This is a genomic window from Thomasclavelia cocleata, from assembly GCF_900102365.1.
In the GTDB taxonomy this organism is placed as follows: Bacteria; Bacillota_I; Bacilli_A; order Erysipelotrichales; family Coprobacillaceae; genus Thomasclavelia; species Thomasclavelia cocleata.
The window spans coordinates 1-57,671 of the sequence record NZ_FOIN01000005.1 but is presented as its reverse complement, the minus strand read 5'-3'; the positions used below and the strand labels follow the sequence as shown (position 1 = coordinate 57,671).

Genomic DNA, 57,671 nt, shown 5'->3' with positions numbered 1-57,671 from the left:
TATTTGAAATATCTGAGACTGAATTAACACCACTAAGATATCCAAAATCATCACTTGAATTAGAATAATAAATAAAAAAACAAATTATAAATAAAATCAATATAAAAATATTTTTTAAAGTTATTTGAAATTCACGTTTTTTATTATTTGTTAAAATAAAAATTATGATAATTGCTACTGCATATGCAATTGTTCCAGTATGCAAATATACAGCCCCATAACAAACAACAAGTGATAGAACTAAATTTAGTTTATTACCACTTTTCCACCACTTTAAAAACTGCCAGATACTAACTGCTAAAAACAATGTAATAAAACTTTCTCTTAATAATATAGCAGACATAATAAGATAATTTGGTAAAAAACAAATTAAATAAGCACCAATACTTTTGTATTTCAGATGAATATCTAACATATCTAGTATTTTTTTTAATATGTATATTGTTAAGATTGCAGCTAAAATATTTATATACTGCCCCCATAATGTATTTGGATAAAACAGTTTATATATATATCCTAGTATTCTTCCATATCCATCGACTGATTTTCCTGATAAAAATGCTCTTGCAGCATGATCAAATGTTCCTGTATCTAACCCACTATTAGGAAAAATGAAGATATTTCGACAGTATTTATCCCAAAACATAAAAATAACTCGCAAAATATAAGAAATCATTACTAAAAATTCAAAATTTGATTTTTTTCCATCATTATAATATTTTTGACTTTTTGAAAGTAGGAATATTATGGCACAACTGTTTATTAAAATGCAGGTTATAGCAGTACTATCATTTTTCATATTTGCAGGCAAAAAATCAGTTATTACCATTTCAAATATGAGTATACATATAAAAAAAAGCATTTATTTTATCTCCGATAAATTATTTATACTTTTTAGATAAAAATTAGTGAGCCATTGTGCATTTTCTTTAATATCAAATTTATTTTTTACTATTAAATCTAAAGTTTTTTTTCTTTTAGCACAGTCTTTAAATTCAACTAATTCTTCTGCCCACTGAATTGCTGATTTATCCAAAGATACTTTTCTTACCATATCAGTTATAACGCATTGATCAGTAATATTATCAGAAATAATACAAGGTAATCCAGCAGCCTGTGCTTCAATTAATGTAACAGGTAATCCCTCAAATAAAGAAGGAAATAAAAAAACATCAAAGACCTGCATCAATTGATGGATATCATTGCGTACACCTAAAAACTTTACCTTTTCTTCTAATTTTAACGATTTTACTTTATTACGAATCCTATCTTCTTCTTCACCCATGCCTACCAATATTAATCTTGCTGATTTATCCATTTTTTGAATTTCATTAAATATATTTATTAAAAACACATGATTTTTTTGTTTAGTAAATCTCCCTATGTGTCCAATGATAAATTTATTTTCAAGATTCATATCTTTTTTTAATTTTTTTGATAGTTCAAAATCATATATAAACTTTTTTGCATCTACAGCATTATTCAACATGATTACATTTAGTGAATTTTCTTTTCCAAAAAGCCAATCCCCTGCTTCTTTACCGCATGTAAACATATGAGTAACATAGGGTATCATCGCATATTTAAAATAATTTCTTACTATCATTTTTAAATCAAAACCATGGGGAGCATTATGAGCATGACAAATTCTAATTGGAATATTCTGCCGTTTTGCTTCTTTAAATGCAAAATAACCTAATTCTGACATATGTGAATGAATTATTTTATATTCTGGATGCTCTTTAAAGAATTCTTTGATCTTCTTTTTATATAAAGAAAAATTTTTAGGATATATAGGTGGCATTCGATATATTCTTCCGCCAAGTTCTAGTATTTCTTTTTCATATGCTCCCTCTTCTTCTCTATGAACTAAAAAATCAAACTGAATCTTATTTCTATCTATGTTGCGATAATAATTCATGACCATAGTTTCTGCTCCACCACGATTCATTATTGTAAATAAATTCAATACTCTAATAGGCTTGTTCATATTATACCTCTCAATTTGTTCATTATAATCAGCATCATATAAACAGGAAATATCAGATTTCTTTTTATGAAATAAAAAAATATTTTCCAGTGAATTGGAAAATATTGTAAGTCCATATTTTTTACAGCTTTACTAACTTTAGAATTTTTTAAAATTTTCTTTAACTCATAACAATTATCTCTAGTATTTTTATTACTATATGTAACATTTAGTCCTAAATCAATCATATTCAAAGCAATTCTATTTGATAATGCCTCATTAAAAATTAATCCTAGATCATTATCTTCAATCTGCTTATTCATTAATTCATATAAATTATCCCATTTAATATATAGATCTTCTCGATAACGCGAAGTAACTGAAGTATTAATCTTTCGGTAATGATAAAAACAGCTATTTATAAAATAAGAAGATTTTACATTTTTAAATACTTCCATATTAAATAATGCATCCTCACACGTTCCTATTTTTTTTGTATCTATAAATCTAATATTATTCTTTAATATCAATTCACTTTTATACAATTTTCCCCAGACTGTAACTAGTGCATCAGCATTTTCAGGTTGTGATAATTCCTCTTTGTATAATCCAAACAATCTCCTATATATTTTTTCCTTAGTATCCTTTTTATCAAAATAGATATCATTATCAAATATACTTTTGGGTAGTGATTTATTTCCATATTCTCTAATATATGACCACATAACTATATCTGTAGAATATTTTAACATCACATCCAAACCTTTTTTACAAGTTTCCAAATCAATCCAGTCATCACTATCTACAAACATAATATATTCACCAGCAGCTTCCTTTAAACCAATATTTCTTGCATTTGATAACCCACCATTTTTCTGATCAATAATTATAATGCGACTATCCATCTGCTCATATTCCCTTAAAATATTTAAACTGTTATCAGTTGAACCATCATTGATACAAATAATCTCAATATCTTTATATGTTTGATTTATAAGTGAATCTAAGCACTTTCCCAAATAATTTTCTACATTATAAACTGGTACTATAACACTGATCATAACTTTCTCCATTCCCCAAATAAATTTTTTCCATCAAAAAATTTATTTTATTAATATCAAATTTTTTTATCTTTATTAAATTATATAAACTATAATCACTACATTTTTTTTCATTGCCCAATAACACTTCTATACAGTTTAAACATTCAATAATATCATTTGAATCAAAAAACAATCCTCCTTTATTTTCATCAATTAAATCTATATTACCCCTTATTCTTGAACAGATTACAGGTAATCCAATAGCCATAGCTTCCATCAATGCAACAGATAGTCCCTCCCGATATGATGGAAAACAAAATATATCAGCAAGTTTTAAAATCTCTTTTATATCATTTCTATATCCAGCAAAAATAACTTTATTTTGAAGATTTAGCTGTTTAACTAAATCTTTCAAATATTCTTCTTTATCACCTTTTCCACACAAAATATATTTATATTTTGTATCTGTTTTTAATAATGCTAAAGCTCGTATAATTATTTCATGATTTTTATTACTATTTAATTCTCCTACTGATACAAGAATCTTTTCATTAGTAATACTAAATTCAGTCTTTTTCTTTTCTATATCAGTATATATATTTTGAATTTCTTCAACATGTATTCCAATTCCTGGAATATATTCGACTTCTTTAACACAAAATTTTTCTTTAGCTCTTTTATAATCTTCTTTATTAATTGTAATTATACAATCTGTCAATTTAGAACACAGTTTCTCAACTGGATAAAAAATTATCCAATTTTTCAAAGGCGCACCATCGTAAAAATGAAAACCATGAGCAGTATATATTACCCTCGTTCCTTGTTGATGAGATTTCTTAAAAGCCAATCTTGCCACAACACCACCAATAGGTGAATGGCAATGCATTAAATCATACTGTTTATCAAAAGACAGTTTTTTTAATAAACAATAGGATTTAATCATATTCTTAATATCAAACATACTTCTAGGAATTGGTACATGATAACGCTTTATCTTTAAATTATCTAAATCCGTCATTAACTTTTTAACTTGTTCATTTGATGTAGAACTACCATGTTCAAAATTACATACAACACTAACTTCATATCCAAGTTTCTGCAAAAGATTTATATTATCTCGATTAAACTGGTCAATCATAGAAGCAACAGATGCTATTATAACTGCCTTTTTCATTTAATCACCTCAGTTCTTTGAATTGATTCCTCTAAATCATAACGACAATACTCTTCATCATAGATACTCATTGATTTAGCATATAACATGCTTCCAAATGCCTTATTACAAAGTCGGCTTATTCTTCCTGGTATCTTAGAACTAATAAAAACCCCAAAATTTAATATACTTAATATTTTTATCTTGGGGTTGATTATTTTTACTATTGTTGTTGTACTTGCATACTCTTTATTTTGTGGATAAAAGATTCCATAATTATTATTCAATATTAATAACTTAATAAACTCACATAAATTCTCTATATACAATATACTTCTTTGATTTTTTATATTTGGAAAACATGGTAGCTTTTGTGCCATCTTCGAAAGCATTGGATAGTTTCCTCTACTACCAGGTCCATATATCATTGGTGATCTGATTACAGCAATATTAAAACAATTATCTTGTAAAGATGATAATTTTATTTCTGCCTGTAACTTACTAGCTCCATAATAATTAACTGGCTTAGGTTTAGTATCTTTAGTAATAATCTTCATTTTACCATATGGTGCACTTTCACCATATACAATAATTGATGACATATAAATAAACTGTTTTACTCCAGATTTTTTTGCTTTCAGTGCTGTTTCATATGCTAAATCGCAGTTAACTTTATAGTGTAATAGTTTTTTCTTTTCACTTACTTTACCTACATCAACATGAGCTATTCCAGCTACATGGAATATAGAATCATATCTTGAAAAATCATATTCTCTCCACTTAGGATTTAACATATCTAAAGTATCTATTTTAAAATTATCCAAATAGTTTTCTTTTATATATTTTTCAAATGATGTTCCAATATAGCTATTTGCTCCAGTTATCAATACTCTTTTTGTCATCAACTATCCCCTTTCATTATTTTATTATCATGTTATCATGATTAATAATGCTAACTCTTAATTTCATTTTAATATTTAATGTTATTAATATTTCCTCCAAACCATTTTATTAACTACTCCTGTATATGACTGAATCAGTTTTACTACTTTTGTACTTACATTCTCTTCTACATAATCTGGTACTGGTATTCCTAAATCTTTGTCTTCATTCATTTCCACTGCTGTTTCCACTGCCTGCAGTAGTGATCTTTCATCTATCCCTGCTAATACAAAACTCCCTTTATCCAATGCTTCTGGTCTTTCTGTACTTGTTCTTATACATACTGCTGGGATTGGTTTTCCTATACTTGTATAATATGAACTCTCTTCTGGTAATGTCCCACTGTCACTTACTACTGCATAGGCATTTATCTGCAAATTGTTATAATCATGAAATCCTAACGGTTCATGCATCATTACTCTTCTGTCTAATTTAAATCCTGTTTCCACTAATCGTTTTTTACTTCGTGGATGACATGAATATAATATCGGCATATCATATTTCTCTGCCATTTTATTTACAGCTGTAAATAATGACACAAAGTTCTTTTCTGTATCTATATTTTCTTCCCGATGGGCACTTAATAATATATAGTTTTTAGCTTTTAAATTTAATTTATTCAATATTTTTGATGCTTTTATTTCTTCTATATTATTTGATAATACTTCTGCCATTGGTGACCCTGTTACATATACTCTTTCCTTTGGTAGACCGCATTCATGTAAATACTTTCTTGCATGTTCACTGTAGGCTAGATTAACATCAGAAATAATATCTACAATTCTTCTGTTTGTTTCTTCTGGTAAACATTCATCCTTGCATCTGTTTCCTGCTTCCATATGGAAGATTGGTATATGAAGTCTTTTTGCACTGATAGCACTTAAACAGCTGTTGGTATCACCTAGAATAAGTAATGCATCTGGTTTGATCTGATTCATTAATTTATATGAACAGTTGATAATATTGCCAACTGTTGCCCCTAGATCATCACCTACTGCATTCATATATACTTCTGGATCATCCAGTTTTAGATCATGAAAAAATACTCCATTTAAATTATAATCATAGTTCTGTCCTGTATGAGCTAAGATACAGTCAAAGTATTTACGACATTTATTAATTACTGCACTTAATCTGATTATCTCTGGTCTTGTTCCTACAATAATCAGTAACTTTAGTTTATCATTTTCTTTCCATCTTACATTTGAATAATCTGTCACTATTTCCATTTTCTACCTCTATTTTCCATTAATAAAAGATAAGCTATATCAGCTCATCTTTTATCAATCCTGATTCTTGTTTTATTTTAGGAATAAGACTGTACTCTTGACCAACATTTGTTACATCAAACTGCATCACACTTTTACTAAGCCATGTCCACTTTCTTGACATCTTTCCAATTATATTCCCTGCTTCTGCCATGCTCATTGCACTGTTGGATACATATCCTGAATACTGACGATGTTCAAATTGATTATTTATCAAATACATTTTAATATCCCGCCAGGCATTCTTATAACTTTTTGAAGGATAATATTGTTTTAGAAGATTATCATTTAAATCAAAATTTACCGCTTTTCTACCATGGATAGTTGGCATTTCTTTCTTCTACCCGATAATATGATTCCAATGCATCTTCCCGATATTCTATCGTATCGCCTTCATAACGAAAATACCACTCATCTACTATCTTTAAAAACCATGGGGTATCAGGTAAATACCACTGAACTTCCATAAATACGCTAAAATCACTTTTAACGCCCTGGTATACTCCCCTTGCTATTTTTTTAATCCCACGTTTTTCAAAAACATGATCTACTTTCTCATAACATTCATCAATATCAATATTATTTTCCTTAGCTTTTTCTTCACTTAATACCATTTCCATCATCATATCTATCACTTCCTATCATGTATATATAATACCCAAACTGGTCTATCGTTTCAATACGATATTTTATCCTTCATTATTATATACTTTGATAAAAGTGTTTTTTCTTTATACTTCCTCATAATATGTATCTGGATGCTCTGGATCAAACTTTTCATTTGCCCACATTATTGTTACCATATCAGTTTCACCAATATTAATTATATTATGAGTATACCCTGTTGGGATATCTATTACTTCTAGTTTATCTCCACTTACATAATATTCTATCACTTCATCACTATATATATCTCTAAACTGAATCAATCCTTTTCCACTTACTACTAAAAACTTTTCATTTTTACTGTGATGCCAGTGCTGTCCTTTGGTTATCCCTGGTTTTGATACATTCACACTTACCTGTCCATATTCCTCTGTCTTTATAAATTCAGTAAATGATCCCCTTTGATCTATATTCATCTTTAATGGATAGCTGAATTTATCTTTTGGTAAATAGCTTAAATACGTACTATATAATTTCTTTTCCAAACTTCCTTCTTTCATATTTGGTACACTCAATGTCCCTCTTGATTCTTTAAATGATTTGATGATATCAGCTAATTCACCTAATTTAATGTAATGAACTGGAGTAACCTCATATATTCCTTCTTTACATGCTGCTGGATGTCCTTCTAATGCATTTATAAATTCATCTACTACATCATCAATATAGCATAAAGGTAATTCAACATTAGGATCATTGATTTGAATATCTTTTCCATTAGCAACATTATAACACCATGTTGCTGTTACACTGTTGTAATTAGGTCTACACCACTTACCAAACAGATTAGCAAGTCTGTAAATATATACTTTTGAATTCATTTTTTTACCATGATTTAAAAGATATTCTTCACCTTCTTTTTTACTTTTACCATAGTCATTGTCTTTTGAAGCCTGAATTGAAGAACTAATTAATATTGGACTTTTGTTATTATGTTCTTTCAATAAAGAACATAATGTTTCTGTAAATGTTACATTCCCTTGATAAAATTCACTAATATCTTTAGGTCTATTGATACCAGCTAAATGAAAGACAAAATCACAGTCACCTGTATACTTCTTTAAATCATTAATGGTATTATCAACATCATAGCTATAGATATCTTCAATATCTATATTACGAGTTCTGTCTTTACCGTCTTTGATATTCTTTAATGTACTAACCAGATTCTTGCCTACAAATCCATTAGCACCTGTTATTAGTATTTTCATATAATCCTCTTTTCTAATATTTTTACTAATTATCTTTAATTTTTATAGTTAAAATACCTTCTATACAAGGTAAATATACTACTTCACAATAATCTTTAAAAAAATCACCTTTCCAATCATCCCCAATAACAAAAATATCAACATTATATTCCTTTACATTCATAATTTTCTGAACTCATGACTCTTCAAAAATAACTTTATCAACATATATAATTTCTTCAAAGATCATTTTATAATCCTAATTACTATAAATATACATTTTTCCCTATTTAAACATTAAAAGTATCAGAACTTACCACAATAATTAAATACTTACATAATACTTTAGTTCTTTTAATAAAATTTAAATGCCTAACATAAATTAAATGTTCTATATATAACTCCAATTATTCATGGAAATAAATGAGTAACGAAAAACTGTCAAATAATACCTATTTATTATGTTTGAAATAGTTATTCACCATCAAATCGTGAATAACTGTAGCTAAAAAATGTAGTTTTTTTTACTACACTCGATAATGTATAAAATTTATGTGTCAGATTTGTATTTTTTGATAGTATTTTATGAATTCTTTTTTTATATCTATATGCACTACTAATGATAAATTCATTTTTCTCGCGTGACGCACAACTTTTACTGCTATTTTTTGATATTTATTTCTAAATGAATTCATACGCATTAATAGATCTGTGCCTTCTAATACAATTAGTCTAAAAATATGATAGATGTTATAACATAGTGATGCAATCATGAACTGAAAACAATTTTTTCAAAATCATGATGTCCTACATTGTTACCATTAAAGTCATCCTTTAATTCTTTTGTGAAGTTTTCTGAATTCCCTCTTTCTTCATAAAAATCACAAATTTCTTCATATGATTTATTCATATCATTTGTGATTATACAATATATAACAAGAAACATTGTTAATTACTTGTCTTGTGAGAGAAATACTTTAAAGATATATCTACATGGTGTCGATAAATTTTGAAGTGAATATTCAATTTCTCCATAATAGGGTTCTTGATGAGTATAATTTAAATAGTTTATCCCTTCATTAGCTAATTGCTCAATAATTTTATTTTGAATTTTTATATAATTTTTGGCTCTAATATAGTATTGGATGTCTTCATGATGCATATAATCCATGAATTCAACATTATAGAAGGCACTATCACCTCTTATAGAAATAAATTTTTTTCTATCAAGGTGTGATAAAACTTCCTTTAATTCATTAATAAATCCATTTGATGAATATGCTGATCCAGTTCTAAAATGAGAACTTAGTAATAATTTTATATTATATCCATTGATACCATAATGAAAAATATATGCAGATCCTTCCAGATGTCCGTTAATTATTGTTTTTGTCGAATCAACATCAAGAATGATGTTATCCCCATGTCTGTTGACATATTCGTAGCCAAGTTTTTGAACATATTCTTTAAGAGCCATATTCGTTTTAATATCAATCTATCAAAGAATCTAGATAAAGTAGGTTGCAAACAGGCATTAAAACATTGAGATAAAAGCGGATCATCAATAAGTGCTAACTGTTCAGCTTGATTAAAATAATCCAATAAGTTACGTAAAATAATTTGACAAGTGATATCAGAATTGGAATATTTAAGTAATTTTCTAGTGTTGTTAAAAGAGATGGAACATAATTGAGATAAGAGATTGTATTTTTTTAGAAAAGATAAAAGTAAAATACTACCACCATCATAAGAAATGTTTCCACCGTTAAAGTTTATGTTGTCAAAAATGTAATTAGAATGTAATTAGAATGTATTATATAAGTGCTTCTTGTATTGTAGTTTAGACATCTATATTATACAAGAGATTTTATTGTATATAAATAAAATTCATTCACCTAAAGGATGAAAATAATAAATCTTCCAAAACTACTATGAAATAAGCATTTTATATGGTTTTATCAAAACGTCATGAATAATTAGGGTATAATAATTTTTTCATAATTATAGCAAATCAATTCGTTTAATATATAAATATTATTTATTCTTTCTCAAAAATAATATTTCTAATCTTTTAATAAAATTATGTTTAAATAACACTATAATTCAAAATGAAGCTCTCACCGCAAGTAGCGAAGAAACGCTCTTAAGCAGAAAATGTCATTTAGATATTTTCGTACTTATTATATATGAGCCTGTAAATATGTATCTATTTTTTAGAATACTGACTAGTAAATTTTCAGGATAAACACATAAGAAATAGTGCATTTTTGTGGTATTATTAATGTAAAGAATAAAAGTAGTGCTAATAGCAAAGAAACCAAAAAATTAGATATAAATTATGAAGAAACAGATTTGAGTGTATTAAATAATTTTGTAAAAATTGTGAAGAGATTAGATTTATGAATACTGAAGAAGAATTAGAAAAAATATTTAAAATGATTAATATTAAATAAATAAAGTCTATGCTTAAAAATTAAACATAGACTTATCTAAAATTTTTTTATGTGTTTACCCTGTTTAATTTTTTATTTAAAAGATTTTTTTAAATTTTATATTATGTATTATGTTACAAAATCTCTTCACATATTTCTTATCACCTTTTTGTACATTCTTTCCCTACAAACTGCAAATTATATTATTCCAATCCCTTGATTGTTTCATAAACCGAATTTAATAATTATCTAAAACAATGAATTTTTTCAACATAAATTAATTTGCAGTTGATGCAATAAAAATGATGTTTAAAATTTATGGTTCAATAATATAATTCTCAGATTTAGATTTGACATGCTAAATTTATCTATTATTACTTTTGAACAAATTCATAATATATACTCATATTTTCACTGAAAAAGTATTAAAATCGATACATTAAAAAATAATTTTTGTATATCTTTAAATTTAAACTCCATACTAAATACTAACTATAATTAAATAAATTTATAAATCACTAATATCTTTATAATTTCCAAAATCAATAATAACGATATTATGTCTATTATATCGTTCATTTTCAGGTGGGAATTTTAAATAATTTCCATAAAAATGCTGCAAATATCTTTTATACATAATTGGACAAGAAAATTGATTATTTTCAAAATTTAAATCTATTGTCTTATTAATCCACTCAAAAAATAAAATTTCTTTATCATATCCATAAGAGCCACCTATATTAACAATAAACTTAGAAGGTACATTATTATATTTTTTCATAATATCTTCTAATTTTTTGTGCAAAAAATTATAACTATAAAAAAAAGATATTATCTTAATAAAAATATAGATAAATCTTTTTAAATATTGATTCTTCTTCCATAAAATATAATTTGATTTCATCAATAAAACTCTTGTATAAAAAAAAGAAAGTATTTTTTGTTTTTTTAAATCATTCTTTTTCTGAGGAACATTATCAAATGGAAATATATCTATAAAAATACCTTTCTCAATTTCTGCTCGCTGAATATTTTGTTCAATATATTTTGTGTTTTTTAATTGAAGTTTTGTATATGGTAACGCCATTTTTTTATCTGTATACCAATTTTGTAAAAAAATATAATGTGGTAATTCTTTATTAGCAAAAAATAAAAATTTTTCATAATCTTTCCGAAGCATACCAATATCTAAATCATCATCCCATGGAATAAATCCATTATGTCTAACGGCTCCTAATAATGAACCTGCAATAAGAAAATAATTTATTTTGTGTCTATCACAAATTTCTTTTACTTTTAATGCAAGTTTTAATTGGAGAAGTTGTACTTTTCTTAATTCATTATTATTCATAAAAAATTCCCTCCCTATTTAAAATATCTATTATTGTATTTATAAAATTATTCTCATAATTTTCCCAAGTACACATTTTAGATTTTTCAAGAGAATATTCTCCCATAGTCATCAAATTATTTTTATGTTCTATACACCATTTAAGTTTTTCATATAATTGATCAATATTTTTAGGTTCTACAATAAATCCATTTATTCTTTCATCAACAAATTTATCCAAACCAGAACTATTTGTGCAAATAATTGGTAAACCACAACTGATTGCCTCTAAACCAGCAAGAGACATCCCCTCCATTAATGAAGGTAAAATAAAAACATCTGCACTACTTAATTCTTCTAAAACCTCATTATGTAATTTTTTTCCAACAAAACATATATTTTTTTTATCACAATATTTTTTATAAAACCACTTAGAATCATCATATTCCCCAACTAATCTTAATTCCACATTATTATTAGATATTTTTTCAAATGCTTGTAACAAAAAAGTAATTCCTTTTGCAAAACTTATTTTTCCTACAAATAAAAACACAATTTTATTAATTTTTTTTAATTTTATTTTCGAACTAAAACTAAAATTTGAACCATATGGTATTTCAAAAATATTTTTTTCATTTATTCCACTATATTCCAATGATTTTGCAACGAAATGAGAAGGTACAAGAAAATAATCAGTGTTTTCATTTTCTTTAATAATTTTTTTTAAATACCATTTTGGAAATAAATAAGGCAAACAATCTTCATTATCATTAACATCATTATTTCTTAGATTAAATACTATTTCATGTTGATATATTCTATTAATATGCGAAACATCCATTATTCTTACAATTTTACTTCTCTTTTTTTTTAATATTTCAAAACACTTATAAGCATTTGAATCATAAATAATTATTGCATCTACATTATTTTTAATCGCATATATTGCAACTTTTCTTCCAAATCTATCTGCATTAAACTGTTGCCAAAATCTATAAATATAATTTATTTTAGAAAATCTAGACAAAAAAGCTTCTATATAACCACTTATAACACAAAACTGTATAACATCATCATCATCTAAATCTATATTTCTTCTCGTTGTTATCCTTTTTTTTTCGTTATAAGGCAATAAATGTTTTAAAATTTTTATTGAAAAACATTTTTCAGAATCGTAAATAGTTGTAATATATTTGAATAAAAATCCCCTTTTTTTTAAAGCAGAAGCAGTTCTGTAAGAATGTTGTTTACCAGGATGTGCTACAATTATTTTCATCTATATTTTTCCTCCATTTGATAGTTCTTTCTTCCAACCCAAAATAGAATAGAGGGAAAATAATTCCTATTTTCGCCTCTCTCATTGAACCATACGTATGGGTCTCGCATACTATATGGCGCTACATTTATATGTTAATACAACTTATCTTAAATAGTATAATGGTGGATTGACCAGTACAGGTCTTTCCTCTTTTCTTATAGCTAGTACTTCTGCATTTAGTAAGAAATTAACTACATTTCCATTTGCTTGCTTATACCACCAACTCTTGTATTTGCTACCGAGTAGATTTACTCATCACTGAAGTGATAAGACCCTTATTTTATGTCTTAGCCATTATCCAAATTCTTCAATGAATACTTTCATCTTCCCGATTCAATAATAGTTTATCCATCCTTTGACGATTTGATTTATCCTAGTAAAACGGTATTGATATTACAATAGGCTAGGCACTTCTTTCGAATGAACTTTTTTCAACATTTGTCATACAGACTTTTCTTTGTAGGTATACACTCCCATTTTGATAAGTTCTTAAAATATGTAAAGCCTAGATAACTGCTTTTCGTTGGTCGTACTACCTTGTTAACCCGAATTTTAAATTAATGACTTTATTCAAAATAAGCTAACTGAAAATTAAAATAATTTGACAATTATATAAGCACTTTATGATAACTATTTATACTGAAAAAACTTTTGACAAGGAAGATCATTTTTGCTTATTAATTAGTCATAAGCTCTTTTTTTGAGCTTATGGCACCTTTTTATTGCATAAAATGCTTAGGCTCTCTGTCAAAAAGAAATCGGAATAAATAAACTGTTATTTTAATTTGCTTTTATTGTTAATGAAATTTGAATATATTTTAATTTGTTTTACTTTTTTTACAATTATCTTAATTTGACTAAACCTTGTAAATTAATCTGCAAATCAACACTACCTTTGTTTGGTCACACTGACCTTTAGAAATAATTTTCTCTCTAGCCATGAGGTGACCGACTTCATCACTCGATTTGCTGCCATCTCACTTTTCACGAAGATATTGCTATCATCTGCTTATCTCCCAAAATGATTTTAAAGATATTGGATTTCATCGTCCACAAGACCTCCAAGGGTAATTCACAAATCCTGTTTCTTTCACAACGCCCTGATTTACTATCTTGGTTTTACATTTACCTTTTGAACTTAGGTTTGGATAGCAATCTCATCCATCATTTAGCCTTATATCAGATTTCTGTTCATACATTCGAAAGAATTGCTACACCACTGCCTCCATCCTCAACATTACTGTTAATGACTTGTAGTTCACTACACTTGGCGGTAATTACCTGTGGTTGATTTATCTCCAACTGAATTCGTGCCATACCTGGCACACTATCTAATTAATAAAAATATGTTATTTTTATTAATTAAAACATTTTTAGAATGATTTTACATATTTTAATACAAATTTTATTTTCACACCTACCTACATCTATACATTTCATCTATTAAATCAGCATATCTATTTGCTAAAATTTTATAACCGTTTATAGAAAGATGAAAATGATCTGCTAAAAATACGTCTTCTATTTTATAACTCTGTAATTCATTAAATATATCAAAAAAACAAACATTTTTTATTCCTAGTGATATAGATTGTATAATATTATTAAATTTTTTATAACTTTCAAGTGTTCCAGGAAAAAAATTTTCATCTATACACACAGTAGAAGTACAAATAACTTTTGAATTAATACTTAATAAATAATTTATGACATTATCATAAGTATGCTTAAAATCATCAAGTGAAACCCAAGTGTAACTTCCTTGAAATTTTAATAATATTTTATTTAAGATTGTTCTTATAAATGAATCAATCATTTGAATTAATTTTTTATACCATAGACCTGAATAAAATGGACGTGGGTTAAGCATACCATTTTTTTGATATCTCTTTGGCAAGATTCCAAAATAGTTTGGATAGTGGTTAATATTTGGCCGTAACATACCATCAACATTACCATAAAATAGAATTGTTACATCTGGATTAATTTCCAGAATATTTTTTTTAATACTTTCAACATATTTAATAGTAGTTCCTGAATATGCCAAATTGAAAATTTCTGCATTAATTCCTCTTTTATATAAATTTTCTTTTAAAAAATTGGAATAATTATATTTTTTCGAACCCAATCCTTCACTAATACTATCCCCTAAAATTAATATTTTCAAATACATATCCTAATCTTCCTTAACTCTTTTTCTATTTAATTTTTTTATTCTTGTTAATAATAATAAACATATTTCATCCTTAAATAATATCATTAGCATCATGTAAATTGACGCACCTATTAAAATTTGTAAAAAAGTTGTATACAAATGGGAGCCTAAAGAAATACCAATAAATTTAACTATAATACCCATTAACATTGATGCAAAAAAATAATTTAATATATTTTTTAAATTAAAATTAAAAATCAAATCACGTTTAACAAACACATATTGAATAATAATAGAAAACAAAATACTAATTATTGTTGCTACTGCAGTCCCTATTGAATCAAAAGTTGGAATCAAATATGCATTTAAAAATATGTTTAGAATTGCTGCACTATAGTATGAAATCGTTAAAGCCTGAGTTTTATTTGTAGCTGTCAAATATTGTGCACCAAAAACATTAGAAATTGAATTCATAATAGTCAAAGGTGAAAGAAATATCACTAACAAAGAAACCTTTTGAAAAGAACTTCCTAAATACCATGGAATCAATTCTTCTGAAATTGAAATAAGACCAAACATCATAGGAACAGACAAAAATAATGAAAATTTAATAGTTTTATTCATATAATATTCAATACTTTGAAAATTTTTATTTGCATATAAATTTGCTATCCTTGGAACCATAACAGTACATAAAGCGGTAATTACTGTTAAAGGAATATTAATAAATTTTTCAGCTTGATCATAAAAAGCTACTTGCTCACTACCAGAACCTAAAATTTGTAACATTATCTTGTCAAATTGAAGATATAACATAGTTGCAATTTGTGGTATGAAAAGCTTTATTGATGGAATAATATGATTAAATATATCTTTTAAACTTATATTTGAAAATTTTATGTATTTTTTTACAATAGGAAACATACTTATAGTTGTAATGAATGTAACAAATGAAAATAGAAAGAAATATATCCATAAATCGTTCCTACTTTTTATAAAAATAAATATTCCAATCACTGTAATTAATTTTGCTACGAAATTTCTAAAGGCTACAATCCCTAAATTTTCCATACCAATAAATATCCAAGAAACATCTAAAAAAACTGATAACACAAGCAAATACTGTACAAAAAAATATGTCGAATAATCACTAATGTAACAATAAGGAACATAAAAAATAGATATAATAACAAATATAAAAATCCTTAAAAGAAAAATTTGGGAAACTGTTTTTGTAAACATGATATTATTATCTCTAACATATGCAATTTCTCTATAAGCATAACTTTGAAGCCCTAGCAATCCAACAGTAGTAATTATACTCGTTACAGAATTAACATAGCTGTATATACCTAACTGAGTTGGGCCTAAAATTCTTGCTAAATATGGCGCAGTAATAACAGGAACAACAATTAAAAATATTTGATAGCCCACATTATAGATGTAATTTTTTATTAACTTATTCATTAGTCACAACTACTTTCTTATTTAATTTTTTAAATAATATACATGGAATGATCAAAACCATCACAAGATAAAAGTTTGTTGGTGTATAACCTCGGATTAATAATTGAAATGTTACAGCCACTATTAAACTATATATCATAAAATTAAATGGATCTCTTACTGATTTTCTATATTTTACTATGGTTTTGGACATCCACCAACCAAACAATCCCATAAAAAATATTATTCCAATCAGGCCAAAACTATAATAATATTCACCCAAACATGGATATGCATAACCACTTAATACTGCGACTTTATTCAATCCGTAAAGTTGAACTGTTGTACCTGGATTACCAGGTTTACCTTTCCATAACACTCTAGGTACAAATAATATTGCAGTGTAAACAATCATTTGATCAGCAAAGATATATGGAGTTAAATTAGGTGTTGCTTTTATAACTGCATAATAACATTTATAGATTCCAAAATTATCCATTATAGTTTCTAAGATAGTATTTAGAGTAAATCCTTCTAAACTTGATCCTATCCCACTCCTCATTGAATTTCTAGTGTAACCTATCATTGATATTATCAGAGCCAACATTAAACCAATAAACAATATTTTATCAATTCTAATCCTTTTGTTTTCTAAAATAAATTCAAAAATCATTACCGATAAAACGAAAATAACCACTAAATATCGAAAACCAGTTATTAAAATTATTATACAATTCAAAATAAACATAATATATTTAAGTATCTTTTTTTCTCCAAAATAATAATATATTAAATAAAGTGGTACTATTGCTCGAGTTGCTTGATCTATAAATCCTAACATACTGTTACTAAATTCATATTGAATCTGATTTTCTCCAATAAATCCAAGTGTCAAAATATAAGAAATGTTATATCCCTTTACAATCACAATAATTAGCATTTCTATCAAAAAACATAAACACCATACAATAAAAGCAATTCTCGCTATTCTAGAAGTATTTATATATATCATTCGTTTTATATTTTTTGATTTCCTCTTTCTATACTTTAATCTAAAAAAGGTATATGAAAAAATAAAAGCAATATATCCTAATAATGCATAGAAGCTTCCAGAAATACCATAATCAAATAAATCATGAACTCCAAAAACAATTGTATTTTCAGTATAAATATCATAAATTGGACAGAAAAAAAACATCATGATATATATTATAGAAACAAAAACTAAAGGATCAATTAAATCTAACTTTAAGCAATTATATATTATAAAAAGAAGTATTAAAGATATATTCAAATAAATAATATCAAAATATAAATTTTTTTTTAAAATAACTGAAATATTATTTTGGAAAAAAAATATTATGTAAAGATTAATACAAAATAGAACAAATAAAAATATAATAAGATTATTTTTTTTTATTTTAAACATTATTAAAAATCTCCATAAAATATGCTATTAAATCATTACAAATATTGTTTTTATTATACTTTTCTTGTGCAATCTCAATTGATTTTAATCTTGCTACATCATTCCAAATAGACGAAGAGTTAACCAACTTAGTAATTGAATCAATTATGGTATCTGGGTACTCATAATCGAATACATACCCATTAATCCCCTCTTCTACAGTTTCAGGACCATTGCCTACATGTTTAGAAATTAAAATAGGTAACCCAGACCATAATGCTTCGACCACAGTCAAGGGATTAGAATCAGAAATTGATGGTAATAAAAAGCAATCAGACATTGCATATAGCTCTATTATGCTATCTTGATTACACTGTCCTAAAAAACGAACATCAATATTTGATTTTTTTGCTATCATTACTAACTTATCTCTTAATGAACCATTTCCAGCTACTACAAAAATAATTTTTTCTTTTATTTCGTTATCTAAACTTCTTATACCTTTTAAAAAGACATCAAAACCTTTTACCACCTCTAAACGAATTGGCGAAAAGAACATATATTTTTCATTAGATATATCATATTTTTTCCTTAAATCATTCCTATTTTGTCTAAGTAGTTGATTTTTAGAATAAAAAATATCATCCTCGATTGAATTATATAACAAAAATAACCTAGCTTTTTTTGATTTATATACATCTATAAACTCTTTTGAATATTTACCTGCATAAAGAAAACCATCAAATTTTTGTAAAATATTAATCCTTATAATTTCTCTTAATTTTAAAATAATTTTATTATAATTTCTTTTTTCTAATAAATGTGATTCAGACCAAAAATATACTCTATAATTAAATTTGTTTTTAAATTTTAATGTTTTTATTACTGATGGTTGCAGATATGAACCACTACATACAACTATATCAGGACTTAATTTCAATAGGATCTCTGAAAGATTTTTGTTAAAATGAAAATATATTTTTCCTACTAAAATAGTTTTATTTTCTAAAAGAACTGTATATTTTCTTCGGAATTTTTTATATTCCCATCCTGGTCTATCCGATTTTTCTCCCACCATAACTAAAACATAAAAATTAATACCATTTTTTTCACAATTTTTATATAATTGATCAAAAAAACTCAATCTATATGGAGTTAAAATATTAGTTAAAAATACTAAATTCATATTTTTTCCTTTCTACTATATAAATTTATATACTCATTATATTTTTCTTCTATTGAAATATAAAAAAATCCATAATTATATCTTTCTCTTTTTTTTAATATAGAAAATAAATCATCAAATAAATTAATTACTCGCCCATATATTTTAGCACTTTCTGGACTTCCTCCTATATCAAAAGTAATTACTGGTGTTCCACATGCAATTGCTTCTAAATTTACAGTTGGATAATTATCTTCTAATGTTGGATTAAAAAACACTTCTGCTACACTATACCATTTAACTAATTCCTGAATATTTTCAGTTCTAGAAATACCGATAATATTTTTTGGTAAAATTTTAATCTGCTTTTTATTTAATCCAATCAAAACAATTTGATATTCACTATTTAGCTGTTTTGATAATTCAATAAAAGTATCTAACCCTTTTCTTTTATCCCATACAGATGCTACACCTAAAATTACTCTTTTATTTTCTATATTATATTGTTTTTTTATATCTGATGATGTAGGTTTAAAAACATTCGTATCCACACCATTGTTTATAACCTCAACTTGATAATTTTTTAAATATGATTTCTCAACTTCACTTTTTAACCATTTGCTAGGAGTTATCAAGATCATATTTTCAATACCACTAAATACTTCTTTTTTCTTATTAAAGTTACTTTCAATATTAGAAAATAATGTTTTAGGATATTCCCATTTATTTGGACATTTTACATTACAGCATATTTGCCATTTATCACATTTAGCATATGTGTAATATGCACAATGCCCTGTAAATGCCCAACAGTCATGCAGTGTCCATATTTTCTTTATCTCTGGATGATCTTTTAAATATTTAAAAAGTATTTCAATATTCACATAATATCCATGTATATTATGTAAATGGATAATATCTGGCTTAAATTCTTCAATCCTTTTTATGAATTCCTTTGTTGCATGTTTACTACCAAATCCGCTTGCATCAAATATTCTAGCCTTTAATACATGTAAATAAAAATCTAATTTATTACCAATTCTTATTGTATTGTATCCTTCTGGAGTATTCCCTCTCCCATACGCTATACAACATTCATGCCCTGCTTCTTTAGCAACTTTATATAAGTTTTTGCATATTGTTCCTGTAGAACTATTGCAGACTGAATTAATAAATAATATCTTTGACATTATCTATTCCTCCAGCCTGATAATTCTTCTCGAACAAGTTTTACTTCTAGTAGCTTATTCTTTACTTCTTCTATATCCATTAGTTTAGCATTATTTGAATTAAACTGAGTTAATCTGTTCTTCTCTATTCCTTCATAAAAGTACTTATCATAGTTTAAATCCCTTTTATCTGCTGGTACTTGATAAAAGTTTCCTAAATCTATTGCATTTGCACATTCTTCATCAGTTAGTAGCGTTTCATACATCTTTTCACCATGTCTGATTCCTATTACTTTTATTTCATTATCAGCATGAAATAATTCTTTAACAGCCTTAGCTAAGATTTCTATTGTACAAGCTGGGGCTTTTTGTACAAATATATCTCCACTTTCTCCATTTTCAAAGGCAAAGAGTACTAAGTCTACTGCTTCTTCTAGTGTCATAACAAATCTTGTCATACTTGGTTCTGTCAATGTTAAAGGATTACCTTCTTTTATCTGGTTAATAAAAAGCGGAACAACACTGCCTCTTGATGCCAAAACATTTCCATATCTTGTACACATGATACTTGTCTTTTCTGAGTCTACTGTTCTAGATTTAGCTACAATTACCTTTTCCATCATTGCTTTACTTGTACCCATTGCATTTACAGGATATGCTGCTTTATCTGTACTTAAACATACTACTCTTTTAACTCCACATTCTATTGCTGCTGTTAATACATTTTCAGTTCCTAAAACATTTGTTTTAACAGCTTCAATTGGAAAGAATTCACAAGAAGGTACCTGCTTTAAAGCTGCAGCATGGTATACATAGTCAACACCATACATAGCATTTTTTATACTGTTTATGTCTCTTACATCACCAATATAAAACTTAAGTTTATGAAAAACACTAGGATATTTAGCCTGATAAACGTGTCTCATATTATCCTGTTTTAATTCATCTCTAGAAAACACTCTGATTTCTTTGATATCTGTTTCTAAAAACCTGTTTAATACTGCATTACCAAATGATCCTGTTCCTCCTGTAATCAGCAATGTTTTATCTTTAAATTGATTCATCCCAGTTCCTCCAATTTCTTTAAAATCTTATCTATATATTTATCAATCGTAAAATTGCTCATGAAATAGTCTCGACTGTTTTTTGACAATATCTTAATCAAATTATCATCTGCATCAACCATCTCCATAACTATTTTTGCCAGTTCTTTATCATTACCAGCACTACAAATCATACCAGCATTAGCATTATGGATTATATCTGCCGATGTCCCATCAATTGATCCAATAATTCCTCTTCCCGCTGCCATATATGTCTGTAACTTAGAAGGAATAGTTTTACCAATATTACTATTTTTTTCTAAAGACAATAAAAATAATGATGTATCATTATAATAAGATATAAGTTCTCCAATCTTTTTTCTACCAGTAAAATCAAATATACTATCAAGTTTATTTTCCTTTACCTGCTGTTTGAATTTCGTTTCATACGAGCCACTGCCAATTATCGTAATTTTTAACTTGTGATAATAGCTATCAGGTATTTGAGCTATTGCTCTTACCAAGCATTCAAAATCCTGAGCCTTTCCTATATTTCCTGCAAAAGTAATATTTAATTTGTCCTGTTTTTCATATGGCTTCACCTTTAAAAAAAAGTTTTCCCCATGTTGTGGAATACAACTTAACTTATTTAGTTCCACTTTATTAATCTCATTTAAATAATTAATAAATGCTGGTGATGTTACACTAATAAAATCACACTTTTTATAAAGTCTGTTGCAAATTAAATTTAAAACTTTAAATATAGGGTTAGCTTCTTTTATATGAAGAACCTTTAACGATTCAGGCCATAAATCTAAACAATAAACATATACTTTTTTTTCATATTTTTTTTTATAATATAAAGCAGGTTTAATCATAAAAACTGGTGATAACTGATACACAAACACTACATCAAACTCTTTATCAAGTTTCTTTATCTCTTTTTTAGCATATCGTGGATAACTAAAATAATTTCTTACCAAAGAAATAGAATTATTTCCTCTCAATGGGATTTTTGTCCTAATTACATGTATCCCATTAATTATTTCATTCATTTTATCTTGATTGTCGTATCCAGGAAATAAATTACCATCAGGATAATTAGGCCTTCCAGTAATTACTGTTACTTCATTCCCTCTTTTAACTAGTTCTTCACAAATTTCATGTATTTTAAATGGCTCAGGATAATAGTATTGACAAATAACTAATATTTTCATTATTTATTATCCCCAGTTATTGAACCTGTTCCACCTTCTACTACACCATCACTTTTTAGTACTGATGTAATTGTTCCAAAAAAACATTTTAGATCAAACAAAAAAGAGATACGTTTAACATATTCTCCATCTAATCTTGCTTTTATGGGAATTTCTAGTTCATCTCTTCCATTTATTTGTGCCCATCCTGTAAGACCTGGTCTTACATCATTAGCATGATATTTTTCTCTTTGATCAACTAGATCATCTTGATTCCATAATGCTGGTCTTGGTCCAATAATTGCCATTTCTCCTTTTAAGATATTAATAATTTGTGGCAATTCATCTAGAGATGTCTTTCTTAAAAACTTACCAGCTTTAGTAATAAACTGATCTGGATCTTTCAACATATGGGTTGGCATATCCTTAGGAGTATCTATATACATTGTTCTAAACTTCAAGATATTAAAATATGTTTTATTAATTCCTACTCTTTTTTGTTTAAACAAAACTGGTCCTTTACTATCAAGCTTAATCCAAATACATAGAAAAATAAAAACAGGACTTAAAACAATAAGTCCACTTAATGCTAGAATAAAATCTAGAATTCTTTTAATTCCTTTTTGATACATTATTTACCTCCCAACTAAAAAAAGCTCGGTTCTTCGCCAAACTGTTTTACATACTCTTCCTTCCATGTTTCATCCATATCTTTTTTTCGATAAACCTGGCCATAATCAACTTTAGTATATTCAGTTATTTTAGTCATTGATGAAACTACAGCTAAAGCATTAATGTGGCAATAATCACCAACAACAGCATCATGATCAATTATTGCTCCAGTTGAAATAATACAGCCTTTACCAACTGTTACATTTGCTTCAATTACAGCATTAGGAAAAACAACTGTTCCTTTATCAATATTTGCATAATTAGAAATAATACTTTTATTCGATATTAATGATATTAAGTTATAACCTAATTCAACTGCCTTATTAAATAATTGTTTCCTAAGCTTGTTATTGCCTATAGCAATAACAATATCTTTATATTCAGAACAATATAATCGCATATCATCAATCTGTCCAATAACTTTACAATCATTAATCATATTATTAATATGATTATCATCAAGAAAAGCAATATGATCATAATATTCTCTAGCTATATCTAGACAACATCTCCCATGACCTCCTGCTCCTACTATCAACAACTTTTTTATCTTAATCTCCCCCTAAAAACAAAAAAGAACATAGTTTCCCCTTACCCCAAGTAAGGAACTATGTTCAAAATAATGGCTGGGGGCGGTAAACCATTCTCCCCAGCTTAATTTTTGCTTGTTATTTTTAATCCTGCTTTTATCCTTCTATTCATAAAAGATAAATTTAAATATGCCACCTGATTATATTTATCAACTTTAATAATATTTTTTTCAAAATGTTTTAATGGACCATGATAAACTTTTGCCTTTCCATCTTGTAAAAATGCTTGGGACATTTTTACGACATAGGATTCATCCAATAAGTAATTAAACATTTCAATTTCTGCCTCTTTTAAAGCAGATGTATCTAAATACACCAATTGTTTAATCAAACCATCTTTTTCATTATCCAATTTCATTAAAAATGTATTAAATTCAGTTTGATTCATTAAAGATTTGACAAAAATATAATTAGTGAACATAGGTTTTATATCGTAGTCTTTAGTAATCCTACGATAATATTGATATTGAGGTATAAATGCTTCGATATTATCTTTCTTATTTAAATTTCTAAGAAGTTGATTAGTCCGATTTGATAAAACAAATAACACATACCAGTTCATGATTTACTAACAACTTCTAAAGGAACAGTTATTTTGTTGAAAAAATCACTCTTTAAAACCGCTAGTCTTTGATGTCGATCAATTTTAATAACTTTGTTTTCTAAATTGACTAATGGTCCTTTTTCAACAATAAGTTTTGAATTAACTATGTTTCCTACTGAGTGTCTAATTATGTTTTTATTATCAAGTAATCTTTCCATTAAAATCTGCTCTTCAGTTTTTAAAACATAAACATCTTCAAATTCTAACAACTGGGCAATGCCATCAATTGATTTAAAAAATTCTTTAAATCTTTCATTAAATTCTAATTGATCCATCTCACTTTTAATAAAGACATAATCAGGATACAAATCCTTAATAATATAATTTTTCTTTCCCTTAATGTTGTACCATCTCTCCATTTTAGGAACGAAAGCTATTGTATTATTCTGTTGATTAAAAAATTTAACTAGTTTAGAACTCCGTTCAAGTTTTATATGAACTATATACCAGTACATCATTAACCTCATTTCTTTTGCTTTCACAGAACTATTAATTCTGCGAAATTACAGGTGCAGAGATCTTATTAATTTGATTCATTTTAAATTCAATTGATGAATGAACATATAGTTGTAATGTAGTAGAAATATTAGAATGTCCCAACATTTCACTTAATGACTTTAGATCCACTTCCTGCATTACACAGTGAGTAGCATAAGTATGTCTTAATGAATGAAAATTGATTTGAAAATTATTATCCTGACATAATCTTTGAAATTGATTTTGAATTGTACGAGGATCTGGGATTTTTTCACTGTTTGTTAGTAAATAATAGCTAGAATCAATTACAGTTAAATAATCATAGTAATTTTGTATATATTCCTTTAAAAATACTGGTATTGGGACAATTCTTTTTGAAGTTTGGGTTTTAGGCTCTAAAATCATTAAAATAGTTTTAGATTCCATATTCTCTTTATTTTTAAGTCTTTCAACAGTTTTACTAACTGTAATAATTCCATTATTTAAATCTACATCTTCCCATTTCAAAGCACAGATTTCACCAATTCTAAGACCTCCATACAAAGCAATTAAAATAGCTATAGATATAGGTTCATAATGATTAAAACAATATTTTTCTAATAATATTTTTTGATTCTCACTTAAAATTCTAAGATTTCCCTTAGACCGATTTAATTTAATAAAGCTAAAATTGATTGTTTGAATACAATATTTCTTTTCTGCATATTCTAAAATAGATTTCATAACATAACGTATAGTATGAAGGGTACTATTAGAATATTTTTGTGTATCAATTAATTCTTTAAAAAAAGATACAATTATATCATCATTAATTTGTTCTATAGTATAATCATCAAAAAAAGGTATTATGTGCTTTAAAATAACTGTTTCATATTTAACATATGATGAGTATTTTACTGACATCTTTTTTAACTCAAGCCATTCTTTAGTGACTAAAAAAAATTTTTTATTTGTTTGCATATTTTTTCTCCTTTATGAAAGTAAGTTTTAAAAAAATAAAAGTAATAATTTATTTAATAAATGATTTGCAAGATAAATAACATTTTGTTTGATTTTGTAGTTATTTGTGCTATAATAAGAGTCGCAGAATTAATAGTTCTGTGAAAATAAGTAAAACTTTGTAAAAAAAAGCCATAAACTCAATAAAAATTAATTGAGTTTATGGCTTTTTAATTATCCATTTATATATAATTCCGTTGTTTTTAAAACATTGCCATATTAATCCCCATATCAATCTCCCACATCAATATAACATATATGCAAAAATCTCACTTATCATTAACCCTCTAGTATCCCCCCTCTAAATCATTTATCCCAAAATCAAATATACTTGATTAAACTTATCATATCTAAACAACTTTTTACTAAATCGTTACTATATTGCTTATTATACAATAATAAATATTATCACCATCAAAAATAAGCCTATGATTATCATTACAATTTTTTACTATAAAAAATGCAACCAATCATTTCTATATAATATTCTACCATTTCTATAAAATAATTATGTCTGATATTATAAAAAATTCTTTGATAACAATTTACTCTTTTCTTTAAATTTACTATAAAGATTGCAATTAAATAAAAAAATCGGTTATTACCGATTATTTTCCAGGATTTACATGAATATTACAATGTTTTACAATTGGATAAATATTTTCAATTGCATCATGTGTTTTATGTGCAATCAAATGAGCATGTTGAAGACTATCATCACCAGCAACTTTAATTTCTATATCAACATATATCTTATTACCAAACATCCTTGTTTTAAAATCATCAATACCTAATATACCTTCTTGTTTCTTTATTAAAGTAATTAATTCATTTTCAAATTCTTCACTACATGCATGATCTATCATTTTATTGATTGCATCATTAAAAATATCAAATGCAACTTTACAAATACAAAAACAAATTATAATTCCTGCAATACAATCTAAGATATAATAACCATAATAAAATCCAATTACTCCAATTAAGCTTCCAATTGATGAAAATGCATCACTACGATGATGCCAGGCATCTGCCAATAACGCATTTGAATTAATTCTATCAGCATTAATTTTAGTATACCAGTACATTGCCTCTTTTGTAACTATAGAGATAATTGCAATAATAATTGCAAACATCCCAAAGTGAATTTCATTATTAGTAGTAAAAAGATTCTTGATTGCTGAATAACCAATTATACTCGCAGTTAAAAAAAGCATCACTGATAGTATAATTGCCGCCACACATTCAAATCGCTCATGACCATAAGGATGTTCTTTATCACTTTCCTTGCTAGATAATCTAACACCTATCATCACAACAACTGTACTTAAAACATCAGATGCACTATGAATCCCATCAGAAACAATTGCATTTGACCCACAAAGAACCCCGATTAATATCTTAAAAACTGATAAAACAATATTTCCAATTAAAGTTATAATTGATACTTTTAAAACCGTCTTTTCATAATTTTTCATACTATCACCTATAATTAAAATATGAAAAATTATTAAATAGGTTCTATTTTACAGGATATCTTATTACTGTTTTTAAATTTTCAACTTTTGTTTTTCTTGGATCACTTAAATATATTTCATGATGTAAGCGACAATCATTTATATCAATTTCTAAACCATTTTCATCAATAAAATCATATATTTTTTTAATTGAAGTAATTTCACTATCATAACTTCCAATATGCATTATTTGAACACATTTCCCCTCTTCTATTTCTTCATAATTAATTTTATTTATATCTAGATTAGGTTTTTTAACCTTTAATTTATTTTTAGCTATTTCAAAAACATCTATTGTAACAAACTCTGGTAACCTTATCATTGCTTTCCAATAAAACTTACTTTTATCACTAATAAACAAATCTTCTGGTTTTTTATCTAACCACCATAATCCCTCAAGTGGCGGCACTACATATTCAAAATAACCATCAATTTTATCATCTGTCATTTTAGACATCTTGATTGTATAAGAAATACCATATAATAATTCTATTGCTTCTTTATACTCTTCACAAGTATTTGGATCACCTTTACCACATACAGTTACATAAGTAATTTTAGGTACATTAACTAACATGGGTTCTTGCTTTGGTAAATATAACTCTCTATACTCCTTCTTATAATCTATTTTTTTCATTTTACTTTTCCTACAATCTTTTCAAATTTTTTTATTGAAAGTATTTCATTAGTTATAAATTTACCCTCATAAAATAAACTATAAGTATTAAAAATAGTTGGACTTGTCTGTGCCATCTCCTTATTATCTATATATCTTATAACAATATCAATATCATTTTCATCACAATACTTATTTAATAAATCAACATATTTGGCAGTAAATGGGCATTGATGACTATAATACAGTACAAACCCTCTATCCTCTATCTTTAATTGTTTAATCTTAAATTTTGGCTGTTCTACATTATCATGAAAAGCTAAAAACATTAACTCATATTTATCATCAATACAGTCTACTACTTCAAAACCATATTTTAATAAAAATTGTTTATCCATTAAAAAAGACATCTTCTTTTTTGAAGAAAGAATTACTAAACCATCTTTATACTTTTCTTTACTATCTAAAATACAACTATCTAATAATCCTTTAGCATAACCTTGTCCTTGAAATTTTCCAGAAACCCATATACAATCTATATACATTAGATTACTTCCTTTAATCGGTACCCAGGCATTTTCAATTGGTAAATATTCAATAAAACATTTTCCCCTAACATTTATCTTTTTAAACACTAATCCATCACTAAAACGTTCTTTTAACCAACTCTTTTTAGATTTTACTTGAATATCATTATTAGATGAAATAGCACAACAAATATGCTCCTTATCAATATTACTTTCATCAACTGTTATAATTTCCATTACAATCATCTCCTTGCACTACCATTATAACAAAGCAAATATGACATAGTCTGTCATGTTTATTAAAAACCAATTAAATAGTTTATTTCTTCTCAAATTACTATTTATATATCTTTTTTATTTTTTCTATTTCATCTAGTAATTTTTCTTTTAAATCAATTGGCTCAATTATTTCAATTTGACTACCAAACGAAAGAATAAAACTTATTAGCCAATAATTATCAAAAACATCAGTTTCTACAATATAATTACCTCCCTGATCTAATAAAATTTCATCTTTATTAAATTCATCAAAAACAACATTTCCTAAATTCTTATTAAACTTTAATTTAACCTTTTTCATCATAAAATGATTATCATAAGATGTTATTACAGGTGGAAATTTGATTTTTTCATTAAACACATCAGAAGTTAGAACCAGATCATTAATTCTTGTTAATTTAAAAATTCGATAATCTGTTTTAATCAGACAGTATCCTTGTAAATACCAGGTATTGCTTTTAAAAAATAATTTATTAGGTAATACTTTTCGTTTAGAATTTTCACCATAAGAATTAACATAATTAAATTCTACTATTCGATTATTAAAAACAGCTTCTTTTAATAAATAAAATTTATGATTAAGATTATTAGCTTTGTGCCATGTACTAAAATCCACTTCAATCCAATCACGTTGCTCTTGATCAAACATAGCTGTTAATTTTGTAACTAATGCATTTTGATTAGTACCTTGTAAATGCTCAATAGTTTGAATTGCTGTTAAAATCTGTTTTTGTTCTTGGGGATTAAAAACCGTTTTTTCTACAACAAAGTTTTCATCAATTGATATCCCTCCATTGTTTCCCTGAACTGTATTAATAGGGATTCCAGCTACAAGTAACCGGTCTAAATCTCGATAAATGGTTCTAACTGAAACTTCAAAATATTCAGCCAATTCTTTAGCAGTAGTTTGCTTATGATCAACTAAATAGTATAAAATTTCAAATAATCGACTAACTGCCATTAATCAATCCACCCAAAATATTTACAGGCATTATAAATACCATCTTTATTACAATCATTAGTTACATAATCAGCTTTTTGTTTTAGCTCATCAACAGCATTCCCCATAGCAATACTTATCCATTCATCTTTAAACATTTTCAAGTCGTTTTTCTCATCACCAAAAACTACTACGTCCTGGTAATCACCATTAAAATAATCTACTATTTTTTTGATACCAATAGACTTATCATCAGGTTCAACAAAGATATATTCTTTATGAAAACGACACCATGGCAAATATTTTAAATTTTCCAATTTTTGTTCTTCAGGTGCAAAACACGCTACATATACCTTATAAATTTCTTTAAAATTTCGAGGATCTAAATCTTCTTGAACAATTGTTTCCATATAATTATCATGAGTAAAATTAAGAAATCTTTTATCAGGTGTTAACCTTCTTTTACTATTATCTGGAGAAATAGCCCAGATATAATTTTTTTCAATACACTCATTAATCAATGCTAAACATTTTTTATAGTCTAATGGTTCAATTTTAATTAATTCATTAGCAATCGTAATTCCATTACCACCATCACTGACCATATTTTCAAACCCCAGTTGTTTCATATAATCAACTGCCATAGCATAGCTTCGTCCTGTTGCAATTGCTAAAAAGTGACCAGCTTCTTTAAGTTTAGAAATAGCTAATTTAGTTGATTCAGGAATATATTGATTTCCTGGTGTGCCAACTGCTAATGTTCCATCTATATCAAAAAAGAAAAATTTACGTTTCATATTTTAGTTACCTCCAAAACCATTTTAACATATTACTTAGTTAAATTATTCAATTTACCAAACAAGAAAAATATATTTAAAACAGTATGCCCCTAAATCAATATATTAATTTTTTATGAAAATTATAAATTTTATTTCCATATATACTTTATATCAAAACCTCTAAATAATTACATACCCAATAAAAAGCAATTTATTTTTTATCATCTATTATAATTTTAAAAAAATAGAATTAATACTTTCATTTATACATTTTTCATCACTTAAAACACAATTTAGAATATTCTATAACTTTAGTCATATACTATTCACAACTATAAAATTGATATATTATCAACTGATAAAAAACTTATAAATACAAAAAGAGCTAAAAACTATTAAAATAAGTTTTTTTAGCTCAAATATACTTATTTTTAGAAAAAACTTTATACAAATTATTGACCTTATGATATATTTCTTTAGTTATAATTATGTATTTTTTCAAATAATAAAAGCAAACATTACTACCACAGTTAAAACAATATCTATGTATATATTACATGAATTATATGATAAATCTCACAACAAATATAAATAATTATTTTGATTCTATTCTTTTATGATTATACTCCATTACTAGCTCTACTTCATTAGTATCCAAATCAATCTGCTCTTTAATAATCTTAAATTTTTCTTTTATATAAAAATTCACTGCTTTTTGATTCTTTTGATAAACTGATAAAATTAAATATTTATGATCTTTCTTTATATAATTGATTAGCTGATGACCAACATTTTGACAACGATAAGTTTTATCAACAAAAATCCCTGCTATATAATTATCAACTATACCTATAAAACCTAATACTTTGTAATTAATTTCATAAACATATATATCAGCATCTAAAATCATTTGCTTAACCATTTCATAGTGATTTAACCAATAACTTTTATTAATAAAATAATGAACATCAAGATTAGCATCTAACCATAACTGCATAATTCGATCAATATCTAAAATACTAAATTTTCTAATCACTATTATTTTCCTTAACTTTAAACAGTACCATTTCTTTAATTAAATTAACTGGTAAATCCTGATCTATTGGTAATCGAACAGTATTTTTAGAATTAGTTTTATATCCATTTAATTGTTCTTGAAAACATACAAGTGTCGCAGGAGAAGTATAAAATCCCAGATGTTTTTTACAAACTGCAAACTGAACTAAAAATCCATTTAGATTATAAGTAGGAACACCCCAAGATATACCCTCTTTAGCATCAGGAGCATTCTCTACAATAATCTTTCTTAAACAAATTAATTTTTCCTTAATATTATCAGGAAAACTATTAATATAATCATCCACAGTTTTAATCATGATCAATACCTCTAATTATTTTTGATTTAAAAAACCTTTCTTGAAACTCAGTTAAAGCTCTAATCTGCTCATTATTATAATTAACCCCTTCTGGAACAACAATCAGTTTATCATCATTATCATTAATTCTTTTTATTACTGCTATTACTTTTCCAGTATAATTTTTAACTGGTTCAAACACTCCTAATAAATAAGCATCTAATTCTTCATCATCTCTACTAATCGTTTCTGGAACATATCCATAATTAAGTAGATATATAAAATTATATTTAGGATGCTTTAATCCTAGTGGTCGATCAATTATTATATTAATCTTTTGATTTAGATAATCTACAGCTTCTACTTTTGGCATTTTTCTTCTCCTTTTATTTTAGTTAATTATAAATTATTTGGATTAAATATGCAATTTAGTTAAAAAAGATGCCACATTTAGCATCTTTACTCAATAGGAATTACAGAACCATCACTATAAGTATCTGTTATAAATTTTTTAATTTTATCTGACTGTAAAACATCAACTAATGCTTTAATTTTCTCATCTTTTTCATGACCTTTTTTACATGCTACAATATTAACATATGGATTGCTTTCATCAGCAGATTCTAAAATAACTGCATCTTTAGTTGGATTTAGACCAGCATCTATTGCATAATTCCCATTAATTGCAACTAATGCTCCTTCATTATTTTCATAAGCACTTGTTAATATCTCTGGTTTGATTTCTTTAAATTGTAAATTTAAAGGATTTGATTTAATATCTTCAATAGTTGCATTCTGCACTTTAACATTACTATTTAATTCAATTACATCTGCTTTATCTAAAATTGCTAAAATACGCCCATGATCTGCAACTGAATTAGAAATAACAATCACATCATTTTTCTTTAATTCTTTTATATCTTTGATTTGTTTTGAATAAAAACCAAAGGGTTCAATATGTACTCCACCTGCATTAACCAAATTATATTTATTCTGTTCTATATCATTTTCAAAAAACGGAATATGTTGAAAAAAGTTTGCATCAACATCACCATTATTTAATGACTTATTAAATATATAATAATCATCTAAAATCTTAATTTCTAAATCAATATCATATTCATCTTTTAAAATTGATTTTGCTTCAGTTAAAATATCTCCATGTGGTTTTGATGTAGCTGCCACTAATAAAGTATTTTTATCACGTTTGCCACTTCCACCACAAGCAGTTAATGTAATTACCAATAATAAACTAATAATTCCAGTAAATAATTTTTTCATAATCTTTCCCTACCTTTTATCTATCTTTCTAACAAAATAATCCCCAATAAATTGAATAATAAACACAATAATTAATATTAAAATTGTCGCAGTATACATTATATAATTGTTATTTCTAACCATTCCATATAAATATGCTAAATTACCTAATCCTCCTGCTCCAATAGCCCCTGCCATTGCAGTATAACCAACCAGTGATACTGCCATAACAGTAATTGATGAAATCAAAGCTGGCTTAGCTTCAGGAATTAATACTTTAGTAATAATCTGCCAATTATTTGCCCCCATTGCCTTGCTTGCTTCAATAGTTCCACTATCAACTTCATTAAGAGCTATCATTACCATTCTTCCATAAAATGGTGCACTTGATAAAATCAATGAAGGCAAAGCTGCTTTTGCTCCAATCATTGATCCAACTAAAGTTGTTGTTAATGGTAATAAAAGAATCAATAAAATAATATATGGAATCGCTCTTAATACATTAACAATTAAATTTAAAACTTTATTAACAAATAAATTCGGATACAAACCATCTTCTTGGGTTAAATATATCGCTATTCCTAAAATCAATCCAATAATCACTGCAAAAATCAAAGATACAAACGTCATAAATAATGTTTCATTTAATGCATTGACCATTGTATCAAAATCAATATTCTCTAAAATACTACTCATTTACATCACCTCTACTTTAGCTAAATACTTTTCAAATAAAGTTTTTACTCTTTGATAATCTCCAATTACTTGTAAAATCATAATCCCAAATGAACTATCTATAGTATTATTTAAATTTGCCTCAATAACATTGATATCTGCATCACTTTCTCTAATGACTTTTGTCAAAACTGGTTGACGACTGATCTTTTCATCAAAAATAACCTTTAACAATTCTCCTTGTGAATAAATTTGTTTTAATATTTCTTCATTAAAATCATTATGGCTTTTTGCTTCCTGAACAAAACTCTTAGTTACTGAATGTTTAGGAGCAGTAAATATTTCTTTGACAGTACCAGTTTCAATTACTTTTCCCTCAGACATAACAGCAATATGATTACATATTTTTTGTACAACTTCCATTTGATGAGTAATCATAATTATTGTTATATTTAACTTTTTATTTATTTCTAATAATAAATCCAGGATTGATTTAGTTGTATCAGGATCTAAAGCACTAGTTGCCTCATCACATAAAAGAATTTTAGGATCATTAGCTAAAGCTCTTGCAATACCAACTCGTTGTTTTTGACCACCTGATAATTCACTAGGATAAGCATTTTCACGGCCTGTTAACCCAACTAGATCAACTAATTCTTGAACTTTACTATGACGTTCTTGTTTATCCTTATTACCAGCAATTTCTAGTGCTAACTCTATATTTTCACTAACAGTCCGTGACCATAATAGATTAAAATGTTGAAATATCATTCCAATTTTAGTTCTTAATTTTCTAAGTTCATTAGAAGATAAGTCTCCTAGATTTTGATTATCAACAAAAATTTTTCCACTATCTTGAATTTCTAATTGATTAATCAAACGTACCAAAGTTGATTTACCAGCTCCACTATAACCAATTATCCCATAGATATCACCATCTTCAATAGTCAATGAAACATCATCAACAGCTATTACCTCTCGATTTTTTAATCGATATACTTTACTAACTTGTTTAATTTCAATCATATAACCCTCCTTAAAATATAAAAACCCGTCCTCTACAAAGGACGAGTTATAACCCGTGTTACCACCTTAATTCATTATTACCTCACAATAATAACCTCTTCGAGTACCATCATACTCTAGTGCGTTAACGGGCACACCCGTCATAGACTAAATATCGCCTATAAAACTCCAAGACCATCTTCATTCATATTCACCTATCCTTTTCCACCACCCAAGGACTCTCTATCAAGCTAGCATGAATTACTCTTCTTTTCACTGTCGTTGAAATTATATTAACTAAATATATTTAAAAAGTCAAGAATAATTTTAAAATATTTCCTACTATTTTACTATGGTTGTTTTCGTTAATTTATTTATTCCCGTTTAAACCACCATTTATTCAAAATACTTGAATTAAGATGATAACTTTATATAATTATTACAAGGAGGATTTTATGAAAGAAATAGAAAATAAAATTATTGAATTTGTTCAAGCACGCAAATGGGATCAATTAGAACATCCAGATAGTTTAATTAAAAGTATTGTTATTGAAGCAGGTGAACTATTGGAATGTATTCAATGGAATAATGAATGTGATAAAAATAAAATTAGTGAAGAGTTAGCAGATGTAATGATTTATTGTTTTCAGTTAGCATACTCACTAAATCTTGATACAATAGAAATTATAACTAATAAACTTATAAAAAACACAGAAAAATATCCAGTTAAAGATTAGCTTCAGTAAATTCCTGTTTTGCAAAGTATACTTGACAAAATATGCAAAGTTAACTATACTATATATGTAAAGCTAACTTTACATTGAAGGGATGATATGATGAAAACTAGAATTCCAGAACTTAGGAAAGCTAGAAAAATTTCTCAAGAAGAACTAGCAAGGTCTGTCGGGGTAACCCGACAGACAATTACCTCAATTGAGGTAGGCAAATATACTGCTTCACTAGTTTTAGCATATAAAATAGCTAAATATTTTGATTTAATGATAGAAGAAGTTTTTGACTTTGAGGAGGAATTTAATAATGGGTAAAAGAGTAACTTTGGCCTTGGAAGACCTAAAAAAGACAAATTATTATATGATAGGTTTAATATTAGTTTCATTAATACTAATTATTCTATTATTTAACAATGTTTTATCAGTCAATTCAACTAATGAACATTACAAAGATTTTGTTTGCGGTTATCAAACTGGTTTATCGTTTTCATTACTCATCTTTCCATGCATTAATTTAATTTCTAACTTTTTTCTAGCCAAAAATAAAACTAAATTAATCAATAAATACATCAATCACCACGATGAAAGAAAATTATTCATATATGATAAAATTGGTAACAATTCAGTATTTACTTTAGAAATAACTAGTATGGCATTGGCATCTATAATAACTCCCCTATACAGCTTTGATTTATTATTAGGAATCATTACCTGTATCTTTATTATTATGATTATACGAATTTGTTTATATTTCTATTACAATAGAAAATATTAATTTACAAAAAATATGTATATACTTATATCACATATATAATTAATGGAGGAAAGAATATGTTAAAAGTTGAAAATCTAACCAAGACATTTAAAAAGGTAAATGCCGTTGAAAATGTTTCTTTTGAAGTTAACCCAGGAGAAATAATTGGTTTACTTGGTGAAAATGGAGCTGGTAAAACAACGACTTTACGAATGATAGCAACGATGTTGAAACCAACTAATGGAAATGCAATTATTGATGGTTATAATATCATTGATAATCCAAGTAAAATCAGAGAAAAAATTGGGATCTTATTTGGCGGTGATGTTGCTTTATATGACCGTTTAACAGGACGTGAAAATATGACTTATTTTGCTAAATTGAACGGTATGAGTGATGATGAAGCTAAGCATGCAGTTGATCAAATCGCTCAAGATTTAGAAATGACTGATTATATTGATCGCCCTGTAGGAAAATATAGTCGTGGAATGAAACAAAAAGTTTCTTTAGCTCGCAGTATTATTCATCATCCTGATGTTATGTTATTTGATGAACCAACTACTGGTTTAGATGTTCTATCAAGTAAATTAATTCATGATTTTATCTTAAAATGTAAACGAGAAAATAAAGCTATTGTTTTTTCTAGTCACAATATGTATGAAACTGAAAAATTATGTGATCGAATTATTATTATTCATAAAGGTAAAATTGTTACTAGTGGTACAATTGAACAATTAAAAGAGAATTATAAAAAAGAAAATCTAGAGGAATTATTTATTGAGTGTATTGGAGGTAACAACAATGAATAATATAATGACAATTGTAAAAAAAGAATTTAAAGATATTTTAAGAGATCGTAAAACATTATTAATGACTTTTGTTATTCCTATTGTTGTTATGCCTTTGGTTTTTACTTTTATCTTTTCATCAGTTGGGGATATGGCTGCACCAAGTGAAGATAATAAATATAAAATCGTTTTAGAAACAAATAATCCTGAAATAAAAGCTGTTTTTGAAGAAGGTGGTATTTACGAACTTGTTAATAGTAAAGATCCTATTAATGAAGCTTATGATGGTAAAATCACAGCATATATTATTGCAAAAGATATAAATGAATCATTAGCAAAAAGTACCATTCCAGAAGTAGATTTATATTATGATACTACCTCTCAACGTGCATTAACTGCTATAAGTACTGTACAAACAATGTTTAGTAACTACCAAAATAGCTATTTAGCTTCATATTTAGAAGCTAATAATCTTTCAAGTAAAATATTGCAACCTTTTACCTATAATGAGCATGCCAAAGATGAAGAAGCCGATAGTATGTCATTAATGATGTTAGGAATGCTGATTCCAATGATGATTATTGGATATTCTGGTTCTGGAATAGTTCCAATTGCTACTGATTTAGGAGCTGGTGAAAAAGAACGTGGTACTTTGGAACCATTACTTTCTACCAGCATATCAAGAAGTTCTATCTTAATTGGAAAACTGATTGTTACTGCTACGTTTGGAAGTATCACATCAATCTTATCTGCTGTAGGTTTACTGTTAGCCTTTAAATTTGGAATGAGTGATACTATGGCAATATCAATTGATCTATCAATTCAAAGTATGCTATTAATTGTTTTATTAGCTGTATTATATGTAATTTTTATCTCTGCAGTAATGTTATTAGTTTCAACATATGCCCGTTCACTAAAAGAAGCTAATACGTATTTAACACCTGTTACTTTAATTCCTGTATTACTTTCAGTAATTACTATGTACATGGAACCAAGTTCTGTTTCAATGGCAATGATGAATATTCCAATTTTAAATGTAGTTATTGTAATTAAGGAAATCATTTTTAATCAATTAAATTACACTCACTTGTATATGACAATTGGCTGGTCTGTAATCTATGTTATAATTTCTATGATTGGCGCAAAAATGATGTATGAAAAAGAAGAAGTAATTTTTAGAGCTTAGAGTTATTACCTAATGATATAATTCTTATCGTTCTAATAAATCCCGCTTTCATTTTATAATGGTAAGCATCAAATCAATAAGCATTAGAAAATAGAACACTAAAAAAACGAACAATCTATATGATGAAATAACTACAGCTCTATTAAACTGTTATCTTAACAGTAATAATAGAGCCTTTTAGTTTGACATTTACATAATAAACTTTCTTAAACCAGTTATTCCACTTGATTTTCCAATTAACTTTTCCTAAATGCCTGATATTCTGTCAAAGATGTGTTATCTTTGAATATAAAAATAAAGATACTCCATTGCTTGTTGCAAGGAGCTTCATTGCAAGTAATATTAATTTTTAAGTATTTTAATTACCGTTTAATTTGATATTTAACCATTAAATAAAGAAATTAATAATTAGTTTTTTAATATGTTATATGAGATTGGAAAAGTATCGTTATCTAGGAATAGAAACAGTTCGAAAATATCCCTTAAAAACTTAACATTTTTATTTGTGTATCCCTATTGTACAACACTTAAAAGAAAATTGAAAGTTTTTTGACAGTGATTATATTAATTGTAATTGATTGCAAAATAATCAATTTAACTCTAAAATGTCATGCCAATCTAACAATTCAACTTTTTCAATTAATGTTTTAATATTATTTAATTTATTTTGAAATGTCACATATTCTTTTCTGCTAATTCTCAAGTTTTGTAAAAAATTTGTGAATGAGGTGTCTAATGAGTCCATTACAGAATTAGAACTTTTAACAAATTTCTCTATATTTCTTATTCCATCTTGCATTTCTTTAGGTGTATCAACATTTTTAAATTCTTCAATGTTTTGATTTATTAACAAATTTAATGCATATTTAAAGAAATATACATTTGTAAGTATGTCGATTAATTCTAATAAGATTTCATTTATCAAAACAACATTAATTTTATTTTCTTCAAACTCTGTTGTACATGTCTGACAATTACTACTAAATTTTAGCATATATTCCTTTGTTTGATTAAGCAACAATACAAGGTATTCTGTATCTTGTTTAATGTCATAATCTAAATCTTTTGTAGAAATTCGTTTTCTACTCAATTCAAAGTTTTCATCACTAATATACAATTCAAAACAATCAATCTTTTTTTCTTCACATAAAGATAAAAGTAACTTTTTACAGAATAAATCTATGTTAACACCCAATGTTATAGATTTTACAAAAGGAACTGGAATAAACATCGGTTTATTTGGTTCTCCAGGATTGATTATTCTCCATTCTTTTTCATATTCCCAACATACATTTTTAGTTAATAAATACCTAAAGATGTTTTTCATATCAACTTCCGAATATTTAATTTTATCAGCTTGACTTAATTCAAATTTCTCTATTCCCATGTCTTGCATGGTTATTGTCAGTCTATCTTTATCATATAATACTGGATAAATAAAACCAATAAATTCATTCATTTCATTAAAATCATATTCTATACAAATACCAGAATAACTCCTTGCATAATGAGCCCACATTAATTGATTATCCCATCCACTTGAGCTAAAACAAGAAATAGTTATAGATGATAGAAATTCTTTTAATTTAGGTATGTATATTTCTTTGTGTATTTTCTCAATTTTCCTTTGTAATTTATCTAAAAAATCATTGCTAGCCACCATACTATTAATACTATCTTCTGATATTTCCTCCATACCTTCAACAAGAATAGCAAAAATATAAAATAAACTTTTCCCATAGATTTTACATCTTTTAGGGGCATTTTTAAACAAGTTATTTAAATGTCTTGTAACAAATAGCTTCAGTGGCACAGTGGTTAGATGCATCTCTAATCGCTTTTTCTGTATATATGTTTTCAACTCTTTTAATAACAAAATAAATTCACCAATTTGATCTAACATCCTGTATTTGATCAAATAGAATATTATTCTTCTCTGCTCTTTTTCTAATTCTAATGTATCTAACATCATAGAAATAATATTATCACATATTTTTTCATTTGAAAAAGCTATTTTCGAATCAAAGGGATCATTCATATTTAATGGAGTCTGAGAGTACACAACATCATGACGAATATTTTCAATATCATATATGGTAGTAAACATAAATTCACCAATCATAAAATTAACTCTCTTTTCATTTAAATTTATGTAAAACAAGAACAAAATCTTATTCTTTTATCTCATTTGCTTCTGAGTATAAATTAAAAACATTCTCAACAGTATTCTAATTCTATATTGCTCATATCTTCTTTTTCGAGAAAGAAATATTATTGCTATAATAATTAAAAATAGGATTTCACCATACAAGAATAGTGAATGACATGAAAAACAAAAAATCATAATTATATTTAAAATAATTGTTGCAATACAGCCCCAAAATAAAGACCTACTCATCTCAGAATTAACAATCATTTTATCAGCTTTAGATGCCAGCCCATTCATTTCACAAATATTCAAGCAATATGCAAACATGAGAGAATTCAACTTTTCCTCATTTACATTTTTGGATGTTTTAATATTAATATAGTCATTTAAATATTGTTTAATCCTTAATGCATCTTTATATGAAAGCTCATCATTAAAAATTTTATTGTACTTGTTTTCTAACAAAAAAATTTTTCTTGGCTCTCCACCATACAAAATTTTAAACATAAATTTCTTATCGAAAACAGTTCCAACTTCCTGAAAAACCAAGCCACAAGCATAAGAAATTATAAAAAACAAAATGTATTTTTCATTCCCAAATTTTTCCCATATTCCATAATATTTAAACGATAAAGAAATCCCAAATAAACTAGAAATAACTATTCCAGGCAATAACATAGTAAATATATCAAAAATATTAAATTTCTCTACAAACTTTTCAATAATAACCTTACATTCCTTTCCACCTGCAGCCCCAAGACACACATGGTCACGAATAAAGTCTTGTTTCTGCAGACATTTTATTTTATATTCTTACTAAAGGAGTCTTACACTACAATTTATTCTAACATCACAGACACATGTTAGAGGAAACTAACTAAATTTCTTACATTTTGTTAGTCCGAATTCTTGACATAGGACTAGTAGAATCTCTACAACAAGGTCTATATTGATATAATAATCCGCCGTTTTTCGTTAATTCTTTTTTCATGTTAAGAAAGTCCAATTTTATCTTATCGCTCACAAAATTTCCTCCTTTTTTATGACAATCTAATTAAATTGAAAATCCATTTCAACCAGCATCTCACAGATTGTGACCTTCTAGCAATCTGTCCTTCGTTGCAAACATTCAATTCTCTCATTCTTTCTTGAATATCCTTGTTTTCAGGTAATTTACCAAAATTCGCAATAATCTCATCAAAGAAATCAGCAAATACCTGATGTTCTAAAATTAAAGAAACCAACTTTAATTGCCTTTCTTTATATTGCATTTTATAAATTTTTTTACCTAAGGATGTTAAAACTGATTTCACTTCATTTTCTTCAGTACGAATCTTTTCAAATAATCCCAAATACTTGCCTGCATTATAGTAATATTGAGATTGTCTGAAAACTGGTTTTCCGTTACTTAAATTAGAACCAAAATGCATTAATTCTGCTATTTCTTCATCATTCATTGGATTATCATTCATATTCTCTAATAAAGAAATTATTCTATCAAATGAATCCGCTTGAACAAATGGAGGTAAACTCTTATCTTCTTGATTATCATCAAACTTTATTGGTGTAGCATTTCTAACTTCAATTAGTTCTTCTAATGTAATTTCTATATCTTGAAGAGAATAGTTTTTGTTCCTAATCAATTTGATTGATGAATAATCGTTTATATCAGTAAATTCATATTCAAATAAACGATATATTTTATTTGAATATATTGAGAAAACAAGTCTAATCGGTTTGTTAACTTTAGTTTTCCATAATCTATATGGATAATAAAGTTGTCTAACATGAAAATCAGGATGAACTACGTTTTTGGCTTCCATGATTACTACTGACTCCGAATTTTCAAATCCACCATCTATTTCACACTGAGCGTTATTGACTAGAATATGTTGTTTCGATCCTCTCACAGTATTAACATTGAAATCAAATGTACCTGTACCCATACGTCCATTAAATGTACCAACATTTTCATCGGTACCCAAAAAGTCATCTAATATTTTTGACAATATCAATACATTAATTGCATTAGCTTCAGATGTAATGTTGTTAATATCTATACTTTCATATTCTGGTAATTCTACTGCAGTCATTTTTGTTACATGTTCTTCAAGTTCAGGAATGTCTTGATACAAAAGAAAATCTCCTAATACATAAGAACGTCTACTATTAGGCAAGATATTGATTTTATTACGTTTCAAAGCAGAAGGCAATTGTTCTGAACTATCCCATTTTGACATTAATCTTGGTTCTTTAAATTCTTTTATTTGTGAAGCCTCAATATGAAATATCCCATCTTCTTCTATTTTCTTTACAATGTCATATTTTTCTAATAACTTTTCCCAAGCTTCATCTACTGATAAATCCTTATTTTTACTCATAATTGTATATCAACACCTCATTTATTTCTCCTCTAGAATTCCCTTTACTATTAATAGCTCTTTTCGCTTTAATAGTTTTTATTCTATAACCACTATATAACTCTCGTATAAATTCACAATCAGAATTTGATTGTAAGAATTTTATACCTTTTTTATCTAATTTATCGCATAATTCTTTTAATTCTCTTTGTTTGTCTTCATTAAAACCATTTTCAGTATAACCTGTAAATGAAGATGAACTAGATATTGGCATGTATGGTGGATCTAAATAAACAAATGCACCTCTTCTCAATCCTTTTAATGCTTCTTTAAAATCCTCATTTTTAATGACAATATTATTTTCATTGAAATACTTTGACATCGCTCTAATGACTGTTTCATTCACTATATTGGGATTTTTGTACTTCCCATATGGAGAATTAAATTGTCCAGCAGAATTCACTCTATACAAGCCATTATAACAAGTTTTATTCAAATAAATAACTCTTGCTGCTTTTTGTACTGGTGTCATTTGAGAAAAAAATTCTGGTTTTCTGTCATATTCTCTCACTGCATAAAAGTGTTCTGATGTATTATTATCTTTGTGAAATTGCAATTCTTTTATTAGTTCTTCAGGATAGTCCCTGATAACTGTATAAACATTAATTAACTCACTATTAAAATCATTTATTATTGCTTTCTTGGGTTGTAATTCAAATAATACAGCCCCTCCTCCAATAAACGGTTCAACATAAGTCGAACAATTTTTAGGTATCATAGGAATTATATCATTCAATAGCTGTCTTTTGCCACCAACCCATTTTAAAACTGGACTTAAAACTAAATTTTTCTGATTTGCCATTAAAAACACTCCTTCCTATATCATGGCTATTTTATCATATTCTCAGATAAAACTAAATAAAAACGAATTTTTTCAGGGGAAAATAAGCATAACTAAAGAAAATTAAATCTTTTTGTATTTTTTTAAAGGAATTTTGTATTTTTCTACGTACATATATAGTAGGAGGTGTTTTATATGAAAACATACGAATTACAAAATACTACTATATGGAGTTTTCCTGATCGAGGAAATTGGGCTACACACAAAGGTGATTATAGAGGAAATTGGTCTCCTCATATTCCTAAAAATTTAATTCTCAAATATACCAAACAGAATGACCTTATACTAGATTGTTTTGCAGGTTCAGGAACAACACTTATTGAAGCAAAATTGTTAAATAGAAATGCTATTGGAATAGATATTAACAATGATGCTCTCAATATTTCTAAAGAACGATTACATTTTGATTGTCACAATTCTGCTAAAATCGAATTATATCAATGTGACGCTAAAAAAATGACTATGATCAAAGATAATTCAATAGACTTTATCTGCACTCATCCACCTTATGCAAATATAATCAAATATAGTAAAAATCTTGAGAACGATTTATCGTTATTAGATTATAAAGATTTTTTATTACATATAGATAAAGTGAGTAAAGAATTATATCGTGTTTTAAAACAAGGACATAATTGTTCTTTTATGATTGGCGATATTAGAAAAAATGGAAATGTTATTCCTTTAGCCTTTAACACAATGCAAGTTTTCTTAAACAATGGTTTCATTTTAAAAGAGATTATAATCAAGGAACAGCATAATTGTGGATCAACAAAATACTGGCAAGACAAAATACGAAATCTTAATTTTTATCTCTTAGCCCATGAATATATTTTTATTTTATCTAAATAAATTACTCCCTACGTTTCATGGGGAGTAATTTTTACATTATAATAAGAACATCATACACAATTTGTTCAATTATCCCTTTTATCATATTCATCTGTCTAACCCATTCCATTTGATTAGTTTGTTTTAATTCTTCAGTAATTCCCCTTTTTTCTTTATACTGTTCAACAAGTCTATCATGCATTTCATACGCTTGTTTATCTATCTCAATTAAATGATCATATAATTTATTATTCATCAAGAGAGCATTATGATGCGCTCTCTCTTGTTCTTTTAAATAATTTAATCTCATTCTTCCATATTTACCTAACGACACTTTTGATCTAGATTTTATTTTAAGATTAGGGATATAATAATCCCCCACCCTACTATATTCAATTTTACTCATGCCTACATACCTTCCTTTCCAAACACATTTTCAATCGCTTCTACTTTGCTTGATTCTTTCACATGTGTATAAACTCTTTCAGTTAAATCAAAATTTGAATGTCTAACAAGTTCCATTACTAATATAGATTTAATTTAAGTATTTATATATTCAAAATTCCACCCCTTATAATGCATATAATAGTAAATAAAAAATCAGATTTTACACTTTAGTGAAATTTCTGATTTTTTTATTTTTTATACAAAACTATGTTCAATCTGCATTACTGTAAAGTAACTAGGATCAATAGCCTTTAACCTTTGATTTATTTGTTCTTTTAATATAGTATGTTTTATTTGATCATTAGACGGAATTAAAACATCAAAAATCAAATTAGTATGCGTTGGCCCTGAAACAATTCTAAAATCATGTATACTATATTCATCATTTATTTCTTTAACAACATCTATTACAATTTCTTTTAATTCATTAGTCAAAACATCACTAGAATCAATCGGATCCATATGAATAGTTGTTAAAATATGATACTTACCCAAAACTGCCCTTTCGATTCTATCCATTGCATCATGTGTTGCCATAATATTATCGTTACAATCAACTTCAACATGCAATGTTAAAAACTTTCTACCAGGTCCATAATCATGCATCATTAAATCATGAATCCCTAAAGCCTCAGGATATGATAAAATATATTCTTCAAGCTCTTTAATCAATTCTTTATCAGGTGCCATTCCTAATAATGGATTTACAGTATCTTTAAAAATTTCAATTCCCGCTTTTAAAACAATAATTGAAACAACTGCTCCCATTATTCCATCCACTGGTAAATCAGTATATAGTGATAAAATCAAAGAAATTAAAGTTGCCAAAGTTGCTAAAACATCATTTAAACTATCCTGACTAGCTGCTAATAGTGTTGCAGAGTTGATTTTTTTTGAAGCATATCGATTAAAAACAGCCATCCATAGTTTAATTAAAATGGAAACAATTAAAATAATTACTGCAACAATTGTAAAAGTAACTTTTTCAGGAGCAATTATTTTAAAAACCGAATCTCGTAATGCTTGAAAACCAACTAATAAAATTAAAAATGCTATAATTAAACCTGCTACATATTCAATTCGTCCATGTCCATAAGGATGTTCAATATCAGGATGTTTATTAGCTAGTTTAAAACCAAATAATGAAGCCAAATTACTACCTACATCAGATAAATTATTTAATCCATCTGCTTGAATAGCAATACTGTGTGTAATAGCTCCCATTGTAAGTTTAAAAATAACTAAAACAATATTACATACAATTGATATAATTGAACAAAGAGTGCCATATTGTTCTCTTACTTTAGGATTATTAAATTCAGTATTATTCTTAATAAATTTCTTTGCTAAAATTTTAAACATTTTAATCTAAATGATAAATATAAATATCTTTTTTATTAATTTCAATTAAATTAGCTTCAATTAATTCATCTATATATCTAGCAACTTTATCTTGATTAACTTCTTTATTAGCTAAAATAGCCAATGTTTGTCCGATAACAGGATTATCAATCTTTAATAATGCTAAATTTTCTTGATTATATACAGGTTTTTTTAATAATGTATCTAATAAAGCTACATATGCTAGTTTAGTCTCTAATCGTACATTTCCAAACTTGCTGCCACTAAATAGTGCTTTAGGCATATAATAGCCACTGTCATCTACAGTATTTTTTAAATTTTTTAATAATTCTTTATTATATAATTCCATGTCTTTACCTCCAAATATATAATACCCATTATATCATAAACCCAATAACAATATGACAATTATTATAAAATATATTTTTTTAAAACAACAAAACTTCCTCAAAAAATACCATTACTCTAAAATAGTCCATATAATCAAACTATTTTAATTACAGTATTAATAACTATTAAAAACATAAAAGATTTATTTTCTAAATTAAAATTGAGAACAAATCATATATTTTTCATTCCCCAATAATCCTTATACACAAATCTAATATATTATCTTAAAAGCTTCAGTGCATTCTCAGTTTCTTGTTTAGTTAAACCAAATTTAAAATTACATTTAACTAGCCTTGTTGATAATTCACCAATATATGTATCATCAAGAATCAAGATATTATTAAATAAAATGTTTCTCTTTTGACAATATTCAATAATTAATTCACCTCGACTTTTAGTATAATCAATGTCTAAACAATCTGATAATGATAATCCATATTTATTTAATGATTTTTTCAATATATTAATATTATCAATATAATATCTCCATGTAGAAATAAGAACTATTAAATAATGCTTATTAATTTTATTAACTAAATTAGCTAATTCTGCTAAATTATTATCATTTAACATCCGCATATCAGTTCCTCGATATTTTTTTCTAGCTATATCATTATTTAAAACACCATCAACATCTAAAAAAATATACACTGTTTCATCGTTCATTTAAATCACAACTTCTTTTAGTAAAGGTAGAAACGTCTTTAAAACCAATTTTTTTTAAATGCTCAACAACATCATTAATATACTGCCCTACTCGATCACTAGTATGACTATCAGTTCCAATTGTAATAATTTTCCCACCTAAATCATAATATCGTTTAATCTGCTGATAATTAGGAAAACCGCAATTACCATTAACGGCATAACCTGAAGTATTAATTTCAATTCCCTTTTCTTTAGTTATTAATGTTTTAAAAATCTCATCAATAATATCTTGATATTTATTATAATCTACTTTTTTATTTTCATATGGACCATAACGCATAATATAGTCTAAATGTCCTAGAACATTAAAACAATCAAAATTTTTGACACATCTTAATGTTTCTTCAAAAAAATAACGATGAGCATCTTCTTTTACTAGTCCTTTAAAAAAATCACCATAATAAAATTCTGTATGATTAATTACATGAATTGAACCTATTACAAAATCAAAAGGATAACGATTAATTAATTCATTGATTTCTTTTTGATAATTCATATCTAAACCTATTTCAATACCCCATTTAATAATTATATGATCTTTAAATTCTTCTTTTAGAAACATGATCATTTGATAATATTTTTCAATATCTAATTCAAAAGAATCTATTGGATAATCAAAATCACGATGATCAGTAAAACATATTTCATCTAAACCTAAAGCTATTGCTTGTTTGACATGTTCTCTAGGATCAGCTTCACTATCACCTGAAAACCAAGTATGCATATGATAATCTATTTTTCTCATAATCTTTTCCTCCTATTGAAAAAGGGAACTAGTATTCCCCTTTAGTATGAAAATCTTTTTTATTTCCTGTTATTTTATGACGTTCTTTTAATTTATTTTCAATATCTTCAAGTAAAATACCCTGATTATTCATTAAGACAAAGACATGATAAAATAAATCACTAATTTCACCAATTAATTCTTCTTTATCATCATTTTTAGCTGCAATAATCGTTTCACTAGCTTCTTCACCAATTTTTTTACAAATCTTATCAATCCCCTGATCTAATAAATAATTGGTATAAGATTTTTCAACTGGATTTTGTTTACGATCTTCAATTAAATTAGATAAACTTCTAAAAATATTAGTATTATCATAAGCCATTATTTCATTGAAAAAACAAGAATATGCGCCTGTATGACAAGCCACACCAATTTGTTCAACATAAATTAATAGCGTATCAAGATCACAATCTAAATACATTCCTTTAATATTTTGAAAATGCCCTGAAGTTTCACCTTTATGCCACAATTCATTACGACTTCGTGAATAAAAATATGTTTGATTTGTTTCCAGCATTTTTTGATAAGCTTCTTCATTGACGTAAGCTAACATCAAGACTTCATTTGTTTTATAATCTTGAATAATAGCAGGAATTAACTCCATTTTAGTAAAATCTGGTTTCATTACATTGCTCTCCTTACATTAATATCATGTTTTCGTAGTTCAACACGTACATCTTCTACTGTAGCTTCTTTAAAGTGGAACAATGAAGCCACTAAAGCTGCATCACAATTAGTTTGTTTAAAAACATCAACAATATCTTGAATACTACCACAACCACCACTTGCAATTACGGGAATATCAACAGCATTACATACAGTATTAATCATATCAATATCATAACCTGCTTTCGTTCCATCAGCATCCATTGAAGTTAATAAAATTTCTCCTGCTCCTAATGCTTCACATTTAGTTACCCATTCAACTAAATCAATCCCAGTATTTTCACGACCACCTTTGACATAAACATCATAACCACCATTTTCACGTTTTTTAGCATCAACTGCCACTACTACACATTGAACACCAAATTCATCAGCAGCTTCTTTAATCAAATTAGGGTTAGCAATAGCAGCTGAGTTAACTGATACTTTATCAGCACCACTTGCTAAAATCATTCTAAAATCATCGATAGTTCTAATTCCGCCACCAACAGCTAAGGGAATTGTTAACTCACTAGCACCACGTTCAATCAAATCTTTAATAATATTTCTTTCTTCATAACTAGCAGTAATATCTAAAAATACTACTTCATCTGCACACTGTTGATCATAACGCTTAGCTAACTCAATAGGATCTCCAACATCCTTTAATCCTACAAAATTTATCCCTTTTACAACTTTACCATTTTTAATATCCAAACAAGGAATTATCCGTTTTGTAAGCATGCAATAACCTCCTTGAGATCAACTCTTCCCTCATAATATGCTTTACCAACTATACAAGCATAATAATCTTTATTAGCAGCATCTTTAATGTTTTGAGCATCTTTGATTCCTCCAGATACTACAAAATTAATTTTAGATGTTTTTGTTATCTGTTCATACATTTCAAAATTAGGTCCCTGTAATGTACCATCTTTACTAATATCAGTAGCAACAATATATTTGACTCCTAATTTTTCTAAATCTTTAATAAATTCTAAATATGGTACTGCACTTGTTTCTAACCAGCCTGAAGTTGAAACATAACCATCTTTAACATCTACACCTACAACAATTCTTTCTGCCCCATATGTACATAAAGCATTTTTTAAAAATTCTGGATCATTGATTGCAGCAGTTCCTAAAATCACACGATCAATACCAACTTCATCTAAATATAATGCTACAGTTTCCAGATTTCTAATTCCTCCACCTAGCTCTATTTGCATTGAAGTATTTTGTTTTATTTTTTTTATCGTTTCAAGATTAATACACTTTCCATCTTTAGCTCCATCTAAATCAACTACATGTAGTAATTTAGCTCCCATTGTTTCAAAATCTTGAGCTAATTTTTCTGGTTTATCACTATAAACTGTTTTTTGATTATAATCTCCTTTAAATAATCTAACTGCTTGTCCATCTTTTAAATCAATCGCTGGTATTACTAACATTCAATCATCTCCTTAAACGCTTTTAATATTTGGATTCCTACAGCACCACTTTTTTCAGGATGAAATTGACATCCAATTATATTATCTTTAACTGCAATAGCAGTTACTTTAGTATCACCATAATCGCTGTAAGCTACTAATTGTTCATTAGGACATTCTGCCATAAACGAGTGTACAAAATAAACATCATCATTTTCATGAATATTCTTTAAGATAGGATGAATTTGGTTAAAATGCAGTTGATTCCAACCCATATGAGGTATCTTTTCATCTATATCCATAAATTTTACTTCACCATTTAAAAAACCTAAACCATCCGTTTCTTCAACTTCATACCCTTTTTCAAATAATATCTGCATTCCTAAACAAATTCCTAAAATTGGTATTCCAGCATTTTTACATTCATTTAAAACACCAATTAAATCATATTTTTTTAAATTATTCATTGCTACAGGAAAAGCTCCAACTCCTGGTAAAACAATTGCCCTTGCTTGTCTGATAAGTTCTTTATCCCGAGTAATTACTGCTTCAATTCCAACCCTTTTTAGAGCTGATGTAACACTGCTTAAATTACCAATATTATAATCAATAATTACAACCATTTTATAATACCCCTTTTGATGAAACTATTTTATCTTTGTTTAGTTCATCAATTTTTACAGCCTCTTTTAATGCTCTTGCTAAGCTTTTGAATACAGCCTCAATTATATGATGATTATTTGTTCCATATCGTTCATTTATATGTAGTGTAATTAATGAATTAAAAGCAAAGGCTCTAAAAAATTCTTCTGCCATCTCAGTTTCAAAAGTACCAATTCTTTCACATGTTAGATTTACATTATAAACAAGAAATGGTCGTCCACTAATATCTAAATCAGTTGTAACTAATGCTTCATCCATTGGAATCGTAAATGCTCCATAACGAGTAATTCCTCTTTTATCCCCTAAGGCTTCTTTTAAACAGTTTCCTAAAGCAATCCCCAGATCTTCAATTGTATGATGTGTATCAACTTCAAGATCACCATCACATTTAACTATCAAATCAAAGTTACCATGAAAAGCAAATAATGTTAACATATGATCAAAAAATCCAATCCCTGTATCAATCTCACTTTTACCTTCACCATCTAAATCTAATTGAACTAAAATTTTAGTTTCTTTAGTTTCTCGTTCTAATCTTCCAATTCTCACGATTATTCCTCCTCAAATCTTACAGCTACCGAATTAGCATGTCCATCTAAGCCTTCACTTTTAGCAAACTTAATTACATCATCCTTAAAATCTCCTAAAATATTCTTTGGATAATAACTATAAGATGAATATTTAACAAAATCATATACCCCTAAAGCTGAATAGAATTTAGCTGTTCCTCCTGTTGGTAAAACATGATTAGTTCCACTCATATAATCTCCTAATGGTTCAGGTGTATATTCTCCTAAGAAAATTGATCCAGCATTTTTTATCTTTGGCAATGTATTAACTGGATTGTCTACTAATATTTCTAAATGCTCTGGTGCTAAATAATTTGAAACATCAAAAGCTTCATCTAAATTACTAACAATAATTGCACCGCCATAATTAGCTAAAGACTCTTCAATAATTTCTTTTCTTGATAAATAAGCTATTTGACGCTTTAATTCAATGTCTACTTTAGCTACTAAATCTTTATTTGTTGTAACTAACAAGGCACTAGCTAATTTATCATGTTCTGCCTGAGATATTAAATCTGCTGCAATATATTTAGGATTAGCATTTTCATCTGCTATTACTAATACTTCACTTGGACCAGCCACCATATCAATATCTACTAAACCATAACTTAACTTTTTAGCTGTAGCCACAAAAATATTCCCAGGTCCTACAATTTTATCAGCTTTTTTAATCGTTTGAGTACCATGAGCAATTGCAGCAACCCCTTGTGCTCCTCCAAACTTATAGATTGTATTAACACCACTAACCTTTGCAGCAGCAATAATAACAGGATTCACTTTACCATCTTCTTTTACTGGTGTAATAATAACCAGATCTTTAACACCTGCTAATTTAGCTGGTAAAGCATTCATTAATACAGTTGATGGATAACTAGCAGTTCCTCCTGGTACATATAAAGCAACACGCTCAATTGGACGAACCATCTGTCCCATAATCACTCCATTATCTTTAAATAATGACCATGATTTATCAACCTGATTTTTATGAAAAGCAGTAATTTGTTCTTTAGTTCGTTCAAGAATTCGCATATAATCTTCATCAATCAGTTTCAAAGCTTCTTCTTTTTCCTCTTCACTAACAATTAAATCATTCTCATTATTTATTTTATAACCATCAAATTTTAGACAATATTCAAATAAGGCTTCATTACCACGAGTATTAATATCATCAATAATCTTAAGTACTGCATCATTTACTTCTTTATTAACACTTTCTTTACGACTATCTAATTTAGTTGCAATTGCTTCTAAATTACCTTTGTAATCAATTATTTTTAACATTATTTATCCTCCATAACTGCTTCCAATTTAGTAACTAAATTCATAATTTCATCTTTTTTAAATTTAAAACTAACTTTATTAACAATCAATCGAGTTGAAATATCACTAATTTTTTCAATTACTTCCAAACCATTAGCTTTTAAAGTAGAACCTGTTTCTACAATATCAACAATAGCATCACTAATTCCAACAATTGGTCCTAGTTCCACTGACCCTTCTAACTTTATGATTTCAACATCTTCTTGTTTCTTAGCAAAATAACTTTTAGCAACCTTAGTATATTTACTAGCAATCTTCTTTCTACGCTCAAACTTTTTATCACGATATTCAGGATAAGCTGCTACTGCAAAACAACATTTGCCAATCTTTAAATCAAGCAACTCATAATAATCTTTAAAATCAACATCATCAAGTGTATCTTTTCCTACAAAACCAATATCAACGATTCCATGTTCTAAAAATGTAACAACATCATTAGCTTTACCAAAAATCATCTCAATACCATCTTTAGTAGCAATCAACAATTCCCGATTTTTATTAAAAATTGGATCCATATCAAATCCAGCTTCTTGTAATAATTTACATACCTGCTTTTCTATTCTCCCTTTAGTAATCGCTATTTTAATCATCATTATCTTCCCCCTGTTTATCAATTGCCTTTAAAATATGATTCATATGATAACAAAATCCGATTGCACCTACATTTTTATTAAATCTTGGTAATAAATCATCATATCTTCCCCCTGAAATAATTGGCTGAGCACTTTTATCACTATATCCTTTAATCATTAATCCAGTATAATATTTCATTGCTGGAACCATTCCTAAATCAAAAATAATACTTTCTTTATTATCCAATGAATTATAAAGTTCTTTTAATCTCTCTAATGCTTTTAATAATACCTCATCACTAATTCCTTTGATAGCAGCATCTAATAAAGTAATATCCCCAAAAGCTGTTGGAAGCTTTAACAATAAATTATTTAGCTCATCATTAAAATCATTATTAGCAACAAATTTTTTCATTCCGCTAATATCTCTTAACTTTAAAATTTCTGTTAATTCTTCAGCTTTATCATCAACTAAAGTACATAAACGATTGAAGAAACGAGCCGATCCTATTTCTACTAAAACATTCTTTAAACAAAGGTGAGGCAAAGACTCTTGAATCATGTTTAAACATTCTTTATCACCATCAATTCCTGGTTTGTTAATTAACTCTACACCACCTTGAAAAAACTCACTTGAACGTCCTTTATGCATAATTTCTTTACGATATACTTTACCAAAATAACAATAACGAGCTACTTCATTATCATAGTTATTTGTTGAATAAAAACGAGCTAATGGAATTGTAAAATCACAGCGCATCGCAACATTTTTACCTTCATGGTTAATATATTGAAACATTTTCTCTTGTTCAAAACCACAATCCAATTGTGTATATAAGTCTACATATTCAAATGATGGCATTAATACCTCATTATAATTGTTTTTAGCAAATATCATTCTTAAACTATTTTCAATTTCTCTCAACTTTGATACATTTGTAACAATTGCATCAATACTTTCTTCTGGTATTAAATATTTAAATTCTTCCATTTCTTTTCCCCCTTTTAGTTATAAAAAAGCGAGTCATTACACTAATGACTCGCTAAAGTAATATTGTCATTAGATACACCCAAACTATATTTAATACAAAATGGGTTGTATCAAAAACTGATAAAACCCTAGGCAATCCAATGATGGTGATGTAGTTGTAAATTTGTGATTGTTTTCATAATTAGCACCTCTCATTGTATACAATATATCATATCTTTAATCAAATGAAAAGACAAAATTTAGCTTTAAAGTAAATCTTTTACAAAATTTAACCTATCTTTAAATCCTTATTAGTTGTATCAGCTTTATTCTTAAAATAAAATAATAATAAATTAACTGCTTTTTCATTCAATTTTTATTTGGAAAATATTATTATTAAATCTATTTATAAACTTTTTTCTTGTAATGTATTCTCTATTTTTTAGACAGCATCCTCTAATTTATTTACATTAATTAATGATTTTACACTTTCTTTATTTTTTGAAATAACAATATACTTCGTTAAACTTTCTACTAATTACCTCCATCCAAGATAAACAAAAACAGATAATTCTATAACCTTAATAGTAATTAAATCTTCTCTCATATCATTTTTAGTATTTCATTAAATACATCTAAATTTAAAGGTTTATGATAATTTATTATATCATTAAATATTAAAATCCCTTTATCTATAATAATTTTCTTGCTTTTATATCTTATATTTTAATATAATTCTAGTAAAAAATGTTATAATTAGATGTTTTCTTATATAATAATTTTATAAATACAGTTATATATACTGCATTTTTACACGCAAAGTAATAAAATAATTTATTTATAATATTTTTTTCTTAAATTATTTATTTATTATCAGACTAATAGTATTATATTAAATATATAAGAAGGAGGATAATATAAAAATGGATTATATTACTAAAGTATTAAATCAAGTGAAAGAAAAAAATGCTGATCAACCAGAATTTATTCAAACAGTTGAAGAAGTATTGGGAAGCTTACAACCAGTCATAGAAGCTCATCCAGAATATGAAAATTATGCTATCTTAGAAAGATTAGTAGAACCTGAAAGAATAATTATGTTTAGAGTTGCTTGGACTGATGATGAAGGTAAAGTACAAGTTAACCGTGGATATCGTGTTCAATTCAATAGTGCCATTGGACCATACAAAGGTGGTTTAAGATTCCACCCTTCTGTATACTTAGGAATTGTTAAATTCTTAGGATTTGAACAAATATTTAAGAATTCATTAACTGGTCTACCAATTGGTGGTGGCAAAGGTGGTAGTGATTTTGATCCTCGTGGTAAGTCAGATGGGGAAATTATGAGATTCTGTCAATCATTCATGACTGAACTATATCGCCATATCGGTCCTAATGTAGATGTACCTGCTGGAGACATCGGTGTTGGAGGTCGTGAAATCGGATATTTATTCGGTCAATATAAACGCATTGTTGGTGCTTATGAAAATGGGGTATTAACTGGTAAAGGATTATCTTATGGAGGAAGTTTAATTCGTCCTGAAGCTACTGGTTATGGAGCTACTTACTATGCTGTTGAAATGTTAAAACATTTTGGGGAAGAAATTAAAGGAAAAACATTTGCTTTATCTGGATTTGGAAATGTGTCTTGGGGAGCTGCTCAAAAAATCACTCAATTAGGTGGTAAAGTTTTAACTATTTCTGGTCCTGATGGATATATTTATGATGAAAATGGATTAGATCATGAAAAAATCAATTACATGTTGGAAATGCGTGCATCTGGTAGAGATAAAGTTCAAGATTACGCTGATAAATTTAATGTTCCATTCTATGCTGGTAAAAAGCCTTGGGATGTTAAAGTTGATATTGCAATGCCATGTGCTACTCAAAATGAAATTGGTATGGAAGAAGCTAAACAAATCGTAGCTAATGGAATTAAATATTTAGTTGAAGTTTCTAATATGCCAACAACTAATGATGCAATTGCATATTTAGTTGAACAAGGTGTAGTTGTAGCACCAAGTAAAGCGGTTAATGCTGGTGGAGTTGCTGTATCTGCATTAGAAATGTCTCAAAATTCAATGCGTTATAATTGGACTGCTGAAGAAGTTGATGAAAAACTTCATAATATCATGATCGATATTCATAATTCATCAGTAGCAGCAGCTGAAAAATATGGTTTAGGATATGATTTGATTAAAGGGGCAAATATTGCTGGATTTGAAAAAGTTGTTGATGCAATGATTTCTCAAGGAATTTACTAGTTGTTTATAAAAGCGTTAATTATTTAATGATTAACGCTTTTTTTATACTCTTTCATATTTTCTATTAATTCTTCATAAAAAGACTCTGCATCCAAAATATACAGCATAGATGCTCCTTTATGTTTAATCTTAACTCTATGTTTACTAATTAATGTTACTTCCTTAATATTCTCATAATCTACTAATGCAGGCATAATTCCAATACCTTTAAATTCATAAATCAATATTGAATCATTAAATATTTTCATATTATACTTGGTTGTTAACATCATCAAAATTACAAACGATAAAATAACTCCAATAATCACTTTAGAACGATTATGATCCAAGGCAAAATAAATACATACACCAGTAATTACAAAGAAAAAAACAATTGAAAATATTAACATTCTAAACTCTTTATATTTCATTTAAACACCTCTTTAATATTCAATAGTATATCATATAAGCTAAAATAAAAACAACCATAATGGTTGTTAACTTTCAATGGTGACCTGTACGGGATTCGAACCCGTGAATGCATGCGTGAAAGGCATGTGAGTTAACCGTTTCTCCAACAGGCCAAAATAAAAACTGTTTGCACAGTTAGATAAATGGTGGTTCCGGCCGGAATCGAACCAGCGACACGAGGATTTTCAGTCCTCTGCTCTACCGAC

The 57,671-nt window shown here is 26.9% G+C and carries 61 protein-coding genes, 1 tRNA gene, 1 pseudogene and 1 other annotated feature (1 of these 64 running past the window's edge); of the genes and pseudogenes, 7 read left to right on the top strand and 56 right to left on the bottom strand.

What is annotated here, in order from left to right; genetic code table 11:
- The 37 genes and pseudogenes from BMW96_RS03785 to BMW96_RS03600 form a co-directional block, all read right to left on the bottom strand.
- Positions 1–862: the 5' portion of a hypothetical protein gene (locus BMW96_RS03785; RefSeq protein ID WP_092352661.1), read on the bottom strand. 419 nt of this gene lie to the left of the window's left edge; 862 of the gene's 1,281 nt are visible here — the first part of the coding sequence; its start codon is at positions 860–862; the stop codon falls past the left edge of the window.
- The gene (locus BMW96_RS03780) at positions 863–1,990 is read right to left on the bottom strand and encodes a glycosyltransferase family 1 protein (RefSeq protein WP_092352659.1); all 1,128 of its coding nucleotides are present in this window, start codon (positions 1,988–1,990) and stop codon (positions 863–865) included.
- Positions 1,987–3,030 (bottom strand): glycosyltransferase family 2 protein, encoded by a 1,044-nt coding sequence (locus BMW96_RS03775; protein ID WP_157796135.1) that lies wholly within the window; start codon positions 3,028–3,030, stop codon positions 1,987–1,989. Before BMW96_RS03775 ends, BMW96_RS03780 begins: the two co-directional genes overlap by 4 nt.
- Positions 3,002–4,186 (bottom strand): glycosyltransferase family 4 protein, encoded by a 1,185-nt coding sequence (locus BMW96_RS03770; protein WP_092352655.1) that lies wholly within the window; start codon positions 4,184–4,186, stop codon positions 3,002–3,004. The genes BMW96_RS03775 and BMW96_RS03770 overlap by 29 nt, the downstream gene beginning before the upstream one ends.
- Positions 4,183–5,067, bottom strand: a complete 885-nt coding sequence (locus BMW96_RS03765; protein ID WP_092352653.1) for an NAD-dependent epimerase/dehydratase family protein — start codon at positions 5,065–5,067, stop codon at positions 4,183–4,185. Before BMW96_RS03765 ends, BMW96_RS03770 begins: the two co-directional genes overlap by 4 nt.
- 84 nt (positions 5,068–5,151) lie before the next feature.
- Positions 5,152–6,336 (bottom strand): non-hydrolyzing UDP-N-acetylglucosamine 2-epimerase, encoded by a 1,185-nt coding sequence (gene wecB / locus BMW96_RS03760; RefSeq protein ID WP_092352651.1) that lies wholly within the window; start codon positions 6,334–6,336, stop codon positions 5,152–5,154.
- Between the two features lie 34 nt (positions 6,337–6,370).
- Positions 6,371–6,706 (bottom strand): VapD family protein, encoded by a 336-nt coding sequence (gene vapD, locus BMW96_RS03755; RefSeq protein WP_092352649.1) that lies wholly within the window; start codon positions 6,704–6,706, stop codon positions 6,371–6,373.
- The gene (locus BMW96_RS03750) at positions 6,687–7,001 is read right to left on the bottom strand and encodes a hypothetical protein (protein WP_092352647.1); all 315 of its coding nucleotides are present in this window, start codon (positions 6,999–7,001) and stop codon (positions 6,687–6,689) included. Before BMW96_RS03750 ends, vapD begins: the two co-directional genes overlap by 20 nt.
- A gap of 105 nt (positions 7,002–7,106) precedes the next feature.
- Positions 7,107–8,252, bottom strand: coding sequence for a polysaccharide biosynthesis C-terminal domain-containing protein (locus BMW96_RS03745; RefSeq protein WP_092352645.1), 1,146 nt, complete (start codon positions 8,250–8,252; stop codon positions 7,107–7,109).
- 25 nt (positions 8,253–8,277) lie between these two features.
- Complete coding sequence (locus tag BMW96_RS14440; RefSeq protein ID WP_244881251.1) at positions 8,278–8,415, bottom strand: nucleotidyl transferase family protein; 138 nt, start codon at positions 8,413–8,415, stop codon at positions 8,278–8,280.
- A gap of 768 nt (positions 8,416–9,183) precedes the next feature.
- Positions 9,184–9,965 (bottom strand): annotated as a pseudogene (locus BMW96_RS03730) (transposase).
- Positions 9,966–11,171: 1,206 nt separating this feature from the next.
- Positions 11,172–12,014 carry a LicD family protein gene (locus tag BMW96_RS03720; protein ID WP_092352637.1) on the bottom strand — a complete coding sequence of 281 codons (843 nt, stop codon included), beginning with the start codon at positions 12,012–12,014 and terminating at the stop codon, positions 11,172–11,174.
- Positions 12,007–13,269, bottom strand: a complete 1,263-nt coding sequence (locus BMW96_RS03715) for a glycosyltransferase family 4 protein (protein ID WP_092352635.1) — start codon at positions 13,267–13,269, stop codon at positions 12,007–12,009. Before BMW96_RS03715 ends, BMW96_RS03720 begins: the two co-directional genes overlap by 8 nt.
- A 1,233-nt stretch (positions 13,270–14,502) precedes the next feature.
- Positions 14,503–14,628 (bottom strand): hypothetical protein, encoded by a 126-nt coding sequence (locus tag BMW96_RS14615; RefSeq protein WP_257606871.1) that lies wholly within the window; start codon positions 14,626–14,628, stop codon positions 14,503–14,505.
- A gap of 100 nt (positions 14,629–14,728) precedes the next feature.
- Positions 14,729–15,484: an SGNH/GDSL hydrolase family protein gene (locus BMW96_RS03710; protein ID WP_092352633.1), complete on the bottom strand. Its 756-nt coding sequence runs from the start codon at positions 15,482–15,484 to the stop codon at positions 14,729–14,731.
- Between the two features lie 3 nt (positions 15,485–15,487).
- Entirely contained in the window at positions 15,488–16,933 is a 1,446-nt protein-coding gene (locus BMW96_RS03705; RefSeq protein WP_092352631.1) for a flippase, read from the bottom strand.
- On the bottom strand, positions 16,926–18,341 hold the full coding sequence (locus BMW96_RS03700) for an O-antigen polymerase (RefSeq protein WP_092352628.1): 1,416 nt from the start codon (positions 18,339–18,341) through the stop codon (positions 16,926–16,928). The genes BMW96_RS03705 and BMW96_RS03700 overlap by 8 nt, the downstream gene beginning before the upstream one ends.
- On the bottom strand, positions 18,334–19,506 hold the full coding sequence (locus BMW96_RS03695) for a glycosyltransferase family 4 protein (RefSeq protein ID WP_092352626.1): 1,173 nt from the start codon (positions 19,504–19,506) through the stop codon (positions 18,334–18,336). Before BMW96_RS03695 ends, BMW96_RS03700 begins: the two co-directional genes overlap by 8 nt.
- Positions 19,503–20,675 (bottom strand): glycosyltransferase, encoded by a 1,173-nt coding sequence (locus BMW96_RS03690; protein WP_092352624.1) that lies wholly within the window; start codon positions 20,673–20,675, stop codon positions 19,503–19,505. Before BMW96_RS03690 ends, BMW96_RS03695 begins: the two co-directional genes overlap by 4 nt.
- On the bottom strand, positions 20,675–21,718 hold the full coding sequence (locus tag BMW96_RS03685) for a nucleoside-diphosphate sugar epimerase/dehydratase (RefSeq protein ID WP_092352622.1): 1,044 nt from the start codon (positions 21,716–21,718) through the stop codon (positions 20,675–20,677). Before BMW96_RS03685 ends, BMW96_RS03690 begins: the two co-directional genes overlap by 1 nt.
- Positions 21,715–22,914: a glycosyltransferase family 4 protein gene (locus BMW96_RS03680; protein ID WP_092352620.1), complete on the bottom strand. Its 1,200-nt coding sequence runs from the start codon at positions 22,912–22,914 to the stop codon at positions 21,715–21,717. The genes BMW96_RS03685 and BMW96_RS03680 overlap by 4 nt, the downstream gene beginning before the upstream one ends.
- The gene (locus BMW96_RS03675; RefSeq protein WP_092352618.1) at positions 22,914–23,525 is read right to left on the bottom strand and encodes a sugar transferase; all 612 of its coding nucleotides are present in this window, start codon (positions 23,523–23,525) and stop codon (positions 22,914–22,916) included. The genes BMW96_RS03680 and BMW96_RS03675 overlap by 1 nt, the downstream gene beginning before the upstream one ends.
- Positions 23,526–23,539: 14 nt before the next feature.
- Positions 23,540–24,106: a PglD-related sugar-binding protein gene (locus BMW96_RS03670; RefSeq protein WP_092352615.1), complete on the bottom strand. Its 567-nt coding sequence runs from the start codon at positions 24,104–24,106 to the stop codon at positions 23,540–23,542.
- Between the two features lie 113 nt (positions 24,107–24,219).
- Positions 24,220–24,717, bottom strand: coding sequence for a transcription termination/antitermination NusG family protein (locus BMW96_RS03665; RefSeq protein WP_092352613.1), 498 nt, complete (start codon positions 24,715–24,717; stop codon positions 24,220–24,222).
- Positions 24,714–25,214, bottom strand: a complete 501-nt coding sequence (locus tag BMW96_RS03660; protein WP_228762386.1) for a transcription termination/antitermination NusG family protein — start codon at positions 25,212–25,214, stop codon at positions 24,714–24,716. The genes BMW96_RS03665 and BMW96_RS03660 overlap by 4 nt, the downstream gene beginning before the upstream one ends.
- 34 nt (positions 25,215–25,248) lie before the next feature.
- Entirely contained in the window at positions 25,249–26,196 is a 948-nt protein-coding gene (locus BMW96_RS03655; RefSeq protein WP_092352611.1) for a tyrosine-type recombinase/integrase, read from the bottom strand.
- A 647-nt stretch (positions 26,197–26,843) separates the two neighbouring features.
- Positions 26,844–27,713 carry a cation diffusion facilitator family transporter gene (locus BMW96_RS03650; protein WP_092352609.1) on the bottom strand — a complete coding sequence of 290 codons (870 nt, stop codon included), beginning with the start codon at positions 27,711–27,713 and terminating at the stop codon, positions 26,844–26,846.
- A gap of 43 nt (positions 27,714–27,756) precedes the next feature.
- The gene (locus BMW96_RS03645) at positions 27,757–28,389 is read right to left on the bottom strand and encodes a GyrI-like domain-containing protein (RefSeq protein ID WP_092352607.1); all 633 of its coding nucleotides are present in this window, start codon (positions 28,387–28,389) and stop codon (positions 27,757–27,759) included.
- Positions 28,386–29,132, bottom strand: coding sequence for an N-acetyltransferase (locus tag BMW96_RS03640; RefSeq protein ID WP_092352605.1), 747 nt, complete (start codon positions 29,130–29,132; stop codon positions 28,386–28,388). The genes BMW96_RS03645 and BMW96_RS03640 overlap by 4 nt, the downstream gene beginning before the upstream one ends.
- Positions 29,133–29,232: 100 nt before the next feature.
- On the bottom strand, positions 29,233–30,135 hold the full coding sequence (locus BMW96_RS03635) for a helix-turn-helix transcriptional regulator (protein ID WP_092352603.1): 903 nt from the start codon (positions 30,133–30,135) through the stop codon (positions 29,233–29,235).
- A complete protein-coding gene (locus BMW96_RS03630; protein ID WP_092352601.1) occupies positions 30,135–30,911 on the bottom strand; it encodes an HAD-IIB family hydrolase in 777 nt (258 codons plus the stop codon). The genes BMW96_RS03635 and BMW96_RS03630 overlap by 1 nt, the downstream gene beginning before the upstream one ends.
- Before the next feature lie 577 nt (positions 30,912–31,488).
- Entirely contained in the window at positions 31,489–31,929 is a 441-nt protein-coding gene (locus BMW96_RS03625; protein ID WP_092352599.1) for a GNAT family N-acetyltransferase, read from the bottom strand.
- The gene (locus BMW96_RS03620; RefSeq protein WP_092352597.1) at positions 31,922–32,269 is read right to left on the bottom strand and encodes an iron chaperone; all 348 of its coding nucleotides are present in this window, start codon (positions 32,267–32,269) and stop codon (positions 31,922–31,924) included. The genes BMW96_RS03625 and BMW96_RS03620 overlap by 8 nt, the downstream gene beginning before the upstream one ends.
- Positions 32,262–32,621, bottom strand: a complete 360-nt coding sequence (locus BMW96_RS03615) for an inorganic diphosphatase (protein WP_092352595.1) — start codon at positions 32,619–32,621, stop codon at positions 32,262–32,264. The genes BMW96_RS03620 and BMW96_RS03615 overlap by 8 nt, the downstream gene beginning before the upstream one ends.
- Before the next feature lie 86 nt (positions 32,622–32,707).
- Positions 32,708–33,529, bottom strand: a complete 822-nt coding sequence (locus tag BMW96_RS03610) for a MetQ/NlpA family ABC transporter substrate-binding protein (RefSeq protein WP_092352593.1) — start codon at positions 33,527–33,529, stop codon at positions 32,708–32,710.
- A gap of 9 nt (positions 33,530–33,538) precedes the next feature.
- Complete coding sequence (locus BMW96_RS03605) at positions 33,539–34,204, bottom strand: methionine ABC transporter permease (protein WP_092352591.1); 666 nt, start codon at positions 34,202–34,204, stop codon at positions 33,539–33,541.
- Positions 34,205–35,209 (bottom strand): methionine ABC transporter ATP-binding protein, encoded by a 1,005-nt coding sequence (locus BMW96_RS03600; protein WP_092352589.1) that lies wholly within the window; start codon positions 35,207–35,209, stop codon positions 34,205–34,207.
- Between the two features lie 34 nt (positions 35,210–35,243).
- Positions 35,244–35,474 (bottom strand) — a binding site (T-box leader).
- A 169-nt stretch (positions 35,475–35,643) separates the two neighbouring features.
- Here BMW96_RS03600 and BMW96_RS03590 point away from each other — a divergent pair.
- The 5 genes from BMW96_RS03590 (at position 35,644) to BMW96_RS03570 (ending at position 38,647) form a co-directional block, all read left to right on the top strand.
- A complete protein-coding gene (locus tag BMW96_RS03590) occupies positions 35,644–35,925 on the top strand; it encodes a nucleotide pyrophosphohydrolase (protein WP_092352587.1) in 282 nt (93 codons plus the stop codon).
- A gap of 99 nt (positions 35,926–36,024) precedes the next feature.
- Entirely contained in the window at positions 36,025–36,234 is a 210-nt protein-coding gene (locus BMW96_RS03585; protein ID WP_092352585.1) for a helix-turn-helix transcriptional regulator, read from the top strand.
- Positions 36,227–36,694 carry a hypothetical protein gene (locus BMW96_RS03580; RefSeq protein WP_092352583.1) on the top strand — a complete coding sequence of 156 codons (468 nt, stop codon included), beginning with the start codon at positions 36,227–36,229 and terminating at the stop codon, positions 36,692–36,694. Before BMW96_RS03585 ends, BMW96_RS03580 begins: the two co-directional genes overlap by 8 nt.
- Positions 36,695–36,750: 56 nt before the next feature.
- Entirely contained in the window at positions 36,751–37,482 is a 732-nt protein-coding gene (locus BMW96_RS03575) for an ABC transporter ATP-binding protein (RefSeq protein WP_092352581.1), read from the top strand.
- The gene (locus BMW96_RS03570) at positions 37,475–38,647 is read left to right on the top strand and encodes an ABC transporter permease (RefSeq protein WP_092352579.1); all 1,173 of its coding nucleotides are present in this window, start codon (positions 37,475–37,477) and stop codon (positions 38,645–38,647) included. Before BMW96_RS03575 ends, BMW96_RS03570 begins: the two co-directional genes overlap by 8 nt.
- A gap of 589 nt (positions 38,648–39,236) precedes the next feature.
- Here BMW96_RS03570 and BMW96_RS03565 read toward each other — a convergent pair.
- The 4 genes from BMW96_RS03565 to BMW96_RS03550 all read right to left on the bottom strand — a co-directional run bounded on the left by BMW96_RS03565 (position 39,237) and on the right by BMW96_RS03550 (position 44,018).
- Positions 39,237–40,769: a DUF2971 domain-containing protein gene (locus tag BMW96_RS03565; protein ID WP_092352577.1), complete on the bottom strand. Its 1,533-nt coding sequence runs from the start codon at positions 40,767–40,769 to the stop codon at positions 39,237–39,239.
- Between the two features lie 57 nt (positions 40,770–40,826).
- A complete protein-coding gene (locus BMW96_RS03560) occupies positions 40,827–41,561 on the bottom strand; it encodes a hypothetical protein (protein WP_092352575.1) in 735 nt (244 codons plus the stop codon).
- Between the two features lie 275 nt (positions 41,562–41,836).
- On the bottom strand, positions 41,837–43,177 hold the full coding sequence (locus BMW96_RS03555; protein WP_092352573.1) for a type II restriction enzyme: 1,341 nt from the start codon (positions 43,175–43,177) through the stop codon (positions 41,837–41,839).
- Complete coding sequence (locus BMW96_RS03550; RefSeq protein ID WP_092352571.1) at positions 43,170–44,018, bottom strand: DNA adenine methylase; 849 nt, start codon at positions 44,016–44,018, stop codon at positions 43,170–43,172. The genes BMW96_RS03555 and BMW96_RS03550 overlap by 8 nt, the downstream gene beginning before the upstream one ends.
- 174 nt (positions 44,019–44,192) lie before the next feature.
- Here BMW96_RS03550 and BMW96_RS03545 point away from each other — a divergent pair, with 174 nt between their 5' ends.
- Positions 44,193–44,909: a TRM11 family SAM-dependent methyltransferase gene (locus BMW96_RS03545; RefSeq protein WP_092352569.1), complete on the top strand. Its 717-nt coding sequence runs from the start codon at positions 44,193–44,195 to the stop codon at positions 44,907–44,909.
- Positions 44,910–44,940: 31 nt separating this feature from the next.
- Here the strand turns inward: BMW96_RS03545 and BMW96_RS03540 are convergent, their stop codons facing one another.
- The 13 genes from BMW96_RS03540 to BMW96_RS03480 form a co-directional block, all read right to left on the bottom strand.
- Positions 44,941–45,294 (bottom strand): TnpV protein, encoded by a 354-nt coding sequence (locus BMW96_RS03540; RefSeq protein WP_092352567.1) that lies wholly within the window; start codon positions 45,292–45,294, stop codon positions 44,941–44,943.
- A 236-nt stretch (positions 45,295–45,530) separates the two neighbouring features.
- Positions 45,531–46,697, bottom strand: a complete 1,167-nt coding sequence (locus BMW96_RS03535) for a cation diffusion facilitator family transporter (protein WP_092352565.1) — start codon at positions 46,695–46,697, stop codon at positions 45,531–45,533.
- Between the two features lies 1 nt (position 46,698).
- Entirely contained in the window at positions 46,699–47,046 is a 348-nt protein-coding gene (locus BMW96_RS03530; protein WP_092352563.1) for a hypothetical protein, read from the bottom strand.
- A 260-nt stretch (positions 47,047–47,306) separates the two neighbouring features.
- The gene (locus BMW96_RS03525) at positions 47,307–47,753 is read right to left on the bottom strand and encodes an HAD domain-containing protein (protein WP_092352560.1); all 447 of its coding nucleotides are present in this window, start codon (positions 47,751–47,753) and stop codon (positions 47,307–47,309) included.
- On the bottom strand, positions 47,743–48,540 hold the full coding sequence (locus tag BMW96_RS03520; protein WP_092352558.1) for a histidinol-phosphatase HisJ family protein: 798 nt from the start codon (positions 48,538–48,540) through the stop codon (positions 47,743–47,745). The genes BMW96_RS03525 and BMW96_RS03520 overlap by 11 nt, the downstream gene beginning before the upstream one ends.
- Positions 48,541–48,568: 28 nt before the next feature.
- Entirely contained in the window at positions 48,569–49,207 is a 639-nt protein-coding gene (hisIE, locus tag BMW96_RS03515) for a bifunctional phosphoribosyl-AMP cyclohydrolase/phosphoribosyl-ATP diphosphatase HisIE (RefSeq protein ID WP_092352556.1), read from the bottom strand.
- Positions 49,207–49,971, bottom strand: coding sequence for an imidazole glycerol phosphate synthase subunit HisF (gene hisF, locus BMW96_RS03510; RefSeq protein WP_092352555.1), 765 nt, complete (start codon positions 49,969–49,971; stop codon positions 49,207–49,209). Before hisF ends, hisIE begins: the two co-directional genes overlap by 1 nt.
- Complete coding sequence (hisA, locus tag BMW96_RS03505) at positions 49,953–50,678, bottom strand: 1-(5-phosphoribosyl)-5-[(5-phosphoribosylamino)methylideneamino]imidazole-4-carboxamide isomerase (protein WP_092352552.1); 726 nt, start codon at positions 50,676–50,678, stop codon at positions 49,953–49,955. The genes hisF and hisA overlap by 19 nt, the downstream gene beginning before the upstream one ends.
- Positions 50,672–51,280: an imidazole glycerol phosphate synthase subunit HisH gene (hisH, locus tag BMW96_RS03500; RefSeq protein WP_092352550.1), complete on the bottom strand. Its 609-nt coding sequence runs from the start codon at positions 51,278–51,280 to the stop codon at positions 50,672–50,674. Before hisH ends, hisA begins: the two co-directional genes overlap by 7 nt.
- Before the next feature lies 1 nt (position 51,281).
- On the bottom strand, positions 51,282–51,869 hold the full coding sequence (hisB, locus tag BMW96_RS03495; protein WP_092352548.1) for an imidazoleglycerol-phosphate dehydratase HisB: 588 nt from the start codon (positions 51,867–51,869) through the stop codon (positions 51,282–51,284).
- Between the two features lie 2 nt (positions 51,870–51,871).
- Positions 51,872–53,170 (bottom strand): histidinol dehydrogenase, encoded by a 1,299-nt coding sequence (hisD, locus tag BMW96_RS03490; protein ID WP_092352546.1) that lies wholly within the window; start codon positions 53,168–53,170, stop codon positions 51,872–51,874.
- Positions 53,170–53,799, bottom strand: coding sequence for an ATP phosphoribosyltransferase (gene hisG / locus BMW96_RS03485; RefSeq protein ID WP_092352761.1), 630 nt, complete (start codon positions 53,797–53,799; stop codon positions 53,170–53,172). Before hisG ends, hisD begins: the two co-directional genes overlap by 1 nt.
- Positions 53,792–54,772 (bottom strand): ATP phosphoribosyltransferase regulatory subunit, encoded by a 981-nt coding sequence (locus BMW96_RS03480; protein ID WP_092352544.1) that lies wholly within the window; start codon positions 54,770–54,772, stop codon positions 53,792–53,794. The genes hisG and BMW96_RS03480 overlap by 8 nt, the downstream gene beginning before the upstream one ends.
- Positions 54,773–55,674: 902 nt before the next feature.
- Here BMW96_RS03480 and gdhA point away from each other — a divergent pair.
- Positions 55,675–57,015, top strand: coding sequence for an NADP-specific glutamate dehydrogenase (gdhA, locus tag BMW96_RS03475; RefSeq protein WP_092352542.1), 1,341 nt, complete (start codon positions 55,675–55,677; stop codon positions 57,013–57,015).
- 23 nt (positions 57,016–57,038) lie between these two features.
- On the opposite strand, the gene BMW96_RS03470 is transcribed toward gdhA, so the two are convergent.
- Positions 57,039–57,425 carry a hypothetical protein gene (locus BMW96_RS03470; RefSeq protein WP_092352540.1) on the bottom strand — a complete coding sequence of 129 codons (387 nt, stop codon included), beginning with the start codon at positions 57,423–57,425 and terminating at the stop codon, positions 57,039–57,041.
- A gap of 77 nt (positions 57,426–57,502) precedes the next feature.
- Positions 57,503–57,578, bottom strand: a tRNA-Glu gene (locus BMW96_RS03465).
- Positions 57,579–57,671: the final 93 nt, after the last annotated feature.

What these genes read in the sequence shown, in the direction of transcription:
- BMW96_RS03705 (WP_092352631.1), bottom strand. Translation starts at nt 16,933, where the DNA reads ATGAATAAGTTAATAAAAAATTACATCTATAATGTGGGCTATCAAATA.
- BMW96_RS03780 (WP_092352659.1), bottom strand. Translation starts at nt 1,990, where the DNA reads ATGAACAAGCCTATTAGAGTATTGAATTTATTTACAATAATGAATCGT.
- BMW96_RS03775 (WP_157796135.1), bottom strand. Translation starts at nt 3,030, where the DNA reads ATGATCAGTGTTATAGTACCAGTTTATAATGTAGAAAATTATTTGGGA.
- BMW96_RS03540 (WP_092352567.1), bottom strand. Translation starts at nt 45,294, where the DNA reads ATGAGTAAAATTGAATATAGTAGGGTGGGGGATTATTATATCCCTAAT.
- BMW96_RS03480 (WP_092352544.1), bottom strand. Translation starts at nt 54,772, where the DNA reads ATGGAAGAATTTAAATATTTAATACCAGAAGAAAGTATTGATGCAATT.
- BMW96_RS03660 (WP_228762386.1), bottom strand. Translation starts at nt 25,214, where the DNA reads ATGTACTGGTATATAGTTCATATAAAACTTGAACGGAGTTCTAAACTA.
- BMW96_RS03550 (WP_092352571.1), bottom strand. Translation starts at nt 44,018, where the DNA reads ATGGCAAATCAGAAAAATTTAGTTTTAAGTCCAGTTTTAAAATGGGTT.
- BMW96_RS14615 (WP_257606871.1), bottom strand. Translation starts at nt 14,628, where the DNA reads ATGGCACGAATTCAGTTGGAGATAAATCAACCACAGGTAATTACCGCC.
- wecB (WP_092352651.1), bottom strand. Translation starts at nt 6,336, where the DNA reads ATGGAAATAGTGACAGATTATTCAAATGTAAGATGGAAAGAAAATGAT.
- hisA (WP_092352552.1), bottom strand. Translation starts at nt 50,678, where the DNA reads ATGTTAGTAATACCAGCGATTGATTTAAAAGATGGACAAGCAGTTAGA.
- hisG (WP_092352761.1), bottom strand. Translation starts at nt 53,799, where the DNA reads ATGATTAAAATAGCGATTACTAAAGGGAGAATAGAAAAGCAGGTATGT.
- BMW96_RS03565 (WP_092352577.1), bottom strand. Translation starts at nt 40,769, where the DNA reads ATGATTGGTGAATTTATGTTTACTACCATATATGATATTGAAAATATT.
- BMW96_RS03555 (WP_092352573.1), bottom strand. Translation starts at nt 43,177, where the DNA reads ATGAGTAAAAATAAGGATTTATCAGTAGATGAAGCTTGGGAAAAGTTA.
- hisH (WP_092352550.1), bottom strand. Translation starts at nt 51,280, where the DNA reads ATGGTTGTAATTATTGATTATAATATTGGTAATTTAAGCAGTGTTACA.
- BMW96_RS03605 (WP_092352591.1), bottom strand. Translation starts at nt 34,204, where the DNA reads ATGAGTAGTATTTTAGAGAATATTGATTTTGATACAATGGTCAATGCA.
- BMW96_RS03685 (WP_092352622.1), bottom strand. Translation starts at nt 21,718, where the DNA reads ATGAATCAATTTAAAGATAAAACATTGCTGATTACAGGAGGAACAGGA.
- BMW96_RS03710 (WP_092352633.1), bottom strand. Translation starts at nt 15,484, where the DNA reads ATGTATTTGAAAATATTAATTTTAGGGGATAGTATTAGTGAAGGATTG.
- BMW96_RS03545 (WP_092352569.1), top strand. Translation starts at nt 44,193, where the DNA reads ATGAAAACATACGAATTACAAAATACTACTATATGGAGTTTTCCTGAT.
- BMW96_RS03645 (WP_092352607.1), bottom strand. Translation starts at nt 28,389, where the DNA reads ATGAAAAAAATAGATTATAAGAAGGAGTATAGAGAGTTATATTTACCA.
- BMW96_RS03630 (WP_092352601.1), bottom strand. Translation starts at nt 30,911, where the DNA reads ATGAAACGTAAATTTTTCTTTTTTGATATAGATGGAACATTAGCAGTT.
- BMW96_RS03695 (WP_092352626.1), bottom strand. Translation starts at nt 19,506, where the DNA reads ATGAATTTAGTATTTTTAACTAATATTTTAACTCCATATAGATTGAGT.
- BMW96_RS03600 (WP_092352589.1), bottom strand. Translation starts at nt 35,209, where the DNA reads ATGATTGAAATTAAACAAGTTAGTAAAGTATATCGATTAAAAAATCGA.
- BMW96_RS03520 (WP_092352558.1), bottom strand. Translation starts at nt 48,540, where the DNA reads ATGAGAAAAATAGATTATCATATGCATACTTGGTTTTCAGGTGATAGT.
- BMW96_RS03765 (WP_092352653.1), bottom strand. Translation starts at nt 5,067, where the DNA reads ATGACAAAAAGAGTATTGATAACTGGAGCAAATAGCTATATTGGAACA.
- BMW96_RS03745 (WP_092352645.1), bottom strand. Translation starts at nt 8,252, where the DNA reads ATGAAAATACTAATAACAGGTGCTAATGGATTTGTAGGCAAGAATCTG.
- BMW96_RS03610 (WP_092352593.1), bottom strand. Translation starts at nt 33,529, where the DNA reads ATGAAAAAATTATTTACTGGAATTATTAGTTTATTATTGGTAATTACA.
- hisIE (WP_092352556.1), bottom strand. Translation starts at nt 49,207, where the DNA reads ATGAAACCAGATTTTACTAAAATGGAGTTAATTCCTGCTATTATTCAA.
- BMW96_RS03700 (WP_092352628.1), bottom strand. Translation starts at nt 18,341, where the DNA reads ATGTTTAAAATAAAAAAAAATAATCTTATTATATTTTTATTTGTTCTA.
- BMW96_RS03675 (WP_092352618.1), bottom strand. Translation starts at nt 23,525, where the DNA reads ATGTATCAAAAAGGAATTAAAAGAATTCTAGATTTTATTCTAGCATTA.
- BMW96_RS03635 (WP_092352603.1), bottom strand. Translation starts at nt 30,135, where the DNA reads ATGGCAGTTAGTCGATTATTTGAAATTTTATACTATTTAGTTGATCAT.
- BMW96_RS03535 (WP_092352565.1), bottom strand. Translation starts at nt 46,697, where the DNA reads ATGTTTAAAATTTTAGCAAAGAAATTTATTAAGAATAATACTGAATTT.
- hisD (WP_092352546.1), bottom strand. Translation starts at nt 53,170, where the DNA reads ATGTTAAAAATAATTGATTACAAAGGTAATTTAGAAGCAATTGCAACT.
- BMW96_RS03620 (WP_092352597.1), bottom strand. Translation starts at nt 32,269, where the DNA reads ATGATTAAAACTGTGGATGATTATATTAATAGTTTTCCTGATAATATT.
- BMW96_RS03650 (WP_092352609.1), bottom strand. Translation starts at nt 27,713, where the DNA reads ATGAAAAATTATGAAAAGACGGTTTTAAAAGTATCAATTATAACTTTA.
- BMW96_RS03580 (WP_092352583.1), top strand. Translation starts at nt 36,227, where the DNA reads ATGGGTAAAAGAGTAACTTTGGCCTTGGAAGACCTAAAAAAGACAAAT.
- BMW96_RS03590 (WP_092352587.1), top strand. Translation starts at nt 35,644, where the DNA reads ATGAAAGAAATAGAAAATAAAATTATTGAATTTGTTCAAGCACGCAAA.
- BMW96_RS03525 (WP_092352560.1), bottom strand. Translation starts at nt 47,753, where the DNA reads ATGAACGATGAAACAGTGTATATTTTTTTAGATGTTGATGGTGTTTTA.
- BMW96_RS03585 (WP_092352585.1), top strand. Translation starts at nt 36,025, where the DNA reads ATGAAAACTAGAATTCCAGAACTTAGGAAAGCTAGAAAAATTTCTCAA.
- gdhA (WP_092352542.1), top strand. Translation starts at nt 55,675, where the DNA reads ATGGATTATATTACTAAAGTATTAAATCAAGTGAAAGAAAAAAATGCT.
- BMW96_RS03575 (WP_092352581.1), top strand. Translation starts at nt 36,751, where the DNA reads ATGTTAAAAGTTGAAAATCTAACCAAGACATTTAAAAAGGTAAATGCC.
- BMW96_RS03720 (WP_092352637.1), bottom strand. Translation starts at nt 12,014, where the DNA reads ATGAATAATAATGAATTAAGAAAAGTACAACTTCTCCAATTAAAACTT.
- BMW96_RS03750 (WP_092352647.1), bottom strand. Translation starts at nt 7,001, where the DNA reads ATGATGATGGAAATGGTATTAAGTGAAGAAAAAGCTAAGGAAAATAAT.
- hisF (WP_092352555.1), bottom strand. Translation starts at nt 49,971, where the DNA reads ATGCTTACAAAACGGATAATTCCTTGTTTGGATATTAAAAATGGTAAA.
- BMW96_RS03640 (WP_092352605.1), bottom strand. Translation starts at nt 29,132, where the DNA reads ATGGAAATTATAACAGTTGATGAAAGTAATATTGATAAGGAGCATATT.
- BMW96_RS03470 (WP_092352540.1), bottom strand. Translation starts at nt 57,425, where the DNA reads ATGAAATATAAAGAGTTTAGAATGTTAATATTTTCAATTGTTTTTTTC.
- BMW96_RS03690 (WP_092352624.1), bottom strand. Translation starts at nt 20,675, where the DNA reads ATGTCAAAGATATTATTTATTAATTCAGTCTGCAATAGTTCTACAGGA.
- BMW96_RS03770 (WP_092352655.1), bottom strand. Translation starts at nt 4,186, where the DNA reads ATGAAAAAGGCAGTTATAATAGCATCTGTTGCTTCTATGATTGACCAG.
- BMW96_RS03530 (WP_092352563.1), bottom strand. Translation starts at nt 47,046, where the DNA reads ATGGAATTATATAATAAAGAATTATTAAAAAATTTAAAAAATACTGTA.
- BMW96_RS14440 (WP_244881251.1), bottom strand. Translation starts at nt 8,415, where the DNA reads ATGAATGTAAAGGAATATAATGTTGATATTTTTGTTATTGGGGATGAT.
- vapD (WP_092352649.1), bottom strand. Translation starts at nt 6,706, where the DNA reads ATGCCAACTATCCATGGTAGAAAAGCGGTAAATTTTGATTTAAATGAT.
- BMW96_RS03680 (WP_092352620.1), bottom strand. Translation starts at nt 22,914, where the DNA reads ATGAAAATATTAGTTATTTGTCAATACTATTATCCTGAGCCATTTAAA.
- BMW96_RS03615 (WP_092352595.1), bottom strand. Translation starts at nt 32,621, where the DNA reads ATGCCAAAAGTAGAAGCTGTAGATTATCTAAATCAAAAGATTAATATA.
- BMW96_RS03655 (WP_092352611.1), bottom strand. Translation starts at nt 26,196, where the DNA reads ATGCAAACAAATAAAAAATTTTTTTTAGTCACTAAAGAATGGCTTGAG.
- BMW96_RS03665 (WP_092352613.1), bottom strand. Translation starts at nt 24,717, where the DNA reads ATGAACTGGTATGTGTTATTTGTTTTATCAAATCGGACTAATCAACTT.
- BMW96_RS03715 (WP_092352635.1), bottom strand. Translation starts at nt 13,269, where the DNA reads ATGAAAATAATTGTAGCACATCCTGGTAAACAACATTCTTACAGAACT.
- BMW96_RS03570 (WP_092352579.1), top strand. Translation starts at nt 37,475, where the DNA reads ATGAATAATATAATGACAATTGTAAAAAAAGAATTTAAAGATATTTTA.